The organism is Campylobacter concisus (assembly GCF_002913545.1).
GTDB classification, from domain to species: domain Bacteria; phylum Campylobacterota; class Campylobacteria; order Campylobacterales; family Campylobacteraceae; genus Campylobacter_A; species Campylobacter_A concisus_AV.
Genome location: NZ_PPBR01000008.1, coordinates 1 through 57,671 on the forward strand (window position 1 = coordinate 1; position 57,671 = coordinate 57,671).

The window sequence follows — 57,671 nt, forward strand, 5'->3', positions numbered from 1 at the left end:
CTTCTGCAGCTGAACATCTAAATAAGATGACAGATGCGCTAAATACTAAACTTAGCGTCTTTAGAACTTAAGTTTTTACCTCTTAAATTTAATGTTTTAGGTCTAGCTTTGGCTAGACCTTTTTAAATTTAAACCAGCTAAATTTAGCCAGCCACCCTTTTAAATCTATCTTTAAATTTGCCCTACTCAAATATATTTTTATGCAAAATTTCTTCTAACACAACAGTTGCGTATGAGCCCTTTTGAAGTGTGAAATTTAAGCTAAAATGAGCGTTTTCTTCGTTGTATTTGTAGCTTGTATTTTCTAAATACGCCCAGTTAAAGCGCCTTGAGCCAGAGATCTTTGAAGTAATAATAGACGCCTCAGCGAAAATTTCATCCTCAAGCTCTTTTGCCACGCCGCTTGCCTCATAAGCCTTCGCGCCGACTATAAGTCCAAGGCTTGTGATATCACGCTTGGCAAATCTTTGTGCCTCTTGATCTAAATTTTCACACAAAAAGAGCTTGCCAAATGGATAGTGCCCCAAAACCTCTCCTGGTAAAAGCTTAAAAAAGCTCTCCTGCGCCTTCATCGCCTTTAGATCGTTTTTGCTAAAATTTTTATAAATTTCGCCTAGATCACTTAGGCTAAAGTCGCTTACAAACCTTGAAATTTCAACCCTTTTGCTAAGATAGCGGTTAAAAAGATCGCTTTGATAGGCTGAGATCAAAAAGTCATTTAGCTTTACATTTTTGCTCTTTTTGCCATTTATCGTGCCATTTTTAAGTAGCTCCAGCCCAGTTTCAGCATTGTCGCCAAATTTGCCAAAGCGCTGATAGCCAAAGTAGTTTGCATAGCCCATTTTATCGATGCTGACAAAGGCCTGCTCGAGCTTTTTAGCGCTACTTGGCAGCACCTTTTTTAGGCGGATGAAAAAGCTATTGCCTTTTAGATGTCCGATGCGAAGCTTATTTTTATGCACGTTTAAATTTAAAATTTTCATCTTCTCATGGCTAAAGTTTGCAAGCGCGCCCTCAAATTTACGAGGCATCGAGATAAACTGCGTCGTCATGCCCTGCTTGTCTTTTAGCCCAGCATAGCCAAAGTCACGCATTTTTGCCCCTGTAACCTCGCTTAAGGCGTGCAAAGCGTCGCTTGTCGTCATATCTTTTTTAGAAATTTCAACGATCAAGTGCTCGCCGTCACCACTAAATTCATAAAGCGGTATCTCGCGCACGACAAAATCGTCTGAATTTTTAGAAAAATATGCCTCGATGGGCGCATGAGTAAGCGCATAGAGCGGCTTAAAAGTGGTGGCTTCTTGCATTTTGTCTTAACCTTTTGTGTGAAATTTTTGCAAAGATGTTGATCTTTGTCCTAGTTTTTGCGGCGATCCTTTTGATAGCGCTTAAATTTTTAGAACTAAAGGTAAATAAAACCTCGTACTCCTCGCCGCTACTAAGCTCAAATTTGCTTAGTTTTTTTGTAAATTTAGCGCCTTTTTTGCTAGCCTTTAAAAGCTTGCCAAGGTCGGTATTTAGCCCGTCTGAGATATCCATGGCGGAGTTTATAAGATGAGCTGCTTTGTAAAAAAACTTATCTCTTAAGATAGGCTTTTTAAAGCGTGAGTTTTTAGAAATTTGAGCCAGTCTTAGAAGCGAGTTTAGCCCCTTTTGGCTGCCTCCAAGCTTGCCTGTAAATGCAACAAGATCACCAAATTTAGCATTTTTCCTTAGCACTGCCCTGCCCTTTAGCTCACCGATCACGCTGACGCTTATGTTTAAAATGGAGCTACTTATCGTGTCGCCGCCTATTATCTTTACGCCAAACTCTTCGCACGCCCTATTTATGCCACTGGTTAGCTCGCTGATCTGCCGAGGCGTGAAGCTCTTTGGCAGACTAAGCCCAAGAAGGGCAAATTTAGGTCTAGCATTCATCACGATCGTATCTGAAAAATTTACGATCATAGCCTTGTAGCCGATCTCTTCAAGGCTTAGCCAGCCAAGCTTAAAGTGCGAATTTTGCGCAAAAATGTCCTTGCTAAAGACCATTTTGCCGGCAATCGCCGCATCATCGCCGATATATGCGTTACTAAAGCATGCAATCGTAAAATTTTCTTTATCCATTGAGCTATTATAATGAAACTCCTTTTAAATTTAGGATAAAATAAGCCCAAAAAAAGGATACAGATGCAAAGAGTTGAGATTTTTAGATTTGACGCGAAAAGAGATGTTTTGGCATATTTTAAGCCATATTTTTTAGAGATTTCAGACTTTGCAAACTTAAACGAGCTTTTTGCCCACGTAAAGAGCATAGACCCCTACTTTAGCCCATTTGAAGGCTTTGTCAAGGTAAATGACGTCGTAGTTAGCGCCGCCCAGCCACTTGCAAATTTAGCTCAAAAACTTGGTAGCGAGCTTTGCATAGCCCCGCTTGATGAGAAAAGAGCGGTTTTAGATCTTGCTATAAATGATGATGACTTTTGGGCGAAATTTGAGCCATTTGCTAGTTTTTGCAAAAGAGCTGATAAAGAGCTATACGCTAGCTTTAAGCCCTATTTTTACGCTGATTTTGTAAAAGACTACGAGCCAAATTTTATAGGAGCTGCCGCGATAATGCTAGCTCATCATCTTTATAAAAATGAGAAAAACGATGAAATTTTAAAGCTAGTTGGCGGTAAAAACGGCGTTTTGATAGCCTGTGAGCTTGATGATCTACTCTTTGAAGGTAGCGAAATTTATAGCAAGGCGATTAATTTTTTCAAAGAAATTTTAGGCGTAAAAGCTGTGCCAAAATATAAAAATGAGCTTGAAAAGATAGAAAAACTTAGTAAATTTAAAGATTTTAAGATAGCTATAAAAGACAGACTGCCTGCAAAATTAAGCGCATACAAGGCAAATTTTATAGAGCTAAACGCTAAAACGCCTTGTGGATATGATCTTTTAAAGGCCGATGAAGAGCTAGCTTGCAAGCTTGCTAGTAAGATAATTTTTGCTGCATTTGATAGTGGGGCTGACTTTTTGCTAGCTAGCAACGAGGCTGAGTTTCATATCTTTGACACGCTAGCAAAAAAGCTTGAGAAGTCTGCCAACAGAAGCTTGCAAGACTTTTACGTCCTAAGAGCGAGCGAGCTAATGGCGCTTGAAAATGGCGAGATACTAAGCGGGCTAAAAAAGCATGTTTTGAAGGTCGGTTTGGTAAATTTGTAAGCTACTTAAATTTGATCTAGAAATACAAAAGTAAGATTAAAAGATGCCATAAACAAAACGGACAACCGCGCATACCTAAAAACAACCCTAAAGCACATTTAAAAAACTAAATATCCAAGTTACGACTTAACTCTTATTTTTTAAATTTAAGAGTTTTAAAACCAGCTACAAGGCTGCCGAATTTAATTTCATGTGCGATATTTTTTAGCTTGTAAATTTAGGCTTATGTCAAGGTCATAACATCTAAAAGGCAAAACGGTGGTAGCCAAAGGTAAATTTAAAACTAAAGTCGTCAAATTTATGATCCATTTTCACTAGCCACTTCTAAAATTTATGCTTACATTTGCCTTGCAGTACAAAAATCAAAACAACAGATGATCTTTTAAAAAATAATTTAGTAAATTTTGATCAAAATTTAGGGCTACGTATAAATTTATAGCGACTTATAAACACCAAAATAGCACAAGCCAAAACAACCAAGCAGATCGCCAATTAATGGCTATCTAGCAAATTTATATCCTAAATTTGCTAGCTTTATTTTAGGTATTTCTTCTAAATTTATTCTCTTGCACCAACTTTTTTAAAGCAAAACCAGCAAGCAAGGTTTTATGCTTCAATCCAAAACAAGTACACGCCTGACAATTTATAATTTGCTAGTTTTATTTTAAAGTCTGCAAGAGCTCTGTTTTTTAATTTGAACGCTTGCAACAACTTTATCTATTTAAAAAGTTAAAAAACATTAACAAAAGTTAGCCAACAAAGCTTTATATTTGCATCCAAAATTGTCAAAGAGCGAACATAACATAGCTTTTTTAAAACACATCCGTAACCTGCTAACTTTATAAAATTTAAAAGTTTTTACACTTAGTTTTTTAAATTTAAATATTTTTGCACCTCTATTTTTCTAAATTTAAATGTTTTACACACATCGCAACATATAAAATTTAAATTTTACTAGCCTCTTGCTCCAAATTTTATCTCTCGTAAGGCAAAATCATACTATTTTATATAAATTTTTATACATTATGTTTAGTATTTCCAGTTAACCAGCCAACCCAAGTAAAACATATAAATTTAACTAGAAATTTTATGCTGCGATATAAAAATGTCCTTAAACTAAGCTATTTTTAAGCGCAAAAAACCGATATATTTAAATTTTAAAGCAAATTTGACCTAGCAAAAGACTGGATAAATTTAAACCAACCTACCCAAATATCTCAAATTTATGAAATAACTCTGACTCATCTTTTACTACGCCTCGCTTCACAAGATCTGCCACCACTTCGCGCTTGCAGTCAGTTTGCATAGGCCAGCCACGTGTGTAGCCCTCAAGCTCACTCTTGCTCGTCGCATCCACGCAGAAATTTTCGCCATCTATGTAGATATCACGCAAGGCATCTATATTATTTGTCACGCGCCAAAGCAGCATATATGGGTTTTCTAGGTAGTTTTGCATATCCACTACGACTAGAAGCTTGAAAAACTCCCTAAATTCCAAAAGCTTAAAAAATAGCTCTTTTACAGGGCGATCTTTTTCAAATTTAATCACACAAATAGGCGTTTTACTCTGCTTTTTAAACTGCCTAAGCTCCTTAACATTTGGCGCAATGCTTTGAAATTTAGCCAAAAGTTCATCATCGCTTAATACCTCAGGGCTAAATTTACAAAAGTCCTGCGTCGCGTCGATGCCAAGCTTACCGCCAAAGCACGAGTTTGGACTGGCGTGATCGAGCTGGTCGCACACACCTTGGCTTATCAGCACACTTTCGCTACCAAATCTATCAAGCACAAAGCTTGCAAATTTGTCGTATTCCACTAGCTCTGGCGCATCGCTACCCACAAAGATCGCGTGCTTTACAAAGCTCATCTGTCCAACTCCCCAAAATGCGTGCATCGCCTGCTTTGCGTGGGCCGGATAAAGGGCGTTGATCTTAGCTAGGATAAGGTTGTGAAAGACGCCATTTTCAGGCATGTTGTAGTCTAGTAGCTCTGGCACGGTAGTTCGCAAAAGTGGCAAGAAAATGCGCTCAGTCGCCCAACCCATGTATTTATCCTCAAGCGGCGGCTTGCCAACCACGGTCGCGTGAAATACAGGGTCTTGCTTGCTCGTTATCGCCGTGACCTCCATCACTGGAAACGGCTCAACTGGCGTGTAAAAGCCAGTGTGATCGCCAAATGACCCCTCAAGCTCGCTCTTAGCAGTATCGACAAAGCCCTCGATCACGTAGTCGGCGTCGTGCGGGACGTAAATTTCATTAGTTAGCGACTTTACAAGCTTGGCTGGCTCTTTGCGGATGAAGCCGTAAAGCAGCAGCTCAAAGACGCCCTTTGGCAGTGGCGCCTGACCGCACCAGATGTAGAGTGGATCGCCGCCGATCGCCACAGAGACTGGCATCTTACGGCCTGCGCGCTTGTACTCGTGAAAGAAATTTGCGCCGTCTTTGTGGATCTGCCAGTGCATGCCAAGGCGATTTTTATCATAAATTTGCAGTCTATACATGCCTAAATTTTGCAGCGCACCATCTAAACTTTGCGTATAGACCTGCCCCATTGTGATAAAAGCACCTCCGTCATGTGGCCAGGTCTTTAGTGTAGGCAAGCTCAAAAGATCAGCCTGCTCGCCCATAAATTTGACCTGCTGGCACTCGCCCTCGCCTTTTAGCCTTTTGGTAAAAATCTTTCTCATGCTAAAAAGATAGGCCAAAAAGTCAAGCTTCTCTTTGAAATTCTCAGGTTTTTTGGGTTTTAAAAGCTTTTCTATCTCAGCTGCGATCTCATCGGGTTGCACGCCAAATATCAGCTCAAGCGCCCTTTTTGAGCCGTAGATATTTGTAAGCACTGGGGCAAATTTACGCCCAGTTTTTTTGCAGACTGGGTTTGTAAAAAGTAGTGCTTGCGAGCCCTCGCGCTTGACCTCGATGTAGCTAGCGTGCGCGATCTCCAGGTCGATATCCGCTGGCTCCTCGATCACCCTAAGTAGGCCATTATCTTTTAAAAGCTTGATGTAGTCCATATTTTTCCTTCATAATTTATATCCGAACAAGCCGTTTTCAAAGCTAAAATTTTTGACCGCGTTTTAAGTCAAATTTGCAAACATTTTGAGCCAAAAACACAGCTTTAACTGCCGAAAAATTAGTAAAATCATAAAAATTATCGGTTTTGGCGGATACGCTAATTTAATGCCGATTTTGCAAAAATTTAATCTCTTACAACCACTAACCAAAAGCGCGCGACGCTAAATTTACAGCGTTAAAGCAAGCAAAAAGCTGCAAGCCAGACTGAGTTTATCCCTTATCTGTCTAAGTCGTCTTAAAAAGATACCATTTTGAGTTTGCAGAGAGCCTTTCTAACATTATAAACTCGCTCGGACTCATCTGCGGCAGATTAGATTCGTTTTCCACGCGCATAAAACCCACTACGTTATCCGTTATGCCGCCTATTATAAGCTCAAAAACCCCATCGTCGTACGCCGCATGAGATAGATGTAATCGCTTTACGACTTCGTTTGCCGCCTCTTCGTCCTTTTGATATAGCGCAAATAGCTCTTCAAATTTTGCCTCATTTTCGCGTCCGAATTTTAGCAACGCATTATCACTTGCCAAAATCAGCCTTAAATTTTTTATATCCACGCCCATTATTCTAAGCCGCGCCTTTTCCGCCTCGCTCGCAGCCTCATAGCCCTTTATCATCGCCTCTATGATGCTGGTTTGCGCGAGCGATCTTAGCGCATAAATACCATCTTCTTTAGCAAAAATGTATAGATCAATGGATGCGCCATTTTTAGAAGCTAGCCAAACGCGAAATATCCCGCTAAATTCGCTACTCCGGCCGAGTTTGGCGACTTTTATTTCGTCAAATTTGTCGGATGAGTAAAAATTATTTTTTAAGCGATCTCTCATCTCGCCCTTAAAATAGACGTTTTTATCGAAATTTTTATCGGTAAAGAGCGAATAAATAAGCTCTAAATCTACCCGCGCAAAAAGCGCGGATATCAGAAACGCCAAAATAAGCGCTTTTCTCATATATTCGCCATCTCTTCAGCGCGCCTTAAAAGCTCTTTCGCCCCTTTTTCTATAAATTTATGCGCTAGCTTTTTGCCGATGCTTTGAAATTTATCCTTGCTACTCTTTAAGCTATCTTTTATATACTCGCTTCCATCAGGCAGGCCAACGATCGCATCGATAGAAATTTCATCGCCTTTTAGCCTTGCGCTTATGCCTATTGGCACTTGGCAGCCACCCTCCAAAACGCTTACAAAGTCACGCTCTATGGTCGTTTCTATGACTGCATTTTCATCATTTAAAAAAGAGATCTCATCTAAAATTTGCTTCTCATCTCTAGCCTCGACGCCAAGAGCGCCCTGACCCATCGCAGGTATCATCTCGTCAAAGCCAAATGTGTAGATGTGCGCCACTTCAGCCTTGATATTTAGGCGGTTTATGCCAGCCATCGCCAAAATGATCGCGTCAAATTCGCCCTCTTTTAGCTTTCTAAGTCTAGTTTGCACATTTCCACGAAGCGAGATTATCTCAAGATCAGGCCTCATGATAAGTAGCTGCATCTTGCGGCGCAGGCTCGTTGTGCCAACCTTTGCGCCGTGAGGTAGGTCGCTAAATTTAGCAAATTTCTCACTTATCATCGCATCTCTAGTATCCTCGCGTGAGCAAATAGCAGCTAGTTTAAGCCCTTCTGGAAAGACTACTGGCACGTCTTTTAGGCTATGCACGGCGATGTCAGTCTCGCCTTTTAGCATGCTATCTTCAAGCTCTTTTGTGAAAAGCCCTTTGCCGCCGATTTTTGCAAGTGGCGTGTCAAGGATCACGTCGCCCTTTGTCTTCATGCCCTCAAGCACGACCTTCACGCCCTTGTGCTCCGCCTCGATCCTAGCCTTGATATGCTCACTTTGCCAAAGTGCTAAGATACTCTTTCTAGTTGCTATTTTTATCTCTTTCATCATCACTCCTAATTTACTCTTTTTGGCTCTTCGATGATCTCAACGTCGATGATCTCGCCATCATCTTTTTTGGCACTTTGCTCGCTAAAGTTTTGAAATTTAAACTCCTGATAACTCTCATTTTTCGCTGCATTTTTCTTAAATACTAAAGAAAAAATGACAACGGCGATACCAAAAATATCCGTTAAAATTCCTGGTAAAAAGAGCAGCGCTCCGCCAAAACTAAGCCCTAGCTGACTAAATAAATTTCCGCCAAGAAAGCTCTTAAACGCCACTTGAGGCGAATTTAAACTAGAAAATCCGGCATTAAAAAGAAGTGCGATGCCAACAAACCCAGAAACCAGCACCTCAAGAAAGTAGTTTAAAAAGCCAAATTTATCTACAAAAAGATAGATAAATACCGCCTCTATCAAAAAAAACAAAAATGCAAAAAATCTCATAAGCTTTCTTTTATCTTTCTAAAGGCGTCGTTTGCCTCTATCGCCTCTTTGCTTAGCCCATCTCTTGTGATAAACTCAACCTTGCCATTTGCAAATTCTTTGCCCACAAGCAGCGCATAAGGAAAGCCGATAAGCTCAAAATCATTCATCTTAACGCCAAATCTCTCGTTTCTATCGTCGATGATGACGCTAACGCCAGCTTTTTTAAGGCTCTCATAAAGCTCAAATGCAAATTTCACGCCCGCTTCATCTTTTAAATTTGAGATGATGATCTCCACATCAAACGGCGCACACTCTTTTTTCCAGATACAGCCCTTCTCATCGTGGCTAGCCTCTATCATCACAGCGATCAGCCTGCTGATACCAATGCCGTAGCAGCCCATCAAAAATGGCTTAGCCTTGCCGTTTTCATCAAGATATGTCGCGTTCATCGCAGCCGAATATTTATCGCCCAGCTGAAAGATATGACCAACTTCTATGCCTTTGCTAAGTTTTAAATTTCCGCCACAAACTGGGCATTTATCGCCCTCTTTTACCTTTACAAGGTCTTTAAATCTCTCTTCGTTAAATCCGCTAACACTAACGCCAACAAAGTGGTAGTCCTTCTCGTTAGCGCCGCATATCATGTTGTTTGCGCCTTTTAGCTCGTTATCTATGAAAAATTTCACATCCTTTAGCCCAACTGGCCCGCAAAATCCAGCCACAAGCCCAGCTTTAGCCACGTCAGCCTCGCTAGCATCAACAAGCTCTAGCGCCTTGCAAGCATTTTGCGCCTTTGTCTCTTGAAGCTCGTCATCGCCCCTTACAAAAAAGACCACGACCTCTTCTTTGTCCTCATAGATCGCCTTTTTCATAACAGCTTTTATGCAGTAAAACTCGCCAACTTTGAAAAACTCCGCCACATCTTTTATCGTTTTTGTATTTGGCGTTAGAAATTTAGCTGCGTCCGCCTCTGGCGCCTCAGCCTCGCTTACTCTTGGTTTGCGTCTTGCAGCCTCAACGTTTGCAGCGTATCTGCAGGCCTCACAGCAAAGTATGTCGTCCTCGCCGTTACTTGCAAGCACCACAAATTCTTTACTGCCGCTACCACCAATGGCTCCGCTATCAGCCTCAACAGCTCTAAAATTTAGCCCCAAGCGGGTAAAAATCTTACTATAAGTTGCCTCCATAAGGTCAAACTCACGCTTAAGATCCTCTTTGCTAGAGTGAAAGCTATAACCATCTTTCATCGTAAATTCGCGACCTCTTAGCAAGCCAAAGCGTGGTCTTGCCTCGTCACGAAATTTGGTGTTTATCTGGTATAAATTTAGTGGTAGCTGCTTGTAGCTAGTCACCTTGCCACGCACCAAAGCAACGGCTGCCTCTTCGTTTGTCGGGCTTATGACAAAGTCATTATCTTTTCTATCTTTAAAGCGCAAAAGCTCCTTGCCAAAGACATTGTAGCGGCCACTTTGCTTCCATAGCTCGCCTGAAGTGACCACGCTAAAGCTCACCTCTAGCGCGCCAGCCTCGTTCATCTCCTCTTTTACCACGCGCGAAATTTTATCATGCATGATCTTTCCAAGCGGCAGATAGTTATAAAGCCCAGAGCCGATCTGCTCGACAAAGCCACCTCTTATCAAAAACTGATGGCTTGGTAAAGATGCATCTTTTGGCGCTTCTTTGGTCGTTGGGGCGTAAAATTTACTAAATTTCATCTATATCTCCTGCTTGAAAATTTTGTTCATCTTTTATGTCAAATAAAAATTTAACTCCGTTTGAAAGCTCGCTCGCTCTCTCCTCGTCTGCAAGCCCTTTTAGCTTCATCGTTGGTTGGTGCAAAAAGGCTTTAAAGACTTGATGGATGAGCTTTTGTGCCTCATCGTAATCGCTATGCTTTAAATAGCCCTTTTTCATCGCCTTTTCTAGCTCATTTTTAGCGCAAATTTCAGCCTGTTTGCGGATAGATTTTATAAGAGGCACGCTCATATCTTCTTTTAAAGTCTTTAAAAACTCGCTCGTATCTTGACCGACGATCGAGTAGGCTTTTTGCGCCTGCTCCTCTCTTAGGGCTAAATTTTTACGCACAATCTCCTCCAAGCTATCGACCGTATAGACGCTGATAAGCTCTGTGTTTAAAAGATCGATATCTCTTGGCACGGCTATATCAAAAAAGTATCTGTGAAATTCTCTTGGCTCGATGATATCGCCTGTGATGATAGCGTGCGGGGCTGCAGTGCTTGAAAAGATGAGATCGTAATTATTTACATACTCTTTTAATTTCAAAATGCTATCCCAGCTCGCGTTATCTCCTAGACTATCAACTAGCTGCTCAACGCGCTCAGAGCTTCTGTTTATAATGATCACTTCTGCGCCACTTGATATGAGGTGTTTTGCTGCTAGCTCGCCCATCTCACCAGCGCCTACGACGATAGCAGTTTTTCCTTCAAGCGTGCCAAAAATTTCTTTTGCTTTTGCCACAGCTACGCTTGAAACAGAGATCGGGTTTTTAGAAATTTGAGTTTCGTTTCTAACTTTAGCAGCGCATTTACATGCATAGTGGATGATTTTACTGATTTGTTCGCCGCAAGCTGAGCTATCGTAAGCAAATTTAAAAGCATTTTTTAGCTGGCCAACGATCTGCGTTTCGCCGACGACTAGGCTATCAAGCGAGCTTGCCACGGCAAATAAGTGGTGTGCAGCACCGCTGTTTTCGTAGATGTCAGCTCTCTCATAAAGCTCATCTTCAAAAACGCCTGAAAATATCGACATGCACCTGATGATATGAGCAGTAGCGGCCTTTACATCCTCCACACTTGCTATGATCTCGACACGGTTGCAGGTGTTTAGCACCATGCTCTCTTTTATGTTTTTGTTTGAGTTTATCAGCTTTAAAATTTGCTCTTTTTTCTCGTCACTATCAAAGGCAAGCTTCTCTCTGACCGAAATATCAGTATTTTTATATGTAAAACTTATGTCTAAATAGTGCATCAAAATTCCCTATCTATCATGCTTTTTATGATCCCTTCAAGCTCGGCGTTTTTATACTCTTTTATCGCTTCTATTGCCTCAGCTCCAAGCCTTTTAGCTTCATTTATAGCCTTGCTAAGTGAGCTAGTTTTATCAAAATTTTCTTTTAGCCATGAAATTTCGTCCGCGTTTAACTTCTTTGCCCAAAGCGATCTAAGCTTTGCTTGATTAGCCCCATCTAAGCTCTTATAAAGATAAATGTAAGGAAGTGTCGTTTTGCCCTCGACAAAGTCGTTAAGTGCTGGTTTGCCAAGCGTTTTTTCATCTTGAGTGATGTCTAAGATATCATCAACGATCTGAAATGCAAGACCTAAATTTTTGCCATAAATGCCAAATTTCTCGCTATCTTTGCCAGCTAGCTTTGCCCCACAAATAGCCGTAGCTTCTATCAAAACAGCTGTTTTATAATAGATCATTTTTAAATATTCTTGCTCGTTTTCGTTAAAATTTTCAGCCATTTTCACATCCATCATCTCGCCGATGCTTAGCTTGCTGACCGCATCTGAGATGACAGCTGTGATGCTTGGGTCAAATTTTGTAAGCTCAAAATAAGCCTTTGAATAGAGGATGTCGCCTAGCATGACTGAGTTTTTACTGCCAAAAAGTGCGTTTATGCTTGGTTTGCCGCGTCTTATATTTGCCTCGTCTATTACGTCGTCGTGCAATAAGCTTGCAAGGTGGATGAGCTCGATGATAGCGCAAAGTTTAAGTGAAATTTCACTCTCTCCTGCGATCTTTAAAAGAAGTTTTGAGCGCAACTTTTTGCCTGAGCTTATCTTTAAAAACATCTCAAACGCCTCTTTATAGCCAAGCTCGCTTATAAATTTGCTCATTATTTCATCGATTTTATCCATTTTTATCCTTCTATTTATCCTCGTGCGGATCTCTAAAACCAACATCCACACGCTTGCTCTCATCTAACAGCGCCACCCTAAAATGCGCCTTTTTATCCTTAAAATCAATAAATGATATATAAAGGCTCACGCTCTCGTTTGGCGGCATCATAAAATCAGGCAAAACTCGCTGCATGTAGGTGTTTTGTCCTTGTCTTAGTGAAAAGACCATCTGCCTTGGATAGCGCCTAAAAAAGCTTTGCACGGTGATATTTGTGCTATCAAACAGCGTCCAGCGAAAGTCAAACGTCTCAACTCTTTGAGTTTTTTTCTCGGTTATAAAGACGCGTGCCCACTCACCTTTTTTAAGCTCAAATGTATGCACCGAATTTGGGTCAAAATTTGGCTCTTTTGCAAAGACAAGAGCGACTAGAAAAGCAATGAGCGCAAAAATCTTACTCATTTTGGCTTAAAATTTCTCCGCTAAGCTCGATGTATAGGTCATTTACTCCGTTATAAACTTTATCTTGCTCTGAGGCTATAAAATTTCTGATCTCGTCCTCGCCAACGCCATACTTTTCGCAAAGCTCGCTCATAGCCACAAATTTCTCAAAAATTTTATCTATCTCGTTTTTAACCAAAACGGCATTTGCGTTAAACAAAATGTCATAAAATTTATCCCTCGCACTGCCCTCAAATATATCTGTCATCGCTGTTTCTTTGAAAATTTCTTAAGATTATAGCCAATTAAAACTAAGTTAAAAATTTAATATTATCTCCCACGCCTCGCTAACATTTTTGGCGTTATACGTGGCAGTTTTGCTCTCCTCGCCAAATCCCCAGCAAACTTGCACGTAAGGCATATTTGCGTTTTTAGCGGCTATCTCGTCTTTTAGGCTATCTCCTATAAAGATCGCTTTATTAGCTCCAGTTTTACTAACAGCCAAATGAAGCATCGCAGGATCTGGCTTTTGCGGTATCTCCTTACTAGCGCCGATAACCTCGTCAAATAGCTCATAAATTTCATTTTTCTTTAAAATTTTCTCTAGCGTATCGTGTGGTGCATTGCTTGCCAAAACGACCTTGTAGTGAGCATCTTTGCACTTTTGCAAAAGCTCTTTTACGCCATCATAGGTAGTCGCACACTCATCGTAAAATTTCTTAAATTTCTCTTCAAAACCCTCTTTTAAGCTCCTGCTTGGCATGTCGATGCCGTAAAACTCAAGGGCCAAATTTCTACCTGGCTCATTGATCGCTTTTATGATAAATTCTCTTTCAAGTGGCGGCAAATTTAGCTCATCTCTTACTTCATTTACCGTTTTATATATCGCCTCGCCACTATCGATTACAGTGCCATCCATATCAAAAATAACTACTTTCAATCCTCATCCTTAAATTTATTTTTATGTTTTTCTTTCTTATATGTCTTTTGATTTTTTAGCTTATCAAGTAGATTTGCCGCCTTTAAAAGCTCCTCTTTTGGAGCATTTTTGATAAGCAAATTTATAAAATTTTCTAGCGCTTTTGAGTATGGCTGGTCAAGATAAACAGCTTCTATTTTTTCGATGACTTTCACGTTTTTCTCCACTCTTTGGCGAAATTCAGTCTCGTCAAAGTCATCTCTTTTTAGCCCATTTATCGCTGATTTTGCAAATTTTTCTAGCGCACGAAGATATTTTACACGCTTAAATTTGTCCGTGACTTGGTTCAAATTTTTCCTTTTTTTTGGCAAATTATATCAAAATTTGATTTTATCCCCTAAATTTTGGCTTTGCTAATGTATAATTTACGCCAAAATTACTTAAACAAGGAGCAAAAATGAGGCAAGAAACCGCTGCGATCCACGTAGGCTACGACACAAACGAGGGCTTTGGCACGATGGCTGTGCCTATTTTTCAAAGCACGGCTTATGACTTTGGAAGTGCCGAGACAGCGGCTGCTAGGTTTGATCTAAAAGATAGTGGCTACATCTACACAAGACTTAGCAACCCAACGACAGATATCTTTGAAAAAAGGGTCGCCGCACTTGAAGGCGGAGCCGCTGCGATAGCGACTGCAAGCGGTCAGTCAGCTTTGTTTTACAGCATAATAAATTTAGCCCAAGCAGGCGATAATATCATCATTGCTAAGAAAATTTATGGCGGCACGACAGTGCTTTTTACGCACACGCTAAAGAGATTTGGCATAGAGGCTAGAGTCTTTGACAGTGACAGCGCTGATGATCTGGAGAGTTTGATAGACGAAAAAACTAGGGCTATATTTTTTGAAACGCTTTCAAATCCACAAATTTCTATCCCAAATATCGAAAAAATCGTAGAAATCGCAAACAAATATGGCATCATCAGCATCACCGATAACACCGTGCCAACGCCTATCATCTTTCAGCCACTTCGCCACGGCGTCGATGTTTGCGTGCATAGCGCTAGCAAATATATGAGCGGTCAGGGTCTTAGCCTAGCAGGCGTGGTCGTCAGCGCAAATCACCTAAACGAAAAGCTAAAAGGCAACAAGAGATATGAGCACTTTAACGTGCCAGATGCGAGCTATCACGACATCGTATATGCTGATATGACGGATCGTTTTGATATCTACACGCTAAGGATGAGACTTGCTATCGTGCGCGACATCGGCGCTGTGATCTCTCCGTTTAACTCTTGGCAGCTCATACAAGGGCTTGAAACGCTCGCTGTTAGGGTTGAGAGACACTCGCAAAACGCCCTAAAAGTGGCTAAATTTCTAAACTCTCACAAGCATATAAAAAGCGTGGCATACCCAGGGCTTGCCGACAACGTGGATCACGCAAAGGCACAAAAATACTTTAAAGACGGCATGGCAAATGGGCTATTTTGCTTTGAGACTGATAGCTTTGAGCGCGCAAAAAAGATGCTAGAGCGCGTAAAACTCTTTAAGATCGTAGTAAATATCGGCGATACAAAGTCGCTCATCACGCACCCAGCCTCGACAACTCACCAGCAGCTAAGCAGCGAAGAGCTCATCAAAGCTGGCATCACAAAAGAGCTGATAAGAGTTAGCATAGGTCTTGAAAACGCCGAGGATCTGATAGCTGATCTAGCCCAAGCCTTAGAATAAAGAAATTTCTAGCTCATTTTGGGCTAGAAATTTAAAATTTACTCAAGCTTGCCGCATATCCTCTCGCACTCTTTTGCATGCCTTATAAATTTTATAACGATATAGATGACAAGTAGCGGCACGCTTATATACCAAAATGCAAAAAAGGCGAGTATAAAAAGCATAAATAAGAATGTTACAAAATATACTAAGACTGCAAGGATGATATCATCAAGCATTTTGCCTCCCATTTTGCTAGTGTTTTGGTGATTTTATAAAAAGCAAAATAAAATGAGACTGAACGGATTTGTTTTGGCTCTAAAATTTGAGCTAAGTTGCAAGCGAAGTCAAATTTTAGTAGCCAACTCTTGCGAGTGAATGGAATTTTAAAATTTGAAAATAGTAAATTCCTACTTTTTAAATCACGACTTTTAAATTTATAAATTCTTTTATTCAAAAGGGAGACAAGGGGACTCGAGTTACGAGGCCGTCCCCTTATCCCCCTTTTTAAATCCTCCAAACCCCTCGCACGTTCAAGGTGGCATGCAATCGTGCTAGTGCACTGCATGCGGTTAAAAACTATGGCAAATTTTATTTATCAAGGCAGATAAGCATCAGGCAAATTTTAAAATTTATGAGCGAGCATATCACGCTTCTAAATTTAGTGGCGAATATTTATGAGCCCTAAATTTAGTAAGTTGCTAAGGCGAGTGAGTAAGATTTTAAAATTTTGCTTGCAAAATAAATTTATCCAAAAAGGGACACAAGGGGGCTTGAGCTACGGTCTGCTTGCAGTTGCGAGCTTGTGAAGCAAAGAAGCTCCCCCTTAACAATCCCCTAACCCCTACGATGTTAGAGGTGCATGCCTCAGTGCTTCGCACTGCATGCGTTTTATTGAAATTCTAGTAAATTTTAAAATTTATGAGCGAGCATATCACGGCTCTAAATTTAGTGCTAAACGAAGTGTAGCCTAAATTTAGTAGCCTGTTAAGGCAAGCGAGTAAAGTTTTAAAATTTACAAAGAGAAATGAAATGTGGCAAGTTTTATCAAAATTTTAATAAGTCAAATACTTAATCGTATCTTGATAAAGCACTTGATTTTCGCATTGTATCAGTAATAGGTCATTTTCTTCAAAGATTGTTGAGCCAGTTGGCTTTTGATATTCGTTTTTACGCTTTATTAGGATTATTAAAAACTCAGTTGGAAGCTCAAGCTGAGCCAAATCTTTGCCAATTAGTTTTGAGCCATAGTGGATGGTATGCTGGTGAAGCGTGTAGCTTAAGATCGGCGAGTTTTCTACTGCCTTAACATCCTCTTGCTCACTCTCTTTAACCTTAAATTTATCAGCTGCAAAGCCAAGCGACATGCCCTGTATCAAAATAGAAATCAAAACCATAAAAAATATAATGTTAAAAATCATATCCGCATCACGTACGCCATCGACATAAACATAGGTAGCTAGCACAACTGGCACAACACCTCTTAGTCCAACCCAAGAGATAAAAATTTGCTCATTTATCTTAAATTTTGAAAATGCAAGCGATGCAAAAACACCAAGTGGTCTTGCAAAAAACATAAGCCACAAGGCCAAAACAAGCGCTAACAGCGCAGTTGCAGGAAGTTGTGATGGATTTACCAAAAGGCCAAGTGTTAAAAAGACAACTATTTGCATCGTCCAAGCGATACCGTCGTGAAAACCGACTAAATTTTTCTTGTGAGAAAACTCTTTTTTGTTTATAAAAATTCCAGCTATATAGACGGCCAAATAGCCATTGCCACCGATTTTAAAGCAAAGCGTATATAAAAGCAATATCCAAGCGATAGAAAAAACTGGATAAAGGCCCCAGCTTTTTAGGCGAAGTCTATTAAAGATGGCTGGCAAAGCAACGCCAAATAAATAGCCCATAGCGATACCTATGCCAAACTGCTTAACTAGTGTAATAGCCCACTCAGATACTGTCGGCGTGGTATTTAGTGAGATCATTTGAACGATCGTCATAGTTAGAAATATCGCCATTGGATCGTTTGAGCCAGATTCCAACTCAAGCAATGGTGCAATGCTATTTCTAAGTGAAATTTTCTTGGCTCTTAGTATAGCAAAAACAGCTGCTGCGTCTGTCGAAGAGATAATGGAGCCTAGCAAAAAGGCTTCCGTCCAGGTAAAATCAAGCAGATATTTTGCTACTGGAGCGATAGCTAGCGCGGTTAAGAAAACACCAAGTGTAGCAAGCGCTAAACCTCTACCAAAGATAGGTTTAATCGCTGCAAAATCAGTATCTAGCCCACCAGCATAAAGTATAAAAATAAGTGCTAGCATGCCGACATTTTGAGCGATCATTTGATCATCAAAATTTACACCCAGCAAGCCATCTGAGCCAGCTAGCATGCCAACGCCTAAAAATATTATTAAAGATGGAATTCCAAATTTATCAGAGATCTTACTTAAAAGAATACTAGTTATAAGCAAAACTGCAAAAAATAGTAGTAAATTTTCCAAATAAACTCCACAAAATTATATTAAATTATACTTTCAAAAACTTCAAATTTATCTTGATTTACAAGCATCTCAAGCAAGACACCGTAGTTATCTTTTATCTCATCTTGAAGTTTTATAGCAAGCTCTTTTGCGTCTTTTCCATCTTTTGGATAGGTAACTACTAGATCGATCGGCTCAGCGTTTAAAAACTCTTGTATGCCAGTTAGTAGCTCGCTAGCGCCTCTTTCGTTTGTGCCGTGAAGCACAACCACGTAGTGTTCGTTTTCTCTTATGACAACGTCTGTTTGTCTTAGGATTTTTTCAAAAATTTCGCCATATTCTTTACTATTTGGCAAAGAAAAATATATCAAAGATAAATTTTTCGCATAGTCCTTTACGTTTTTGTATCGCTTTATAAAAGCTATCTCAAGATCGATTATTGATAAAATATCAACTGCCGAGAAGATTTTCGCCGCCATTTTTACACTCTTTTTACTATTTTGATTTTACGCCGCTATTATATCTTGTAAATTTTCAAAAATAAAGACATTCATTCCATTTTTGTATTCATAGCCAAATTTTAGTCCATGAGCCTCAAGGATGTTGCTAACTATATATAAACCTAGACCAAAGCTCTTTTGCGCATCTTCGCCCTTGATAAATGGCTGGATGTAAAAGTCAAGGTCATTTTTTAGCTTCTCGCCTTGAGTTATAAATTTCATATGATCCTTGCTAACCATGATATTTACGTGCTTATCGGTTGAGTACTTTATGCCATTATCTATCATATTTTTTATAGCGACAGAAAATAGCTTAAAATCAACCATCACCCTGACCTCGTCAAGCTCGCTGATGCCAACATGCTCCTTTTCAACCATCGCTATATCGATAGCCTCATCGATGAGATCTCTCATAAGACAAGGCGTTTTATTGGTAAGTCCTATCTTTGAAGTGATCTGCTCGATCGCTGCAAGCTCGTTTATCAAATTTTCAAGCTTATGAAAGACGGAGATTAGCCTCTCTTGGTTTTTGCTTTTTTCTATCATTTGAGCGGCGATCAGCCCCTTTGTGATAGGCGTTTTTAGCTCGTGCATGATATTTCTTAAGAAAAGATGCCTTGAGTCATTTAGCGCCTTGATCTGACAAACAGCCTCATAAAATGCCTCCGAAACCTCAGAAATTTCATCCTTGCCGTTGCCGACATTTTGCACACCGTCAAGCTCGCCATTTGCAAATTTCACGATCTGACGCTTTAGCTTTCTAAGCGGTTTTATCTTATAGATGACAAAGATATAAGCAGCCAGCAAAATGACTGCAACTACGGCAAACACAGCCTTTATCACCTCGTATCTGTAAGGCTGAAATTCTTTATCCATTAAAAGCTTTAGCTCATCCAAATGCTCGATCTTTAGGTAGTGATGCTTATCATAAAGCAAGATCGCACTAGATCCTAGATCACTTGAAATTTCTTCTAAAACGGCTGCATTTTTTAAAATTTCTTCTTTTTCATTTTTAGCGGTGATCTCTGGCATGTCAATGTTTGAGAGCTGACGGTCGTACTGAGCTTTATTTATGATGCCACCCATGTAGAGCAAATTTGTCCTAGCGACGTTTGAGTATTTGTTATTTAGCTCTCTTGTGTAGTTTTGTTTATCAAAACCCATGAGCCACAAAAAGGCTAGAAATATCGAAACGAGCGCGAGCCCAAAGATAAACGTTATCGTGATAAATATAGAAGATCTTGGCATCAAAGGACCAACTTGTAGCCGATGCCGCGGATCGCGTGAATGTATTTTGGCTCTTTTGGATTTTCATTTAGTTTTTGGCGAATTCTGCCGATGATGACGTCGATACTTTTGTTTGAACTATCTTCATTTATGCTCTCGCAGTTGTAGATGAGTTCCTCTCTAGTGACCGCCCCACCCTCTTTTTGAAGCAGATATTTTAAGATGTCATACTCCGCTGCGGTTAAATTTAAAACGCTGCCTTTAAATAAAATTTCCCTCTCAAATTCTTTTAGAACTAAGTCTTTATTTAAATTTCTTGCCTCATTTGCAGGAGCTATGCTCTGCCTTCTTAGATGACTTTTTATGCGAGCAAGAAGCTCTTGTGGGTCATAAGGCTTTGGCAAATAGTCGTCCGCGCCGTTATCTAGGGCATTTACTTTGTCCGTTATATCGTGCCTTGCGCTTGAGATGATTATAGGGATGTTGTGCTTTTTTCTTATCTCTTTGCACACCTCTAGTCCGTCCATTCCAGGGAGCGTAAGATCAAGGATAACTAGGTCAAATTCACTTGTATTTAAAGTAGATAGTCCGATATATGGCTCCTCAGCCGTCGTTACTTTTATGTCGTAGTTTTCTAGGTATTCAGTTAAAATTTCAGCAAGCTCCATATCATCTTCTATCATTAAAATTCTAGTCATGATCTTTCCTGATGTAAATTTATTTTTAAGGATTATAGCAGATAAAGGTTTTAAAAATTTAAAAGAGTTAAGAGCTGAAATTTCAGCTCTTAAGTGGTTATTTTATAACAAGGCCTTGCATGATGCCACCGCGGTTTATCCACACTAGCGTCTTTTTGCCTTTTGCATTTTTAACTGTGCTTGCAAATGTTTGAAGATCTTTTATGCTCTCTTCGCCAACTTGAACGATCACATCGCCTCTTTCAAAGCCAAAGTCTTCAGCTTTTGAGCCAGATTTTACATCAGTTACAAGCACGCCTTGAGTATCTGGACTGATCTTATACTTAAATCTTATCTCATCGCTTAGATTACTAACGCTAAGACCTTCTATGATGACGCTTTTTGTCGTATCTTTTGCGTTGTGATCCATATTTACAAGCTTGATTTTTGTATTCATAACTTTATTTGATCGCTCGTAAGTTATATCAACGCTGCTATTTGGAGTTAGTGAGCCGATGAAATTTTTAAGATCATTTGCGTTTTTGATAGCTTTGCCGTTTGCGGAGATAACCAAGTCGCCTCTTTTTAGCCCTGCTTCATCTGCTGGCATGCCCTGCTCTACGCCGCTTATTAGCGCACCCTCTTTATTTGTATAAAGCTCTTTTTGCTCATCAGTTAAATTTGCTATCGTAACGCCGATAAATCCACGCTCGATCTTGCCGTCAGTTATCAGCTTTTTAGCGATATCTTTTACCATATTTGATGGTATGGCAAAGCCTATGCCGTTGTTGCCACCACTTTTTGAAAGTATGGCTGAGTTTATACCGACTAAATAGCCCCTGCTATCAACCAAAGCACCACCTGAGTTGCCAGGGTTTATAGAGGCGTCTGTTTGGATGAAATTTTCATATTGATTAAGTCCGATATCATCTTTGTTTAGCCCTGAGACGATGCCTTTAGTGATGCTCTCACCCACGCCAAAAGGATTGCCTATGGCAAAGACTACGTCTGCATCAAGCAGCTTTGATGAGTCGGCAAATGTGATCGCATTTAGCCCATTTGCCTCTATCTTTATAACGGCTAGATCGGTCTTTGGATCGCTACCTATTAGCTTCGCTTTATACTCCTTGCCACCCTTTGCCAATGTCACAACGATCTGGTCGCTATCTTCGATGACGTGGTTGTTTGTAACGATATAGCCGTCATTTGAGATGATGACGCCAGAGCCAAGCGAGGTTGTTTTTTCTTTCTCTTTTGGTTTTGCAAAGTTAAATCCAAAAAATTCATTAAAAAACGGGTCATTAAACATCTGCTCGATGCCTGCGTTGCTTACTGTTTTTGTAGTTGAGATATTTACAACTGAAAGTTTTGCCTGAGCGATAGAGTCATAGTATGAGAGCACACTATTTTTATCACTTAACGGCGAAACTCTAGTTACATCTTGGTTTGCTTCGTTAAATTTAATATCAGCTCCCATTAGCAAAGAAGCCGCTGCTAATGAAATTAGCATAAATTTTTTCATTTTTTTCCTTTAAATTGAAAATGTCTTGAAATTATAAATAGAGCTTAAAAATAAAATCTTAATGCTTTTTCTTCTTTGTAAATAAAAATAAACTTGACTTGCATAGACTAAAGTTTTGTGATATAATCCGTGTCAAAAAACATAAGGAGAATATATGAGCGAAAGCTTATATGAAACTTTAGGAGTTTCAAAAGGCGCATCAAGCGACGAGATAAAAAAAGCTTATAGAAAACTTGCTAGAAAGTACCACCCAGACATCAACAAAGACCCTGGAGCAGAGGATAAATTTAAAGAGATAAACGCTGCTTATGAAATTTTAAGTGACGAGAAAAAACGTGCCCAGTATGATCAATACGGCGATAATATGTTTGGCGGTCAAAATTTCCACGACTTTGCCAGAGGTTCAGCCGATATGGGCGATCTAAACGATATCTTGAAAAATATCTTCTCAGGTGGATTTGGTGGAGGCGGCGCTAAATTTAGCGGTGGCTTTGGTGGAGGTTTTGAAGGATTTGAAGGCTTTGGCGGAGGTGGATTTGGCTTTGGGGGAGCTGATCTAGATGTAAATGCCAAAATTTCTATACCATTTGACGTAGCTGTAACTGGCGGCGAACATAAGATAAATTTTAATGGCGAAAGCATCAAGATAAAGATCCCAAGCGGCATAGAAGGCGGTGAAAAACTTCGCATAAAAGGCAAAGGCAAGAGTGCTGGCGGTCAAACTGGCGATCTTATACTTGCCATTAGCGTTGAGCCAAGTGACGAGTACGAAAGAGTTGGCGATGATCTATATAAAGATGTAGAAATTCCACTAAAAACTATGCTCTTTGGCGGCAAGATAAATGTGCATACATATAAAAAAGATGTAACCATCAAAATTGCTGAGAACTCAAAAACAGGCACGAAGATCCGCTTGAAAGGATACGGTGTGCAAAACAGAAAGAGCGGAATTTTTGGCGATCTTTACTTAAAAGCTAGGGTAAAACTTCCAAATATCAGTGAGCTTGACGAGGGCTTAGTAAAAGAGTTAAAAGAAAAATTACCGGAGTAAAAAATGCAAAATTACGAAGAACCACTTTTTTTAATAAGCGTTGTAGCAAAGGTTTTAAGCATACATCCACAAACTTTAAGACAATACGAAAGAGAGGGACTAGTTGAACCCTCAAGAACAGATGGCAAGATGAGGCTCTACTCGCAAAAAGACGTTGATCGTGTAAAAACGATACTAAATTTGACCCGTGAGCTTGGAGTAAATTTAGCAGGTGTTGATGTGATACTTCAGCTAAAAGAGAAAATTGACGATTTAGAAGCAACTATTGATGAGTTAAATAAAAAATTACACGAAGCTACCAGTCAAACTAGCACCAAAAGATCGCTAGTAAAGAGAAAAAGTAGCTTTGATCTTGTATTTTACGAAGGCAAAAAATAATATATGGAACAAATTTTAGAAGGCTTCTTGCTTGTCGCTGCGATCTCAGTCGCGTTAAACGTCATATTTAAGAAATTTCAGATACCAACCATCATCGGCTACATCGTAACCGGCACGCTTATATCAGAATTTTTCAACTTAAAAAGCAACGATGAAATTTCTCATATAGCTGAATTTGGTATCGCATTTTTGATGTTTACGATCGGACTTGAGTTTAGCTTTAAGCACCTGATGAGCATGAAAAAAGAGGTCTTTCTAAATGGCGGTCTGCAAGTTTGTTTAAGTGGCTTTGTGATGGGCGTGATGCTTTACTACGCGCTTCATCTAAAAGACGAGACAGCACTTATCGCTGGTCTTGCCTTTGCTCTATCTTCAACTGCGATCGTGCTAAAAACGCTAAATGACAACGGCGATGTGAGTAAAATTTATGGTAGAAAGGCGCTTGGAATTTTACTATTTCAAGATATCGCCGTCATCCCTATTTTGCTTATGATAGATATGTTTAGCTCGCAAGATGCCTCGATAAATGAGCTTTTGTTAAAGACATTTACGAGTGCGGTCATCCTTATCGTTGTGCTATTTTTGCTCGGCAAATACGTCATCAACTGGATATTTTACAAAGTCGTTCAGACAAACTCTCAAGAGGTCTTTATCGCAACGATCCTCTTTTTAGTCGTTGGCGCTAGCACGCTAGCTCACTTCTTTGGCTTTTCATACTCTCTTGGTGCATTTTTAGCTGGTATGATGATGGCAGAGACGCAGTATAAGCACCAGATCGAGGTCGATCTCATACCTTTTAGAGATCTGCTTCTTGGACTATTTTTCATAACTGTTGGCATGCAGATAAATTTTGTAGTCGTGCTCTCAAACATCTGGCTAGTTCTAGGTCTAGTCTTTAGCATAATGGTCGTAAAAGCTATCGTCGTTTTTGCCGTTTTAAACATCTACTTAAAACGCAGAGTCGCTGCTAAGACCGCACTTAGCGTCTGCCAGATCGGCGAATTTGCACTGGCTGTTTTTGGTCTGATGACTACTAGAAACCTACTTGACGTTCAAACAGCTCAAATTTTCATCGCAGCCTCTGTTATATCGATGTTTGCGACACCTTTTATACTTAAAAAACTTGACGCTTTAGCTGATCTTGTAGAGCGTGAGGTGACAGTCGAGTCAACCGAGACCCTAAAGCCACAAAAACTAAAAAATCACATCGTGGTCTTTGGCTATGATAGGCTCGGTCAAGAGGTGGTTTTAAGACTAAAAGAGACAAAGCTTTTATACATCGTGCTTGATAATGACATCAGCCTAGTTGAGCTTGGTAGGAGCCGCGGAGAAAATGTATTTTTAGGAAACGTGCTTCAAAGTAACACTCTTGAAAACGCTTGCTTAGACGATGCAGCCGCTGTCATCATAACTGTAAATAACGAGCAAAGAGTTGAGCTGATCGCGCAAAAGATCAAAGACTACGGAGCAAATATCCAAACGATCATCAAAGCAAATGGCGAGGGCAACAAAGATATCTTTGGCGAGCTAGGTGCAAATTTCCACCTAATAAGCGAAGAGCGCGTCATGGCAAAAACCCTTGTTCATGAAGCCCTTCAGTGCAAGATCGACCACGACGTAAGAGCGTAGTAAATTTAGCTTCTTAAAACACGATTTTTTGTTAAGCTCGTTTAAATAAATTGATAAAACTATTAGCAACATTGTTGATTATATAAGAAAAAAAGAAGCTAAAAATTTGTCTAGCCACAATATCAATGCTAGTCTTAATGAGAAAGAAGTAAAAATTGATAAGCTATTAAAAGATAAAAATAGAATTTAGTACAAATTAAAACAAAAAGCATATCAGCCAATAATATGCTTTTAAAAATCAAATTTAAAGCCTAGCTTTGCCAGGCTTTACTCATTTCTTAAAGTTTGAAGGACATTTACCTCTGTGGCTTTTTTGGCTGGATAGTAAGACGAGATAGCCACGATAAACACAGCCCCAACTACGATAAGCACAAGATCAAGAGTTGAGAGTTCAAGTGGTAGTTTGCTTGAGCCATAGACGTCAGCTGGCAGGTCTATTATATTGAAATTTCCAAGTAAAAATAGCCCCAAAAAGCCAAGCACTAGGCCAAATATAATGCCACCTCCACCTATTACTAGTCCTTGATAAAAAAAGCTTCTTTTTATCTCGCCTTTGCTAGCTCCAAGTGCTAAAAGCAAGGCGATCTCTTGCCTGCGGTTCATCACAGTCATTAGCAGTGAGCTTATGATATTTAGCGATGCCACAAGGATAATAAGCATCAAAACTATAAAAAGTGCTCTTTTTTCAAGTGCGAGAGCTGAGAAAAAGTTGCCATTTTGCTCCCACCAGCCAATGGCCACAGTGCCAGTTGGAAGGCCCTCGCGCACCCTTTTTATATCATCAAATGGCTTTTTTGAAAAGATGTGAATGCCATCATACACCCCGTTTGGATAGTCCAAAATTTTCCTTAAAGCCTCGACCGAAGTATACGAAAACGCCTTGTCGTAGGCGATGAGCCCAGACGTAAATGAGCCGCCTATATCAAAGCGCTTCATCTTTGGCGTTAGCGAAAATCCAGCTGGGTCAGCCTTTGTAAAGATAAGCGTTAGTTTTTCATCATTTCTTAGTCTAAATTCATTTGCGATGCCGCTTCCCACCAGTATCTCAAAGCCGCTTAGTTCTTTTTCTTTTAAGGCCTCGTTTACGACCGAGTTTATCTGCTTTTCGTCTTTAAAATTTACACCATAAACCAGCCCGCCCTCAAGCGCATTTGCCGAGCGGTAAATGACCTGCGTGCTGATAAATGGACTAAATTTAAGGTCGCTAAACTTAGCCTTTAGCTCATCCACAAAGTTATCATCGATCGAACCCTTAAAGGCGCTTTGAACGGTTATAGGATAGTTCATCGTAAAAAGTTTGCGCTCAAATTCTTTATCAAATCCGTTCATAATAGCCATCGCAACGATTAAAACCATAAGACCGATGCTAACACCAAGAAAGGCAAGCAACGCACTTAGAGCGATAAATGGCTGAGTTTTATCAAATCTTAAATATTTAAAAAGTAGGTACTTTGGTAAGCTTGTCATCAAATAGCCTTTAAAAGATTAAGGCGCTTTGGCGCCTTAAAAGTAGAAATTTTAAGCAAATATGCCTTTTTTAGGGCCACTTTTGCCGTGGCAATCTTTATATTTTTTACCGCTTCCACAAGGGCAAGGCGAATTTCTCGGAATCTTTTTCTCTGGCGTAAATTTCTCATCCTCACCTTGATTATTGTAACTTAAATGCTCATTTTCGGCATTTTGATTAGCCTCGATCATCATTCTAGCCTGCTCTTCTTGCTCCTCACGGCTCTTAAATCTAACAACTTGAAGCGTCTTAACGCTCTCAGTTTTTAGCCTGCCAACTAGCTCCATAAAGAGATTGTAGCTCTCTTTTTTATATTCAACTAGCGGATCTTTTTGATTATACCCTCTTAGACCGATACCAGTTTTTAGGATATCCATCTGATAGAGGTGCTCTCTCCACGCATTATCAAGCACTTGAAGGTATAAAATTTTCTCTATATCTTTTCTTTGCTCTTCATTTAGCACGCTCATCTTTTCGTTATATCTAATCTCTAAAATTTGCGCTATTTTTTCTACTAGCTCATTATACTCTAGCCCTTTTAGCTCGCTCTCGTCGATCTCTTCGCCACAGTCTGCAAGGATGATAGAGCATAAATTTTTAATGTCATAGTCATCTTTTAAGCCGCCATGGAAAATTTCAGCCGTATCAAGTAAATTTGTAACGTATTCAACCCTATTTTGAGCTATCTTCTCGCTCATATCGTAGTTTTTATCAAGTAGTTCGTCGCGGTATTTATAGATAGTCTTTCTTTGCTCATTTGCCACGTCGTCATACTCAAGCAAGTGCTTTCTAGCCTCAAAGTGCAAGCTCTCGACTTTCTTTTGAGCATTTTCAACAGCCCTTGTCACCATGCGGCTCTCGATACTCTCGCCCTCGTCGATACCAAGCCTATCCATGATCGCTTTTATGCGGTCGCTACCAAAAATCCTTAAAAGATTGTCCTCTAAGCTTAGGTAAAATCTACTCATACCAGGGTCGCCCTGACGTCCAGCACGGCCACGGAGCTGATTATCTATCCTTCTACTTTCGTGCCTTTCGGTGCCGATGATATATAAACCGCCAAGGTCTCTCACCTCGTCGTTTATCCTGATATCAACACCACGTCCAGCCATATTTGTAGCGATAGTCACAGCGCCTTTTACGCCAGCTTGAGCGATAATCTCAGCCTCTTTTTCGTGGTTTTTAGCATTTAGCACAGAGTGTGGGATGCCAGCTTTTTTCAGCATCTCGTGAAGCACCTCACTGCGCTCGATACTTGCAGTTCCTACAAGCACTGGCTGACCTTTTTCGTGAGCCTTTTTGACTTCGTCGATAACTGCTTTAAATTTCTCATTTTGAGTTTTGTAGATAAGATCGTTTTGATCGATCCTCTTAACTGGCACGTTTGTCGGGATCGAGATAACTTCAAGGTTATAAATTTGAGAAAACTCAGTAGCCTCAGTCTGAGCCGTACCAGTCATACCTGCAAGCTTTTTATACATTCTAAAATAGTTTTGATAGGTTGTGTCAGCTAGCGTTTGGCTCTCTTCTTGAATTTTCACGCCCTCTTTTGCTTCAAGCGCTTGGTGAAGCCCCTCGCTAAAGCGCCTGCCCTCGCTTAGACGTCCTGTAAATTCATCAACTATGACAACCTCGCCATCTTTTACGACGTAATGAACGTCTTTTTCAAAGAGATTGTGAGCCTTTAGAGCTTGATCTAAGTGGTGGCTTAGCACGGCGTTTTCAAGGTTATATAAATTTTCAACTCCAAAGAGCTTTTCAGCCTTGCTTATGCCAGCTTCTGTGATCATTATCGTTCTATTTTTTTCATCTACTATAAAATCCCCCGTTGGCTTTGAGCCTGGCACGTTTGGATCAGCTGGAGTGCCTCTGGTAAGCTGTTTTGCGACTTGATCAGCTCTTATGTAGCCATCAAGCGTGCGGTTTGTTGGACCAGAGATTATAAGTGGCGTTCTAGCCTCATCTATCAAGATACTATCGACCTCATCGACGATAACGAAGTTATGGCCTCTTTGCACCTTTTGACCAGCTTCAAATTTCATATTGTCACGAAGGTAGTCAAAGCCAAATTCTGAGTTTGTGCCGTATGTTATGTCGGCGTTATAGGCAGCTTGTCTTACCTCATCGTCGTATCCGCCACTTAGTATCACATCGACGCTTAAGCCTAAAAAGTTATAAAGCTCGCCCATTTGCGTCGCGTCACGCTTTGCAAGGTAGTCATTTACGGTCACTACATGCACACCATTGCCACTCATCGCGTTTAAGATAACTGGCAAAGTCGCAACCAAGGTCTTACCCTCGCCTGTCTTCATCTCAGCGATCCTGCCCTCGTTTAGCACCATGCCGCCAATTAGCTGCACGTCAAAATGGCGCATCTTAAGCACCCTTTTGCTAGCCTCTCTAACGATCGCAAAGACATCATTTAAAATTTGATCTAAAGTGACTTTCTCTTCGACGACTTGGGCTTTAAGCTCGTTAAATTTGATCTTAAGCTCATCGTCGCTCATCTTCTCATATGTAGGCTCTAGCGCGTTTATCTGCGCCACACGTTTTATATATTTTTTGACTTCTCTATCGTTTTTCGTGCCAAAAATCTTTCTAAATACCGATGAAATCATTATTTTACCTTCCTAAATTTTTAAACTTTGGATCTTAGCATAGTTTAACTATTTATTTAATTAAACTGGGCTAGAATACGCCAAAAAAGGATAAAAAATGAGAAAATTTTTAGTTGCATCTCTTGTCGCAGTTTGCTCATTTGGCGCTGGCTTAAATTTTAAAAGCCTACAAAGTGACTTTACTCAAACTGTCTTTAGCGAGGGAAAAAGTGTAAATTATAAGGGTAGATTTTACGCTAAAAGCGACAACACCGCACTTTGGATATATGAAAGTCCAACACCAAAGAGGATTTACTTTGACAAAGACAAGGTGGTCGTGATCGAAGATGAGCTTGAGCAAGCCATCATCTCAAGGCTAGATGATACGCCAAATTTAACGCAGGTTTTGGCTCACGCAGAGCAAATTCAGCCGACACTTTATAAGGCGATATATGACGGGGTTGAGTACTTTATAACGATCAAAAACACGCTTCCAACGACGATTGATTATAAAGACAAACTCTCAAATAAGATAAAGATCACTCTAAGTAACCCTGTAAAAGACGCGCTCATCCCAAAAGAGACGCTAACTCCAGTCATTCCACAAGGTTACGACATCGTAAATCAATAAATTTGGCTAGCTTTTAGCCAAATTTATCTTTTTTTATTTCTCTCCGAAGTCTTTTCCAAATTCTTGCACATTATTTAGATCGATCGGCTTTTGCAACACGTCATTTGGATCAGGTGCGACAATGATTTCGTTGCCTTTTTTCTTCTTTTCTGGCTTTGTCATCACATCTTCATTTACGCTTGGATCAGAGCATAAATTTTGGCTTTTTATCGCCTTTATGATCTCGCTTAGCTCTAGATTATTTATCACTTTGATATTTAAAATAAGCACGTCATCGATGTCAAGCGAGTGTTTTTTGGCTGCGTATTTCATAAAGAGCTCCTTAAATTTCTCTTTTCCCATTGAGGTTAGGATATCCTCCACATAAAAGCTGCCAACAACGACGTTTAGCGCATCAAGCACGTAGGCTTCGTTCTCCTCCACATCACGTCCGACAACTTCAAGGTTCATGCTTATCTTTTTTGTTAAATTTTGTCCAGCTTTTGAGTAAATATCTGTTTGAAAGTCACTCACTTTTAGCACATCTGCGAATGCAAAAACGCCAAAAACAAGGCTTAAAAATAGCTTTTTCATAAACTCTCCTTAATATGCAAAAATACGTTTTCTTGGTAAAATTTCTTAACTTCGTCGTCAATTTTAACCACTTTTCTTAAATGCTGCCTAAAATCACTTTTCTTATCATAAAAAAGTTTTAAATTTTTAGGATTTACTGCGCGAGAAAGTGCGACGTAGAGCTGTCCTTTGGCAAAGATGTGGTTGATGTTGCAAATGAGCGAGTTTATGCTCATGCCTTGAGACTTGTGGATAGTTAGCGCATAAGCAAGTTTAAATGGAAACTGATAAAGCGAAGCTTGCACGTTCTCCTCGATCTCGTCTTCGTTTAAATTTAGCGCGCAAAAGTTATAAGCGCACTTTTCTATCTCGCAGATCTCGCCGCTATCTTTTTGCACGATCACACTTGATATGGCGCCATTTTCTTTTAAAATTTGCATGATCTTGCCCTGCTCGCCGTTATAGTACTCGCCCCATTTATTTGAAGTAAAGATGATTTTTGCGCCTATCTTCATCTCCAAATTTCGCGAGATATTTAGCGTATTTGCCCACTTTTCAAACTCTTTTTTATCTAAATTTTCATCCATAACAAGCACGTCCGAGTTTGAAATTTCAAGCGGTGCGTTAAGTGCAAGAAGTCTCTTTTGATTTAGCATCTCAGCCTCGGCGTTTCTGCCAAAAAGCACGCTAGTCTCGCTATCTGGCTCGATAGCTCCCACTCGCAAGCTCTCGATGTAGGCCATCATCTCATCATCTAGCTCGCCAACTCTAAGACGAGAGAGAATTTCATAAAACTTAAGATCATTTGTGCGTTTTGAGAGCAAAAGCTCGACATTTGTAAATTTCATATCCTCCCACGCACTGGAGTTAAAGGCGTATAAAAAGTTAAAAAGTTTGCTCTCATTTTGCTCTTTTTGCACGGGTGGCAGCTGATAAAAGTCGCCTACTATAAGCACCCTGCCCTTAAATTTAGATGTAAGCAAGCGGTATCTTATCATCTCCATGACATTTGAGCTAACCATCGAAATTTCATCAATTACTAGCAGATCGCAAGCATCTAGCATATTTCGTAGTTTGCTTAGCTTATCTTTTTGGCGGTAGTCAAGCCGTTTTAGCTCCTCGTAGTCCTTGCAGTAACCAAATTTAAAAAAGCTATGCAAGCTCACGCCCCCAAGACTAACAGCGCTTATGCCAGTTGAGCCAAGGATGACGACATTTTTGAAATTTTCTTTGTAGTGTCTGATGATGGAGGCGGTCAGATAGCTCTTGCCTACACCGCCACCGCCTGTTAAAAAGACATTTGAGCGAGATAAAATTTCTAAAATTTGATCTTTCATCTACTCAAACATCTCTGGGCGATACTCAAAATGCATCGTATCAAAGTGCTTCCAGCGTCCGCCCCAGATAAATTTATGCTTTTCAAATACTCGCACGATCTTTTCAGGGATCAAGTTCTCATAGCCCTTGCTCCACTGCCAGTAGTGGCTCTTTTTTACATTTATATCGATCGCGATGCCGTAGCTGTGCGCGCTTAGGCGGTTTGTGCCAGCGATAATGCGCCACTTAAATGTCCCGCCTGGATCTTTTAGATACTCTAGCAAATTTGGATCGCTCTTTACCATCTCATTTAGTTCATTGCTCACATCCTGCAAGGCAGCTGCAGCGCCATTTTTAGAGTTAAATTTCAAAGGCAAATTTAAAAAATCCTTTAGCCAGATGACATCTACTAAATTTGCCTTTACTGCGCTCTCACTTGAGCCATAAATTTTGCCTAAAAGCTCGTAGTTTCTGCATCTGCCAGCATCACTTAAAGCCGCGCTAAGTGGCGAAAATGCAGCGTAATCAAGCGCGTTCATATCCTCTATATCAGCCCCAGTGCTGCACTCTTCATCTTTTTGTTTAAAATCATCATAGACTAAACTCGTGCCATCACTAAATTTAACCAAATTTTCTTCTATCTTCACGCCGTAAGCTCGCTGCAAAGCCGACATCTTTCTAGCCTTATCTAGCATCCCTTGCTCAGGTCTCATCACATTTATAGAATCAACCTTTGAGATAAGCAAATTTGCACTTTGTATGTCGCTTCTGTTTTGTCCGATATTTAGCGTAGTTATCGCGGTCGCTCCGATTAGCGCGCGGCCGTTGTTTGCAGTCTTTAGCCCCCAAGCATCATGCACGACGTAGATATCATCGCCCTTGTATCCAGCATAGAGCATGATATGACCTGGCAGATGCACGAGCGTGAGATATGGCACGCCCTTTTCTTTTATCTCTTTGCTCTTTGCAACATTGCTAAGGCCTTTTAGGTTGATCTTTTCTCCCATATTTGCCTGCGCCCTTGAATTTCTTGGCAACCACACGCCAAAGCTTGCTAGCAAGTCTTTTGTAAAAAGCGAGCAGTCTCTTAGCTTATCCACCCCGCCCCAGCCATAAGGCTGAGTAAGAAGCGAGCTAAGAATTGTTTTTAAATTTGAGTCATTAAATTTAAGTGGAAAAAGGGCGCTAAAAGACTTTGGGAGGACAAACTCCCTAAGCATATTTCTTACATAAATTTTGCCGTAGTAGTTTTTGTCATCTTGTGCTAAAACTGGCAGTATCGCGCCGACACGCGAGTAAAACAAGAAGTTTCCGCCTTTATCATAAACTGGCATCTTGTCGGTTTTTATCGTTACAAAGCTTGATTTTTGATAGGCAAGCGCCTCTTCGTCGCTTATAAATTTGATATCTTCAACCTTCACCCAGCCCCAAACCGCATCATCACTCACAAACGCCCATGCCCTATCTTTTGAGAGGTGCGATACAAAGAGCGGATGAGCGATGCTTAGGGTTGATTCTTGCAGATAGTCAAACGGATAGCCCTCGCCTGGAGTTTGCGGGTTTAAAAATATCGGCTCGTCGGTTGGAAAATTTCTTACAGCTGTGTTTGCTGAAGTTAGAGCGTAAGCTGAAATTTGCAAAAAGCCAGCGAAATTTGCATTCTCCTTTTGTGCGTCAAACCAGCTTTGCGGTATCTGCCTAAAATTTGAGCCAAAATACTTTCTCTTCTCGCTTGGCTTATATACATTAAACGCCCAAAAAGCGTCGTTTGGGTTAAATTTCACGCCTCTTAGGGCAAAAACTTTAAACCTTCTTTTTAAAATTTCATCTTGAGCAAAACTCGCACTTTGCATATTTTGAGGTAGCGACGAGGCGTCTTGTTTTACTTCAAATTCAAGCAAGCTGATGCGCTCATTTGGCTTATAGACATTTTCGTCTGGCAGGGCATTTTGCTGCTTGTTTGGCTCTGGCTTTGTTGTCTGCGAACAACCCAAAAACAAAGCAACACTAAGTGCTAAAAATATACCTTTTTTCAAATTTCTTCCTTATCCTTAAATATAGCTTCGACGATCAAAACAAAGATATAAAACATCTTTTCATCGTTGTTTTTGCAAATTTGCTTCATCGTCTCATTTTGATCCTTGACCTTTATATCGTTTGATCTTAAAATTTCTGCAATATCTGAGCCAAATTTCTTTGAAATTTCCCCAACTTTAACATCATTTAGTGCGTTTAAAAACCTTGTCGTGTTGCAGTCCATCTGAACTGGCTTATGCTTTAAGATATTTTTAAACTCAAGGCTTAGCTTTTTTAGCTTTTTCTTCTTGACGTAGCTGTGGATTATGGTGAGGACAACCAAGCTAAAGCCAAAGAAAATGTGCAAATTTAGCGAAAACTCGCTCATCTCTCCCTTTAAAAAGAGCACGCCACTTACAAAAAGCCCCACCACGCAGGCAAAAAGTAGCAGCAAGATGATGTATTTAAAGATCACCTCGACCATGACATTATCTTTTAGCCTCTCAAACATCAAGCCGCCCTATCTCATCTTCGCTAAAGACTAAAATACCATTTTCTTTTAGCAGTTTTGCCGCTACGCCGTCGCCAAAGATTAGCTTTTTACTAAAGCTTCCATCATAAATTTGCCCGCTCCCGCAGCTTGGACTTCTAGCTTTTAAAATAGCCTTTTTGCAGCCATTTAGCTTAGCTATCTTTAGGCAAATTTCAGCCCCAAATTTAAAATTTTCGCTCACATCTTTAGCTGTTTTTGTAACGACTAAGCCATCTTTCATCTCGGCTGGCTCTCTTGGCGTGCTAAGTCCGCCAAAAACCTCTGGACAGATAAAAAGCAGATGATATTTTTTTGAAATTTCATCCAAGATGCCACTACCCAAAAGGTTATTTTCGCCGTTAAATTTGCAGTTTATGCCAGCCAGACAAGCGCTTATTAAGACCTTTTCTCTCAAAGTCCAGCTTCTTTTAAAAGCTCGCTAGCATAAATTTCACGAAGTTTGCTTGAAATTTCGCCAACTTTTGCGCCATTTATCGCCTTGCCATCAGCATAGATGACTGGCAAAAGTATGAGCGTAGCAGCCGAGATAAAGACTTCATCAGCCGCGTAAACCTCGTCCATGCTAAATTTACGCTCCTCTATCTTTAGTCCGATATCTTTAGCGATCCTTAAAAGCCTCATGCGGCGGATCCCTGGCAAAATTTCATTTGAAAGTGGCTTGGTGATAAGAGTTTTATCCTTGATGATAAAAGCGCTCGAGCTACAGCCCTCTGTGACAAAGCCGTTTTCTACCATAAAGCCCTCGTCCGCGCCCTTTTTGTGAGCCTCATTTTTAGCGTAGCACTGAGCTAGAAGAGAGATCGACTTTATGTCGCGCCTCTTCCACCTGATGTCCTCGACGCTTACCACTTTTATGCCAGTTTTTGCGGCTGGGTTGTTTAAAATTTCACTCTCGTAGCAAAAGATAAAGACGCTTGGGGTTAAATTCTCCATAAAATAGAAATTTCTAAACGCCACGCCTCTTGTTACTTGCATGTAAATTCCGCCCTCTTTTAAGGCGTTTTTGGCGATCATCTCATTTAAGATCGCTTCAAATTTATCTTTTTCGTAAGGCAGACTTATATCTATCTCGTTTAAGCTTCTCTCAAACCTCGCCCAAAAGCCCTCTTTATCGACCATTTTTGAATTTATCACAGGCACCACTTCATAAATTCCATCGCCAAATATAAATCCTCTATCAAATGCACTAACTTTTGCCTCATCTTTTGGCAAAAACTCGCCATTTAAAAAGACCGTTTCTAAAGCTTTATCTGCCATTTTTAGCTCCTTAAATTTTAGGCAAATTGTATCTAATTTTGTTTGAATTTATAGATTTTTAGATACAATGAGCTGAAATTTTTAAGGTAAAAAGTCTATAAAAAATGAAAGAAAATCTAAGAAACACTATCATTAAAAATATTTTTTTCGTCTCAAAACAGCCAGTTTTATTTAGAGATTTACTTGAAGCAAATGCCCTTTTTAACGAAGGTATGCTAGTTGATGGCGCAAAGTTAAATTTTAGATTTAACCACGTGAAGCTCTATCAAATTTACGCACTTATCTGCTTTGTAGTCTTGTTTCCGCTTCTCATCATCACGCACCACTTTTTAGCAAAGGCCGACGCGCACATCTCGATAATCGCAACCACCATCGTCACTTCAGCTGTCTTTATCGGCTTTGATATGTTTAAGGTTTGGGCAAGAAGAGAGATGAGCAAAGAGCTTATAAAGCGAGCTTGGAGCGTGCATTTTCCGTATTTTGGTTATGAAAAGTATTCAAGCAAGGTTGAAGAAATTTACAACACCGCTCTTAAAAATGACGTTTCAAAAAAAGATTTAGAACAATATATATATGAAAAGCTGATCTCTCAAAAAGAGAGCGCTGAGTAAATTTCATTTTGTTTTAAAGCAACTCGTAAAATTAGCTTTTTAGCGTTTTCATCTTTGCAAAGCAGTTTCGCTTCTATCTCGCTTATGAAATAATATGGAAGCTTCCTAGTCTTTTTATCTAGCATCAAAAACCTATCTGAGATGATTTTTATATCATTTTGCAAGGCGTTTTTCTCTTTTAACTCGTCTAAATTTAGATAATTTCTAAGCTTAACTAGATCGCTATTTATATCATCAAGCTTGCTAGCTATAAATTTTGCATTTTTCATATTATCATCGTCTAAATTTTTACTAACTTTTATAGCGTAGTTTAGCTCATTTAGCGAGCCTAAAATCGCTTTTTCATCCGTGCTAAAAGCATCTTTGTTTGACTCATTTAGAGAAATTTGCACTAAATTTCTAAAACCTATCAAGGCACTGCTTAAGCTATTTTTTATCGCTGTATAGTCATTTTTCCTAGTTAGTAGATATGTGACAAAAACTATCAAAAAGCCAGCTGCCACATCAAGCAGTCTATCGATCATAAGGGCTAAAAAGTCTCTTTTTATAAGCGAAAAAATAGCTGTAAATTCAAACATAAAAGCCGTTGCAAAGACGATTTGTTTGTAAGATTTTAGATAATAAACCAAAAACATACCGATAAAGACAACCACGTAAAATGCGTATGATTCACCCATAAATTTCACAAAAACAAGCGCGATAAAAAAGCCGATAACTCCGCCAAGAAGGCTATCTCTGCCTGCATTTTTCAAAGCATCTTCGTCGCTTTTGTTTAGGCTCATCACTGCTATGGCTATCCAAATTCCATGATTTATATGCATCGCCTGCGCTATAAAAATGGCTATCGACATGCAAATGGCAAGCCTTAAAGACTCTTTTAATACTTCATTTTTTAAATTTAGCTTTTTAAAAGCCTCTTTTAGCGTGATCTTTTTTGTGTTGTTAAATGAGAGTTTGTCCTCGCCGCCCTCTTTTATAAGCAAAAATTTATCATATAGCACACCAAGCGAGCTTGCAAAAATTTTAAAATTTGAGTTTTTAGCTAAATTTAGCGCATCAAATTTTAGCTTTGGAGTTTGATTTTTGAAAATTTTTTTAAGCTCAAAAAGGTTGTAAGCGATCTCATTTTTTACCTCGTTTAAAAGCGCTTTGTCCTCGATCCTTTCAAACGAAGCGCCTAATGTTCGAAGCAAAAGAGCTATCTCTTCAACTTTATAAAAATAAAATAGTGCTTTGGCTTGATTTCTAACTAGCTTAACATCTTTTATCTTTAGGCTTTTGTTTGCAAAAATTTCTTTTGATTTATCAATAGAGCTCATCAAATCTGCGATACTTGCGTAAAAATGGCTCGTGCCAAGCGCCTTGCTCGATAAGATGGCGCTGTCTAGTAAAAAGCTGATGCTTTTTTTAGTAAATTTGCCGTATTTGCCAAAATTTTCAAATTTTATGATGATGCTTAGCACGCCAGCAAGCACCAGACCGCCGATGCTTTCAACCACATTTAGCCCTACTGCGGCCTTTGTCACAAAAGCAACTAGCCCTGTTGCATTTACGGCAAGTAAAATTTTGTTTAAATTTGAGCTATAAATTTGGCTAATGCCCACCACAAATATCCAGACAAATACGATAAGTGAGAGCCAAACGCCAAGGCTGATAAATGGATCAACAAAGGGCATAAAAGCACAAGAAAGCGCGATATAAAGAAGCAAAAATGCAAATTTACTCCTATCTTTGCACTCAAGCTCGCCAAGAAAGAAGATACCCATCGTGATATTTACAGCCATGATGGCGCCACTTAGATGAAAGAAATGAAAGCACAAAAAGCAGTTAAAAGCGATAGTCGTGGCAGCTTTTAGCGAGTAGATGAGCTGGAAATTTGCAGGGTCGTAGTAGTGGATGAAGCTTTTAAATTTCTTAATTATTTCCATTGACGCTCTTGCATATTGTTTAAAATTTGATTTTTATAACGCAAATTTTCAAGCTTTATGCTAAGAGCTCTGTTCTCTTCAAGGAGCATATCTCGTTTGCCGCTGATGTCGGCGATATCTCTACTTATATAATAAATTTGATTTGCTATATAAATTTTTGGCAAAAATAGAGCTAGCGCTATAAAAACCGCCAGATAGACCATCACTAGCGTCTTAAAGCTTAAATTTACCTCACGTTTTTGCTCTTCGTCGTGAAGTGTTAGCAGCTCTTCTTTTTCTTGCATCTTTATCCTTTTATCTTAAAAACACGCAGTTTTGCGCTCTTGCTTCGTGAGTTTTGTGCTAGCTCACTTTGGCTTGCTGTTAGTGGCTTTTTGGTTAAAATTTCGCCCAGTTCGTGGTTATTTCCGCACTCACATCGGTAGATGCCAGGCGGGCAGATACAGCTGTTTGCCCACTTTTTGAAGCGCTCTTTTACGATCCTATCTTCAAGCGAGTGAAATGTTATGATCGCCACCAAGCAATCTTTAAAACCGCCCTTTTCTATACTATTAAGTAAATTTGTTAGCTCATCTAGCTCGCCATTTACCTCTATCCTGATCGCCTGAAACGCGAGTATCGCAGGGCTAACACCGCGCCCTTTTATCTGGGCTGTGCCTATTATGTTTGCAAGCTCTTTTGCGCTTGTTATCTCGCCTAAATTTCTAGCATTTATTATCTTATTTGCGATCCCAACGGCATTTTTTAGCTCACCGTAATCCCTAAAAATCCTAACTAACTCATCAAACGAGTAGCCATTTACCACGTCATAGGCGCTAAATCCTCGCTCTTTATCCATGCGCATATCAAGCGCGCTTGAACCAAGGCTAAAGCCTCTATCATCTTTATCTATCTGCAAAGAGCTAACGCCGATGTCAGCTAAAATTCCTCTAACATTTGAAATTTCATCGCTACTAAGTTTGCTAATAAGCTCAGAGAAATTGCTCTTATAAGTTTTCACTCTGCTGCCAAATGGCTCAAGTTTTTTGAGCGAGAAATTTATAGCTTCGATGTCTTTGTCGCAAGCGATCAAATTTAAATTTTCATTTTGAGACAAAATGGCACTAGAGTGCCCAGCATATCCAAGCGTGCAATCTATAAAATTTCCGCGCAAGTCTTTAAAAAATGATAAAACTTCGTCAAGTAAAACGCTAATATGCGGACTTTGCAACACTGCCTCTTTAATGAAATTAGTGTGAAAATTTATCGAAATTTTACTTAAAAAGCTATCATTACATAAAATTTTACACAAATTTTAAGATAGCTTAAATATAATCACCCAAACATAGGAGAAAAAATGGACTTATTGCACTCAACAAATGAGATAAAAAAGATATCTCTTTCGATGTTTAGAAAGAATTTTTTTGGTGTTTTTCATGGTTCTATCTCAGCAAGGGTAGAAAAAAATCAATTCATCATCAACAAGCAAAGCGCCATTTTTGACGACTTGCAAGATAGTGATCTAACGCTTCTTTCATCAAAAAAAGACTACCGATGGAATGATGCAAGCTTAGATGCTGATATACACTTAAACATCTACAAAAACATAAATGAAGCAAAATTTGTCTGCTACACCATGCCTCCATACGTGACAGCTTATGCAATGAAACATGAAAAGATCGCACCAAAAGACTATTTTGGATGCATGAGATTTAATGAAATTTTAGTCTATGATCCAAAGCAGTTTGACGACTGGTATGAGCGCGCTGAGACAGAAATTTATAGAGCAATGATAGAGAAAAATACTAACGTCGTCGTGATCAAAGGATACGGCGTTTACGCGTATAGCAGGAGCCCTCAGCTACTTGCAAAAGATATAGCTTTGTTAGAAAATAGCTGCAAACTGCTTCATTTTACTGGTGATTACAGCGATTTTAGCATTTAAATTGTTGCTAACAAAGATAAAAAATGTTAGTAAAAATTTAGCAAGAAACGTTTTTATAAAGCCCCATTTTAAGCTTATTTAAGCCAAATTTCTATAAAATATCGCACAAGCTTTGTTAGTATTTTAAAGGAAGAACTTAATGTTATCTTGGATGCAAAAACATAAAAAATACCTAGTCGTGACAATTTGGGTAAGCACGATAGCTTTTGTCGGTGCTGGTTTTGTCGGCTGGGGCGCATACGATCTAAACAGCAACAGAGCTACTTCAGTAGCCAAAGTAGGACATAGAAATATAAGCGTTCAAGAGTTGCAACAAAAATATGATAGGTTATATCAGTACTATAACAATGTATTTGAAGGTAAATTAACTCAAGAGAAAGCTGAAGAGTTAGGTTTAGAAAATGCTGCACTTCAAGCTGCTATTCAAGAAAATTTACTATTAAATTTTGCAGACGACATCGGTCTAAGTGTTAATAAAGACGATGTTTTAAAATATATAATCGTCGATCCAACATTTCAAAAAGACGGCGTTTTTGACAAAAATTTATACTACGATGTGCTAAGAAGAGCTAGGATAAACCCAACTGATTTTGAAGACAATCTAAAACTAACTATCTTACTAGATAAACTTAGAACTATTTTAAATCTACCTGCTAGCAAAGAAGATATCGCCATGATGGAAGCTAGCTTTTTCATGCAAGATAAATTAGCTGTGCAAGTAGTAAATGCTTATCAAAACGAGATTAAGATAGATGAAAAAGAGCTAAAAGATCTTTGGGAGATAAATAAAAATAACTATATGACAAAGACACTTTATGGTATAGATACATACTTTGTCGAGTCAGAAAAAAGCGATGCAAACGAAAGCGTTTTAAAATCTTACTATAACGAAAACCAAGATAAATACAAGGGATCTGATGACAAGATAAAACCTTTTAGCGAGGTAAAAGCTGAGGTTAATAAAGACTACAACATAGAGCAAAGCAAAACTAATGCTTTAGAAAAGTATGTCGCTGTTAAAAAAGCTGAACTTGCAACTAATGGTTTTGTAAGCGTAAATGAGGACAACGCCACTTTTTCACTTGATGAGATAAAGGGCGCAAAAGTTGGCGAAGTGATAAAACCATTTATCTATAAAGATGGCTATTTGATAGCTAGAGTAAAAAGCATAACTCCTCCACAACCTATGAGCTTTGAACAAGCAAGAGCCAATGTGCTTGAAATTTATAAAAGTAAAAAAGAAAAAGAAATTTTAACAGCAAAAGCAAAAGAAACTCTACAAAACTTCAAAGGCACAGATGTTGGCTTTGTTAGCAGAGAGGTAAATGGCTCTATTGCGGGCTTAAATGAGAGCGATACAAGAGCTTTTGTATCTCAACTTTTTGACACTAACAACACAAAAGGTTATGTTATATTAGATGACAAAGCCGTAGTGTACGATATTTTGGAACAAAGATTGCTTACTAACAATATAAATAACAACTATAAGCAAATAACACAACAAAATGTTGCGATGCTTAAAAACAACGAGTTGATAAAAGATTTAACAAACAAACTTCTAAAATATTATGAAGTTAAAGAATATGTCAAAAGGTAAAAATTTTGAGTACTAGAATTTTAGGCATAGATGTCGGATCATTTCAAATTTGCGCTGTTATAGCAGAACAAAATGATGATGGCATAAAGATAATAGGAATAGGCACAGAAAAAGCACAAGGTATAAAAAAAGGTGCTATAAATAACATCGAACTAGCTGCAAAATCTATAAAAAATGCACTCATAGAAGCACAAAAAGTTGCGGGTACACACTACGAAAGAGTAGTAGTTTCGATATCTGGAAAATATACTAAAAGTGTAAATAGCAGTGGCGTAGTAAATATACCAAATCATGAAATAGGCATAAAAGAGATAGAGCGTGCTATGCAAATGGCAGATCACAATGCCGAGACTTCTCCAGAATATGAAAAACTTCATGTCTTACCTTACAACTTTAAGGTGGATGGGCAAGAATTTATAGAAGATCCTATCGGTATGAATGGCACTAGACTTGAAGTGCAAACGCATATCATAAGTATTCAAAAATCACAACTAAGCAACCTAAGAAAGGCTGTAAATTTAGCAGGTGTGCAGGTTGATAATGTAGTTCTTTCTGGTTACGCTTCAGCCATAGCAACACTAACAAAAGACGAAAAAGAACTAGGTGTTGCTCTTATAGATATGGGTGGCGAGACATGTAATATGGTAGTGCACGCTGGAAATTCACTAAGATATAACTCATATCTACACGTTGGCTCTGCAAATATAACTATAGATCTTTCAATGGCGCTTCATACTCCTTTGCCAAAAGCTGAAGAGATAAAACTAGAATATGGCAAGCTGGTAAATAAATCAGTTGATCTTATCGAGCTTCCAAGACTTGGCGATGAGCAAAAAACTCACGAAGTTTCACTTGATGTTATATCAAATGTCATCTCAGCTAGAGCAGAAGAGACTGTGATGGTGCTTGCAAATATGCTTGAAGATAGTGGATATAAAGATCTTGTTGGCGCTGGCATAGTACTAACTGGCGGCATGACAAAGCTTGATGGGTTAAAAGACCTAGCTTCTGCGATATTTGACAACATGCCAGTCAGGATCGCTAGACCAAAAGAGATGGATGGTTTATATGAGATTTTAAGAGATCCAGCAAATTCTTGTGCGATAGGACTTTGCATGTATGGCGCTGGTGAATTTACACCTTATGAGATAGACTCAGAAAAAAAGATGAGATATAAAGGTGAGTTAAGATCAAAGCCAAAAACAAATTTCAATATTTTTGAAGAAGAGAAAAAAGAGAAATTTGAAACAAAAAAACAGAATAAAGATGATTTTGAAGAGGGCATTGAGCTTGTAAATATGGATATAAATTTAGAGCAAACAAACAACAAAAACGAGCTTGCAAATATCGCTGATATAAGTAAGCAAGAAAAAAAACCAAGTGCTTTAAAGAAATTTTGGCACAGCATGACGCAACTATTTTGAGGAGAATTTTTACTATGAGCAACAGTTTCACAATCGAAGAGAACAAGAGCCTATATAGCGCAAAGATAAAGGTAGTAGGCGTAGGTGGTGGTGGTGGTAATATGATAAACCACATCATAAGAGAGAATCCAAATTTAGACATCGATCTAATGATAGCAAATACGGATGCTAAAGCACTTGACAATTCTCCTGCACACACAAAGATACAGCTTGGTGAGAAAAAGACAAAAGGTCTTGGCGCTGGCATGAGACCAGAAGTTGGCAAAGAGGCTGCACAAGAGAGCTACGAAGAGATAAAAAGTGCTCTTGAGACTTCTGATGTTGTGTTTATCGCTTCTGGTCTTGGCGGTGGTACAGGTACAGGCGCTGCTCCGGTTGTTGCACAAGCTGCAAAAGAGATAGGTGCGCTAACAGTTGCTGTTGTGACTATGCCTTTTTCATTTGAGGGTAAAAAGCGTAGCAAGCTAGCTGATATCGGTCTAAGTGAACTTAGAAAAGAGAGTGACTCTATCGTTATCATACCAAACGACAGACTTTTAACTTTGATAGATAAAAAATCAGGTATCAAAGAGAGCTTTAAAATGGTTGATGAAGTGCTTGCAAGAGCGGTAAATGGTATGTGCTCTATCGTGCTTGACTCTGGTGTCAGCGATATCAACCTTGACTTTGCTGACGTAAAAACAGTTATGAGCCACAGAGGTCACGCTTTAATGGGCGTTGGCGAGGCTTATGGCGAGGGTGCAGCTCAAGAAGCTATAAAAAATGCTATCCAATCACCACTACTTGATAACATGAACATAAACGGAGCGCTTGGCGTTTTAGTTCATTTTAAAATGCATCCAAACTGCTCACTTGATGATCTTCATAGTGCGATGTCAATGATCGAAGAGGCATCTGATGACGATGCTGATGTGATCTTTGGTACAACAACTGATGAAAACATAGAAGACAATAAAGTCGAAGTTACTATCATCGCAACTGGATTTAAAGGTACTGAAAAAGAAAACGAAGAAAAAAAAATAGCCCAAGAGCCTGAAAACGATCTTCTAAATAAAAATATCGTTTTAAAAAGAAGAGTAAGCGGTGGATATAACAGTGATGAGTATATCTCTCAGCTAGATATCCCATCATATCTTCGCCACCAAATGGACTAAGTCCTAACTAAAAATTCTCCTGTTAAATTGCAAGTTTATCTTGCAATTTACCTTTTTATATATTCAAATTTTAATCGTTACCTAGCAAACGTCTAAAATTATCTTCTATAGCTCGCATTTTTAGTTTTTACTTGCATAAATTTATTAAAGAGTTTAAGCAGCCCAAGCAAATTTAACTACGCTTTATGATATTTTTAAAATTTAAAGTAGAAGTTCAAGAAGAAAAGCTAGAAATTTGCCAGCCAAGTAAATTTCTAGCCAATAAATTTTAAACTCCAAGTTGTGCTTTTACAAAGTCACTTGCCATTTGGATATTCCACTCTGGCTCCCAAACTAGGTCGATCTCGCACTCTTTTACGCCCTCCACACCAAGCACAGCCGTTTCAACCCAGCCAAGTATCATCTCATGAAGCGGACAAGACTTGGTTGAAAGCGTCATCGTTACCTTTGCTTTGCCGTTTTCATCGCAGCTCGCATCATATATGAGTCCAAGCGAAACGATATCAAAGCCAACCTCGGGATCGACGATATTTGATAGAGCATCATAAATTTTTTCTTTCATTTTTTATCCTTTAAAACCAGTAAATTTAAAAACATTTATCATATTTACAGCAAGCAAAATGATGCTTAAAGCAATAAATATCATACTTGCATAGACCAAATTTCTCATCTCAAAGCTAACCGCCAAAGGATAGCACACAAGCGAAATGTCATTAAATGCTATGGCAAAATATGCAGCCTTTTTTAGTATCATCGCATCAAGCAGTGGCACTTTTGCCTTGCCGACAAATGGTGCTACGTAGTGATACCAGATGAGAAATGGCGCGATCTTATAAAGATGAGCCACGATAAAAGCAAACAAAAAGCCATATATCATAAAAAATGCAGCCAAATTTAGCTTTTCAAAAATCATAAATATAGCAGCCACAAATAAGGCAAGCAGCGAAAGAGCGATATTTACATTCCAGTAATCATACGCCTTTCTCACGCGCTTTTTTAGGATGTAAAACGCCTGAGCTATAAAAAGCAAAGCTGCCACAGCCACTGCAAAAATAGCTAAATTTTCATCGATTGCCAGCAAAACGCCAGCCAAAATATAAGAGGCAAGAGAGGCTTTGCTAAGTGTAAATTTAAGATCATGCGCCAGCGCAAACATCGGTAAAAGTACGCTTGCGGCTCCAAGTATCACGAAAAACACAAAACCCAGCACAAAATATACGTGAAATTTTAACGTCATAGTAAAATCAAGCATAAGCGTGCCGCCAAGTATCATCACTAGGCAAAATCCAAGCGTTATGCCAACTAGCAAAAATATCGCCGAGACAAAAAGCGCAAAGGCAGCGAAACTTCTTTTTTCATTACCCATAAAGCTTAGCGCATAGGTCGAGCCAAAAAAGAGAAGTGTGCCAAAGAGAAAAACTGCGCTGATTTGTAAAATCCTAGCCTCGCCAAATATCATCGCATAGCTCATAGTAAGTAGCGACAGACAAAAAATGGCTAAATTTAAAATAGCCCCTTTTACCGTAAAAAATGGCTTTTCTAAGATGACTGAGGTAAGCTGATAGAGCGCTCCGATGATGATGCTTATCGCAAAGCCAACAAAAAATATATGCAAAAAGCCAGCCGTATTTAGCGAGCTAATCGCCTCAAAATCAGCGTAAAAAAAGGCCGGGGCGCTAAGCACTAAGAAAAAAATGCCAGCGATAAAGTAGCCGCCAACTAGCTTAAAAGGCGGTGCATAAGTGTTTAAAAGCATCTTAGTGGCAAAGGCTGGTGTCTATGTTTTCTACGCTAGCGCCATCTTTTAGGCTAAAAGTCATCTTCACAGCCCCACCCTCAAGATCCTCACGCTTAATGTCAAAGCTTTTTTCTATCTTTGGGATGAGTCCAGCTGGAAATTTGTGATTTACCATCACGATCTTTGTGTTTTTATCGGCAAATTTTATCGCTAAAAGCGCATTTACCATAGGCTCTGGCGGCACGCAAGGACGTGAGTCAAAGCCAACAAAATTTACACCATTTTCACTAAATTTATAAAATGGCACCGTCGCACCCTCGACGTTAAACTGCTCTGCATTTTTGAAAAATTCACTCATTTTTTCTCCTTTTGATTTTGGAGAATTATACTCTGATTAAACTTTTCAAACCATTGATTTGCTTCAACAAAAGCTACTTTACGTAGGGGATGAACTCCTCATATCCAAGCCTAGCCATATCCTCAAGCGGTATAAATTTAAGGCTAGCTCCATTTATGCAGTACCTTAGCCCGCCCTTGTCGCTTGGTCCATCGTCAAAGACATGCCCAAGGTGCGCATCGCTGTTTTTAGACCTAACTTCAACCCTTTTCATCATAAACGAGTTGTCCTCTTTGTAAGCAAGCGCCGTTGTCGTGATAGGCTTTGTAAAGCTTGGCCAGCCACACCCCGCATCAAATTTATCAGCGCTTGAAAAGAGCGGCTTGCCACTGGTGATATCGACATAGATGCCCTTTTTGTCAAATTTATCATACTCGCTGCTAAATGGCCTCTCGGTCGCCGCCTCCTGCGTCACGGCATACTGCTCGCTGCTTAAATTTCTCTTTAGCTCCTCTTTGCTAAGCGGCTTAAATTTAGCCTCATCGTAAAGCGGCTTATTTGCCAAATTTAGATCGATGTGGCAGTATCCAAAAGGGTTTTTATCAAGATAGTCTTGGTGATACTCCTCGGCAATGATAAAATTTTTAAGAGGTGCTACCTCAACCACAATCTTATCTTTAAATTTCTTTTGCTCGATCTTTATAAAGCTTTCAATGATTGGTAGATCGTCCTTGCTAACATAGTAAATCCCGCTTCTATACTGCCTGCCGACGTCATTGCCCTGTTTATTTAGCGAGGTTGGGTCGATCACTCTAAAAAAATGAGCCAAAATTTCAGCCAAAGCAACTCTGTTTTCATCAAATTTCACATAAAGCGTCTCGGCGTGATCGCTCTCATGAAGCTCACGGTAGCTCGTGCTCTCGCTCTTGCCATTTGCGTAGCCCACCTTCGTATCCACCACACCAAATATCTTTTTAAAATAGCCCTGCATGCCCCAAAAGCAGCCACCTGCTAAATAAATTTCTTTCAAATTTTGCCCTGCCATCGTCCGCTCCTTTAAAAACTCATCTTTTGCCATCAAATTTACACCCAAAAATACAATAAAAACCAAGAGAAAATTTAATATCTTTTTCATGTGAGCTCCTTTTTTTGAAGGATTATATAAAATTTAAAGTTATAAAGTGTGAAGCAAGGGGCAAAGTGCCCCTAAATTTTAGTGTAAGAAGTGTCTAACGCCAGTGAAATATAGCGACATGCCGTGCTCGTCAGCAGCCTCTATCACCTCATCATCTCTGATGCTGCCGCCTGGTTCGATGACGCATTTTACGCCTACTTTGCTAGCGATATCGATGCTATCTCTAAACGGAAAGAACGCCTCGCTTGCAAGCACGCAGCCGCTTAGATCGATCTTTAGCTCTTTTGCCTTTGCCACGGCCGCACGAGCAGCATCCACGCGGCTAGTCATACCCATGCCAATGGCCACCATCGCGCCATCTTTTACATAAACTACGCAGTTACTCTTCGTTAGCGCAGCCACTTTCCACGCTATCTGAGCGTCTTTTAGCTCGCTGCCAGTTGCAAATTTCTTGCTCATTTGCTTCATATTTTCAAGCTCTTCGTCTTTTACGAAGTCTCTTTCTTGAAATACAAATCCACCATCGATGTGCTTAAAGTCAAATTTATCATTTGCGCGGACTAAAAGTTTATTATCCTGAGTGAAAATTTTGATGCGTTTTTTGCTCTCAAATACCTTAAGCGCGGCATCATCGACATTTGCAGCGATGATCACTTCAACGTAAATTTCATTTATCTTTTTAGCTAGCTCCTCATCAAGCGTGCCATTTATCGCCACCACGCCGCCGTATGCCGAGATCGGGTCGCACTTAAGCGCTGCCACGTAGCTCTCAAGCAGTGTATCTTTTACCGCAAAGCCGCAAGGGTTAGCGTGCTTGATGATAGCCACTGCTGGAGCGTCATCAAAGCTAGTTGCAAGCATTAAAGCACCATTTATATCGGTCATATTATTGAAACTTGCATCGCCTTTTAGGGCTCTAAAGTTGTTTGTGAAGAAATAATCAAACTCATAAAGCGCGCCTTTTTGGTGTGGGTTTTCGCCGTATCTAGTGTCAAAAACCTTGCTTCCCACGATAAATCTAGCATCGCCAAAACCGCCATTAAATCTATCATTCATATAGTTTGCGATCATGCTATCATAAGCTGCCGTATGCTCGAACGCCTTTATCATCAGCGATCTTCTAAACTCAAAATCATCGCTTTTTTCTCTTAGGCGCTTTAAAATTTCATCGTAGTCAAGCACGCTCGTGACTATAAGCACGTCTTTAAAGTTTTTAGCAGCGCTTCTTACCATAGCTGGGCCGCCGATGTCGATATTTTCGATGATCTCGGCAAAGTCATCAGTCCTAATCGTAGTCTCTTTAAATGGATATAAATTTACGCAAACTAGGTCGATGCCCTCGATGCCATACTCCTTTGCCTGAGCCACGTGCGTAGCGTCATCGCGTTTGTACAAGATGCCACCATGTATCTTTGGATGAAGGGTCTTTACCCTGCCCTCAAACATCTCAGGCGACGCCGTAAATTCACTAACCTCAGTGGCTTTGACGCCCTCAGCCTTTAAAAGTTTATAGGTGCCACCAGTTGAAAGTATCTGCCAGCCAAGCTCTTCTAGCCCCTTTGCAAACTCTACAATGCCCTCTTTATCGCTAACGCTAAGCAACGCTCTCATTTTTTCTCCTTTAGATTGATTAAATTTATTTTATTTCTCCGCCAAACACATCGCTTTTTCAAGCACAAGTAGCCCCATGGCTGTGTCTTTTTTGATATTTTCTTCTGTTAAATTTTCTAGTTTTTCTAAACTTTTACCACTAGCATTTACTGCAAAATGGCTCTTTTTAATCAAATTTTGAAACTCGCCACCTGCGATATCCACACTAAAGGCATAGTTTGAAATTTGCTTGCCATTAAAGTAGCTAGAACTTAGCACGTTTAAATTTACAGCCTCTTTTTTACTAAATGCCTCGCAGATAGGGCTTTTAGCGCTAAATTTCACCACCTTTATGCCGCCCTCATCTGAAAATATATACTCTTTAAACTCATTTAAATTTTTAGCTCTAACTGCCTTAAAATCAGCTTCGACGCCATCACTGCCAGCTAGGATGATGTTAGCAGCGCTTGTCTTGTTATATTCGCCGATCTTTTTGCCATTTTCAAAAAGCGTGCTATCTTTTAGCTCAAATTTGATCTCATTTCCATTAAGATCGCTCACGTTTAGCTCTCTGCAAAAGCCAGCCACCGCTAACAGCAAAATCACAAATTTCTTCATCTAAACTCCAAATTTCTCTTTTAATCTCCCATAAGCCTCATTTATCTCCTGAAGCTTTTTGGTTGAACGCTCTATCACCTCTTTGCTCTCGCCCCTGCCCATCAAAATGTCAGGATGATACTGCCTCACAAGCTCTTTGTAGCGAGCCTTTACCTCATCAAGGCTTGCATTTTTACTAAGTCCTAAAACCTCAAATGCATCGTTTTCTTGGCTTATCTCATCATGGTCTGCTCCAAATCTCGAGCCATAAAAGCTATCAAATTTAAAGATTATCTCATCAAGCGTCTCTTTGTCGATGCCAAATCCATAAGCGATATTTCTTATAACATCTTGCTCGCTTTTGTTAAATTCTCCGTCTATATAGGCTAAATTTAGAAAAAAGGTGAGCCTAGCCACGCAGGTATCGTAGTTTAGATTAAACGCGCGCTTGTAGTTTCTGGCGGTTTCATAGGCGTTATCTACATTTTCTTTTTGGCTATTATAGACCTCTTTTAGATACTCACGCATGCCACTAACACCGCTAATTTTCTGGCTTAGATCATCTAGCACTTGAGTGATCAGCCTAGCCTCTAACTCGCTAACTCTGCCGTCACTTTTAGCGACTTTTGCAAGCAGTGAGACTAGAAATTTAGCCTCATCTACATTTGCTTGTTTCTTGCGGTTACTACCTATTTGGACATTCATAAATAAAAATATCGCACCGCCTAATATGAGTAAAAACAGGATTCCAGACATATTACCACAAGTGATAGATCGTATTTTTTATCTTGCCATTTACTAGCTCATTTTTGCGCCATGAGCTCTCGTCGTTCATCACGTTCCAGCGGCGCTCCTCAGGGCGATAAAACCAGTCTTTATCGATCTGATAGTAAATTTGCTTGCCGTTTGTCTCGATGATGTTTGCGATGTTGTTATCGTGATAGCTGTTCTCATCGTAGTCGGTAAAGGCTCGCTGCCCCATCTCCGAGTAAAGTAGCGTTAGCTCCTGAAGCATCTCGTTTAGATCATCGTCCATTTTCTTGACATGCAGACCGATCTCCTGCGCCTCACGAAAGAGTATCGGATACTCATGTGCTGGGTAGTCTGCGTTTAGCCTCTCAGAAATTTCAACGATCTTTTTATCATCATCTATGTGATATCTAAGTAGCTCGGAGCAAATTTTAAGCGAAAGCGAGCTAGCACGATCAACCGCACCAAAAACTAGCGGATGGATATACTCATATAGCGAGTTGTAGGGGTTTGTGTCATTTGGTCTATCTTTGTCCTGCTCTTTCCAAAGCTTGACTACACGGCTAAGCTCGTCCATAGAGACACTAACAAGCTCGTTGCCCTTGTTTGTAGGGCTTAGCTCGTGTTTGAGCGATGTATCAACTGGCGTTAGATAGGCAAGCGGACCCATCACGATCTCGTTTGCTCCAAGCGCCATCATCGTAGCAGCTGAAGCGCAGTTTGATGGGATCAGTGCTATTAAATTTTTGCAGTAGTTTCTAAGGGTGCTAATGATCCTAAGCGCTGCTATACCGCTTCCGCCATCACTTTTTATGAAAAGATAGGCCGTATCTATCTTTTTGCCCTTTAAAATTTCATACATCGCGCTTGCGTCGTTACCGCAGACATTACCAGCGTTTGAGTTGTAGTAGGTTATCAAAGGGGCATTTAGCCTTTTTTCGATCGTACTTATCAAATTTTGAGTATCGCTAAAGAGCACTGGCGGCTTTGCCACGCCCTTTTTCTCGTTTTGCTCTACTTCCTTTTCCCCGCTTGCTTTTTGAGCCTTTTTAGAAAACATCTCTTAGTCCTCCTTTTTTACGATTTTCGCAAACTCATTTAGATAAATTTCTCTTACGTCCTCTAAGCTCTCATCTATCTCATTTAGCTTAAATCTCTTGCCTCCGCTAACGCCGATCTTTTCAAATTTCACACCAAATTTAGTCGCAAGCGCTTCAAATTTAGCCTCGTCTTTCACGCCCACAACCGCTTTTGAAAAGCTCTCATCAAAGATAAAATTTGGCTCTTTAAATTTAACTTCACATTTTACGCCGATGTTTGAGATGCTAGCCATTTTTGCTAGCGTGATAGCAAGACCGCCCACACCCACGCTATTTGCAAACTCTAAAATTTGCTCTTTATTTGCCTCTATCACTAGGTCCCAAAGGGCTCTCTCAGCTTTATAATCAACCTCTTTTAGCTTGCCGCCAACCACGTTAAATAGCGCCTTTGCGTAAAGCGAAGCTGCAAATTCACCGCTTGTCTCACCAAGCAAGTAAATCGCCCTACCCTCGCTTAAAAATGTGCTTTTTAAATTTAAATTTGCATCTTCATTTACGCCAACTGTGACGATGGCTGGTGTTGGATAGACGCTAACGCCGTCAGTGTCGTTATAAAGGCTCACGTTGCCACTCACAACTGGTGTATTTAGCTCACGGCAAGCCTCTTTTATGCCTTCACATCCCTCTTTAAACTGCCACATTACCTCTGGATTTTGCGGGTTGCCGTAGTTTAGGCAGTCAGTTATCGCAAGTGGCACAGCGCCACTCATCGCGACCTTTCTACCAGCTGCAGCGACGGCTCTTGCAGCGCCGATTTTTGGATCAACGAAATTTGCTCTAGGATCGCACTGAGCAGCCATAGAGACGGCCTTTTTAGTGCCTTTTACTCTGATACTTGCAGCACCCAAGCAACCTGGCTGTTTTATCGTATTTGTCTGGATATTTGCGTCGTATTGATCGTAGACGAAGCTTTTATTTAGCACTTCTGGCTCTTTTAAAAGCTTGAAAAATGCGCTTTTGTTATCAACGTTATTTGGGATTTTTAAATTTGCTATCTCATCAAGGTATTTTGGACGTGCGACTGGGCGATCAAGCACCGGAGCTGCCTCGCTAAGTGGGCCGATAGGGATTTCGCCTGCAAGCTCACCATGCCAGTAAAGCTGCATCACGCCGCTGCTTGTGACCTCGCCGATGATCTCAGCGTCAAGGTCCCACTTTCTAAAAATTTCAAGTACCTTTTGCTCGTAACCTTTTTTGGCGCATATTAGCATACGTTCTTGAGACTCGCTTAGCATTAGCTCATAAGGCGTCATGCCAACTTCGCGCATCGGCACGCGGTCTAAATACATCTTCATACCGCTGCCACTTCTGCCAGCCATCTCAAAGCTAGAGCTTGTAAGTCCTGCTGCGCCCATATCTTGGATGCCGATGATGTAGTCTTTTTTAAATAGCTCTAAGCACGCCTCCATGAGCAGTTTCTCGGCAAATGGGTCGCCCACTTGCACCGTTGGGCGAAGTGATTTATTTTCGTCGTTAAAGCTATCACTCGCCATAACAGCACCGCCAAGTCCGTCCCTGCCAGTCTTTGAGCCCACGTAAATGACTGGGTTGCCCACGCCTTCGGCCTTGCCGTAGAAGATTTCATCACTTTTGCAAAGGCCAAGCGCGAAGGCGTTGATTAGGATGTTACCATTAAAGCTAGGATCAAAGGTAGTTTCGCCGCCGATCGTTGGGATACCCATGCAGTTGCCATAGTGCCCTATGCCAGCAACACTTCCTTTTAGCAGATACCTATGCTTTTTAGCTAGCTCGCCCTCGCCTCTTATCTCACCAAAACGAAGCGAGTTCATGTTCGCAACGACTCTTGCGCCCATCGTAAAGACGTCTCTTAAAATTCCACCAACGCCAGTTGCAGCGCCCTGAAACGGCTCGATAAAGCTTGGGTGGTTGTGACTCTCCATCTTAAACACAGCTGCAACCCCATCGCCAACGTCGATGACGCCAGCATTTTCACCAGGTCCTTGGATGACCCAAGGCGCCTTTGTCGGAAAGCCGTTTAGGTATTTTTTGCTTGATTTGTAGCTGCAGTGCTCGCTCCACATCGCTGAAAATATGCCAAGCTCTAGTAAATTTGGCTCACGGCCTAAAATTTTTAAGATATCCTCATACTCTTCGTCGCTGATTTTATGTGCTTGTATGGTAGCTTTATCCATTGATGTAACCTTTTAAGAATTTTAAGCTATTTTACAACCTTGCTTATAAAAAGTTACTAAAAAGCCTTTTGGAATTTACTAAAACAAAGCACATTTGAGAGAATTTTGCCTTGTTTTACGAGGTCGCTTTCGATAAATGTTTTATAAAAATTTTGCGTTAGCGTCTCAGCCTTAATCTTCTCTTCATCTTCGCTTGAAAGGTTGAAATAATAGCTCGTCTCTCTTAGAAAAAAGCCTTGATCATTAGATATATCTGAGTTTAAGATCACTGCAAAAAAGCCATTTTTCAAAGGATGATTTGTCACGCTTTTTACTTTTATCACCTCTTTGCCACCTGCAAAAGCTTCGCAAACTGGCACGCTTTTTGTGCTATAGACTACGCTTTTGATAGCTCCATTTGAAATTTCATAAAATTTGATATTTTTTGCATTTACGAGCTCCTCTATGTCACTAGCATTTGATAAGATGAGCTCGTGGTTTGTATCCAAATTTTTAACAAGCACCATTTTGTCTGCTTCGCTGCCTTGCATAAGATCGCCAAGAGCGCTAAATTCTGCATTTACTCCAGCTGCTTTTATCTCAGCCTTGCCAACAATGTTTGCAAATTTATTAAAGTCATTTAGGCTGTTTTGAAGCTTATTAAATTTCATCTCGTGCAAGGTTTCGTTATTTTCAAGATAGAGTAAATTTGCCTCATCGCTTGGCTTTAAAATTTGCTTGCCAGCGCACCCAGCAAAAAAGATAACAGCAGCTAAAAATAGAAATTTTGCCCTCATTTTTCCCCACACAAGATAGATATAAATTTAGATGCCCCCTAGCGCAAATGGCTAGAGAGCGGTAGAAATTTGTTTTTACGCTTTGAAAACTTTTTCAAGATGTGCCTCATATTCTTTTAGATATCTTGGCACGTCTGGCATCTTGATAACATCGCAGCAGATAAAGTGCGGAAGCGACTTTAAGCCCATAAATTCATTTGCCTTTCTAAAATGAAAATAAACTCCATCAACGCCGCGCGCCTCAAAAAACTCATTAGGATCGCTAAATGCCTCGGCTGGGGCATTCCAAGTAAGGCTTAGCATAAATTGTTTGCCATTTAGCAAGCCGCCTTTGCCGTAGTTTTTAGTTGGATCGACCCTATGCCTGCCATCACTCGTATAAAGCTTGCCATGACCTGCGGTAAAGACCTCGTCGATATACTTTTTCACTATCCAAGGCTCGCCCATCCACCAAGCTGGCATCTGCCAAACTACCGCGTCCATCCAAAGAAATTTCTCAACTTCAGCCTCGATATCATAGCCTTGATCTATCACAGTTTGCTTTACCTCGTGACCCATTTTTGCTAGTTTTTCGCACGCAAGATCATGAAGTGTTTGATTGAGCCTGCCATCTGAATGGCCAAATTTTTTGCCGCCATTTAAAAGTAAAATTTTCATTATTTCTCCTTTAAAAAGCGCAGATTTTAACCAAAAAAAGTATCATTTTCCTAAACAAAAATGGCTAAACATTTCGTCTAAAATTTCGCTTCTCTCAAATGGCTTTGTGATGCTTGCAAGCGCCTTTATCGCGGTATTTAGCTCGTAAGCGAAAATTTCTAGCTCCTCTTCATTTAGCCTAAAAAACGCTCTTTTTAAAGCCTCACTCGCCTCTTTGCAGCTTAAAATTTGGCGGTTTGAGCTTAGCATGATCTCGTCGGTGTCTTGCGTCTTGAGATAGCCCTCAAGCTCTTTTAAAACTACGCTCGTATCGGTTTTTGCAGAAATTTTGATAGCGCCCTCTAACTCTATGTCAAATTTAAATGCCAGATCGCTTTTGTTTAGGATAAAAAAGGCTTTTTTGTTTGAGTCTGAAACGAGCTTTATTATCTCTTTATCTTGCTCGTCGCTTAAAGATGAGCCGTCAAAGACAGCTAGGATGATGTCGGCCTCGTTTATGGCTGAGATTGAGTAGTTTATGCCGATTTGCTCGATCTTTCCAGCGTCTTTTCTGATGCCTGCGGTGTCTATTATGCGAACTAGATGCGAGCCGATCTTGAAATTTTCTTCTATCCTATCTCTAGTTGTGCCCGCTTCGTCGCTAACGATCGCTCTTTCATATGCCAAAAATGAGTTTAAAATGGAGCTTTTACCAACATTTGGCTTGCCAACAATAGCGATCTTAAAGCCATCTATTAGCCCTCTTCTTTGCTCGCTAAGAGTGGCTATGCGCTCTAGCTTCTCACTATTTTTTAAAAGCATCTGCTTAGTCTGCTCTAGCAAATTTGCAGGCAGATCATCATCAGCATAGTCAATCATCGTCTCAACAAAGGCAAGAGTTTTGACCACTTCGCCCCTAATCTCGCCTACAAATTTACTAAGATCGCCTTGCATCTGACGGGTCAAAATTTTAGCAGCAATCTCGCTTTTTGAAGTGATGAGCCCTTGCATCGCCTCAGCCTTAGCTAGATCCATCTTGCCATTTAAAAATGCTCGCTTGCTAAACTCGCCTGGCATAGCAAGCCTTGCGCCAGCTCTTATTAGCTCATTTAAAATTCTCTCACTCACCATCACGCCGCCATGAGTTTGAAACTCGACGATATCCTCGCCAGTAAAGCTTGCAGGAGCCTTAAAATATATAACGATACCCTCGTCTAAAATTTCATCATCAAGGGAGTAAATTTTGGCTAGTTTTGCGTATCTTGGCTCTAAATTTGAAAGTTTAAGTAGTTTTAAAGAGGTGGCCAGGGCGTCCTTGCCACTAAGCCTTACGATAGAAACTGAGCCGATGCCATACGCTGTGGCAAGGGCTGCGATAGTTTCACTCATTTTTTAAAAAAGTCATTTACGACGACAAATTTGCCGTCATTGCCGCTTTTTATGCCGACATATTTATCTGGGAATTTCTCTCTAAGCTTCTCAAGTGCGATCTTGACCAAAACTCCGTCAAGTGGCTTTGTTTGGGCTCTACCGCTATTTTGCACACGCTCGATCACACCATTTAGATATTGATCCATCATCGCTTCTTGATTTTGCAAAAATTGCGCGATCTCAAGGCGGATAGCGAGGTTGTATTTAGAATTTAACCAGTTATAAAGCATATAAGAGATCGCTTTATATCTATAACCCTCTTTGCCGATAAGTAGCGCCGCATCAGCACCGTCTAGCTCGATAAGCACTGTCTCATCGTTAAATTTACTAACTTCTACCTTGTCTATCTCAAAGCAGCTTGCTTTAAAAAGACGCGTCATACCCTCTTTTATCTCAGGCAAAATTTTATCAAAGTCGATTACAACTTTCTCTTTTTTCTCTTTTGGCAAAGCTTGAGGTGCGCTCTCTTCATCAGTTTGGTTGAAATTTTCGATGATTGAAGTATCTAGGATGTTTTTAGGAGCACTTTTGCTAGCTTGTGGCTCTTTTGCCCCTTTAGTCTCTTTTTGCTCTTTTGGCTCATCAAGTCTTTTTATAACATATCCTGGCTCTTCAGCCTCTTTTTCACCCTTTTCTGCAAAGGCATCTTTTGCAAGGGCTGAGTTTTTTTCACTCAAATTTGGCTTTTCATTTTTATGCTCTTTTTGCTCAGACTTAGTCTCATTTTTCTCATCTTTATGCTTTTTAGGATTTCGCTTTTTATCATTATGATCGTGTTTTTTGCTCTGTTTTTTCTCTTCTTTTACACTCTCATTCTCATCACTTTTTTTAGCAAAATTTCTATCATTTTTTGGTTTATGTTGTGGTTTTGGCTGATTTTCTAAATTTGCCTCGATGATCGCTGTCTTTTTAAAAAATCCAAAAATTCCACTACTTGGATGTTGCAAGACCTTTATATCAAGCTCAGTGACTGAGCAGTTAAGCTGCTGGGCTGCCTTTTGAAATGCCTCTTGGAGGGTATTTGCTTCTATTTTCATTGAGCCTTTACCTCCGCAGCTTTTTTATGTTTTTCAAAAAGTTTATTTACAAAGACTTGTTGAACGACTGAACAAACGTTATTTACAAACCAGTAAAGCGTAAGACCTGCTGGGAATGTCACAAAGAAAAATGTGAAGATCAAAGGTAAGAATTTCATAACCTTTTCTTGCATAGGATCGGTAAATGTCGTTGGTGTAAGTTTTTGTTGTAAAAGCATCGTTAGACCCATCAAGATAGGTAGCACAAAGTATGGATCCATCACTGAAAGATCGTGTATCCAAAGTATCCAAGGAGCACCTTTTAGCTCGATCGCATTTAGTAAAACGCGGTAGATCGCAAAAAATACTGGAATTTGAAGCAAGATCGG

At 39.9% G+C, this 57,671-nt stretch carries 54 protein-coding genes and 2 pseudogenes (1 of these 56 running past the window's edge); 11 read left to right on the forward strand and 45 right to left on the reverse strand.

Going from position 1 to position 57,671, the window contains the following annotated elements; genetic code table 11:
• Positions 1-182 precede the first annotated feature (182 nt).
• Positions 183-1,307: a tRNA pseudouridine(13) synthase TruD gene (truD, locus tag CYP05_RS00680; RefSeq protein WP_103641689.1), complete on the reverse strand. Its 1,125-nt coding sequence runs from the start codon at positions 1,305-1,307 to the stop codon at positions 183-185.
• Positions 1,285-2,106: a thiamine-phosphate kinase gene (locus tag CYP05_RS00685; protein WP_103641690.1), complete on the reverse strand. Its 822-nt coding sequence runs from the start codon at positions 2,104-2,106 to the stop codon at positions 1,285-1,287. Before CYP05_RS00685 ends, truD begins: the two co-directional genes overlap by 23 nt.
• A 63-nt stretch (positions 2,107-2,169) precedes the next feature.
• Here CYP05_RS00685 and CYP05_RS00690 point away from each other — a divergent pair, with 63 nt between their 5' ends.
• Positions 2,170-3,189 carry a hypothetical protein gene (locus tag CYP05_RS00690; protein ID WP_103641691.1) on the forward strand — a complete coding sequence of 340 codons (1,020 nt, stop codon included), beginning with the start codon at positions 2,170-2,172 and terminating at the stop codon, positions 3,187-3,189.
• A 1,204-nt stretch (positions 3,190-4,393) separates the two neighbouring features.
• On the opposite strand, the gene CYP05_RS00695 is transcribed toward CYP05_RS00690, so the two are convergent.
• The 11 genes from CYP05_RS00695 to CYP05_RS00745 all read right to left on the reverse strand — a co-directional run bounded on the left by CYP05_RS00695 (position 4,394) and on the right by CYP05_RS00745 (position 14,136).
• On the reverse strand, positions 4,394-6,202 hold the full coding sequence (locus tag CYP05_RS00695; protein WP_103641692.1) for a menaquinone biosynthesis decarboxylase: 1,809 nt from the start codon (positions 6,200-6,202) through the stop codon (positions 4,394-4,396).
• Positions 6,203-6,488: 286 nt separating this feature from the next.
• Positions 6,489-7,211 carry a hypothetical protein gene (locus CYP05_RS00700; RefSeq protein WP_103641693.1) on the reverse strand — a complete coding sequence of 241 codons (723 nt, stop codon included), beginning with the start codon at positions 7,209-7,211 and terminating at the stop codon, positions 6,489-6,491.
• Complete coding sequence (gene hemC, locus CYP05_RS00705) at positions 7,208-8,143, reverse strand: hydroxymethylbilane synthase (protein WP_103641694.1); 936 nt, start codon at positions 8,141-8,143, stop codon at positions 7,208-7,210. Before hemC ends, CYP05_RS00700 begins: the two co-directional genes overlap by 4 nt.
• 8 nt (positions 8,144-8,151) lie before the next feature.
• Positions 8,152-8,583 carry an FxsA family protein gene (locus tag CYP05_RS00710; RefSeq protein ID WP_103641695.1) on the reverse strand — a complete coding sequence of 144 codons (432 nt, stop codon included), beginning with the start codon at positions 8,581-8,583 and terminating at the stop codon, positions 8,152-8,154.
• Positions 8,580-10,280 carry a proline--tRNA ligase gene (locus CYP05_RS00715; protein WP_103641696.1) on the reverse strand — a complete coding sequence of 567 codons (1,701 nt, stop codon included), beginning with the start codon at positions 10,278-10,280 and terminating at the stop codon, positions 8,580-8,582. Before CYP05_RS00715 ends, CYP05_RS00710 begins: the two co-directional genes overlap by 4 nt.
• Entirely contained in the window at positions 10,270-11,553 is a 1,284-nt protein-coding gene (gene hemA, locus CYP05_RS00720; protein WP_103641697.1) for a glutamyl-tRNA reductase, read from the reverse strand. Before hemA ends, CYP05_RS00715 begins: the two co-directional genes overlap by 11 nt.
• Positions 11,553-12,446 (reverse strand): polyprenyl synthetase family protein, encoded by an 894-nt coding sequence (locus CYP05_RS00725; RefSeq protein WP_103641698.1) that lies wholly within the window; start codon positions 12,444-12,446, stop codon positions 11,553-11,555. Before CYP05_RS00725 ends, hemA begins: the two co-directional genes overlap by 1 nt.
• A gap of 10 nt (positions 12,447-12,456) precedes the next feature.
• Positions 12,457-12,888 (reverse strand): hypothetical protein, encoded by a 432-nt coding sequence (locus tag CYP05_RS00730; RefSeq protein WP_103641699.1) that lies wholly within the window; start codon positions 12,886-12,888, stop codon positions 12,457-12,459.
• Positions 12,881-13,135: a DUF2018 family protein gene (locus CYP05_RS00735; protein ID WP_103641700.1), complete on the reverse strand. Its 255-nt coding sequence runs from the start codon at positions 13,133-13,135 to the stop codon at positions 12,881-12,883. Before CYP05_RS00735 ends, CYP05_RS00730 begins: the two co-directional genes overlap by 8 nt.
• A 48-nt stretch (positions 13,136-13,183) precedes the next feature.
• On the reverse strand, positions 13,184-13,807 hold the full coding sequence (locus CYP05_RS00740; protein ID WP_103641701.1) for an HAD family hydrolase: 624 nt from the start codon (positions 13,805-13,807) through the stop codon (positions 13,184-13,186).
• Positions 13,804-14,136, reverse strand: a complete 333-nt coding sequence (locus tag CYP05_RS00745) for a hypothetical protein (protein ID WP_103641702.1) — start codon at positions 14,134-14,136, stop codon at positions 13,804-13,806. Before CYP05_RS00745 ends, CYP05_RS00740 begins: the two co-directional genes overlap by 4 nt.
• Positions 14,137-14,243: 107 nt before the next feature.
• On the opposite strand from CYP05_RS00745, the gene CYP05_RS00750 reads away from it, so the two are divergent.
• On the forward strand, positions 14,244-15,515 hold the full coding sequence (locus CYP05_RS00750) for an O-acetylhomoserine aminocarboxypropyltransferase/cysteine synthase family protein (RefSeq protein ID WP_103641703.1): 1,272 nt from the start codon (positions 14,244-14,246) through the stop codon (positions 15,513-15,515).
• A 38-nt stretch (positions 15,516-15,553) separates the two neighbouring features.
• Here CYP05_RS00750 and CYP05_RS00755 read toward each other — a convergent pair whose 3' ends face one another.
• The 6 genes from CYP05_RS00755 to CYP05_RS00780 all read right to left on the reverse strand — a co-directional run bounded on the left by CYP05_RS00755 (position 15,554) and on the right by CYP05_RS00780 (position 21,897).
• On the reverse strand, positions 15,554-15,733 hold the full coding sequence (locus CYP05_RS00755; protein WP_103641704.1) for a transformation system protein: 180 nt from the start codon (positions 15,731-15,733) through the stop codon (positions 15,554-15,556).
• 816 nt (positions 15,734-16,549) lie between these two features.
• Positions 16,550-17,992 carry a potassium/proton antiporter gene (locus CYP05_RS00760; RefSeq protein ID WP_103641705.1) on the reverse strand — a complete coding sequence of 481 codons (1,443 nt, stop codon included), beginning with the start codon at positions 17,990-17,992 and terminating at the stop codon, positions 16,550-16,552.
• Between the two features lie 20 nt (positions 17,993-18,012).
• A complete protein-coding gene (locus CYP05_RS00765; protein WP_002940300.1) occupies positions 18,013-18,450 on the reverse strand; it encodes a pyridoxal-5'-phosphate-dependent protein in 438 nt (145 codons plus the stop codon).
• A 27-nt stretch (positions 18,451-18,477) separates the two neighbouring features.
• Complete coding sequence (locus tag CYP05_RS00770) at positions 18,478-19,719, reverse strand: ArsS family sensor histidine kinase (RefSeq protein ID WP_087583134.1); 1,242 nt, start codon at positions 19,717-19,719, stop codon at positions 18,478-18,480.
• Complete coding sequence (locus CYP05_RS00775; RefSeq protein ID WP_002940190.1) at positions 19,719-20,396, reverse strand: response regulator transcription factor; 678 nt, start codon at positions 20,394-20,396, stop codon at positions 19,719-19,721. The genes CYP05_RS00770 and CYP05_RS00775 overlap by 1 nt, the downstream gene beginning before the upstream one ends.
• A 97-nt stretch (positions 20,397-20,493) precedes the next feature.
• Entirely contained in the window at positions 20,494-21,897 is a 1,404-nt protein-coding gene (locus tag CYP05_RS00780; protein ID WP_103641706.1) for a Do family serine endopeptidase, read from the reverse strand.
• Positions 21,898-22,051: 154 nt separating this feature from the next.
• Between CYP05_RS00780 and CYP05_RS00785 the strand changes: the two genes are divergently transcribed.
• Genes CYP05_RS00785 through CYP05_RS00795 form a run of 3 tightly spaced genes read left to right on the forward strand, consistent with a single transcriptional unit; the run spans position 22,052 to position 24,955 of the window.
• The gene (locus tag CYP05_RS00785) at positions 22,052-22,948 is read left to right on the forward strand and encodes a DnaJ C-terminal domain-containing protein (protein WP_103641707.1); all 897 of its coding nucleotides are present in this window, start codon (positions 22,052-22,054) and stop codon (positions 22,946-22,948) included.
• Positions 22,949-22,951: 3 nt separating this feature from the next.
• Positions 22,952-23,326, forward strand: a complete 375-nt coding sequence (locus CYP05_RS00790) for a heat shock protein transcriptional repressor HspR (protein WP_009293705.1) — start codon at positions 22,952-22,954, stop codon at positions 23,324-23,326.
• 3 nt (positions 23,327-23,329) lie between these two features.
• The gene (locus CYP05_RS00795) at positions 23,330-24,955 is read left to right on the forward strand and encodes a cation:proton antiporter (RefSeq protein ID WP_103641708.1); all 1,626 of its coding nucleotides are present in this window, start codon (positions 23,330-23,332) and stop codon (positions 24,953-24,955) included.
• A 267-nt stretch (positions 24,956-25,222) separates the two neighbouring features.
• On the opposite strand, the gene CYP05_RS00800 is transcribed toward CYP05_RS00795, so the two are convergent.
• The 3 genes and pseudogenes from CYP05_RS00800 to secA all read right to left on the reverse strand — a co-directional run.
• Positions 25,223-26,422 (reverse strand): ABC transporter permease, encoded by a 1,200-nt coding sequence (locus CYP05_RS00800; protein WP_103641709.1) that lies wholly within the window; start codon positions 26,420-26,422, stop codon positions 25,223-25,225.
• A gap of 51 nt (positions 26,423-26,473) precedes the next feature.
• Positions 26,474-26,575 (reverse strand): annotated as a pseudogene (locus tag CYP05_RS10310) (SEC-C metal-binding domain-containing protein); the annotation flags it as partial.
• Between the two features lie 108 nt (positions 26,576-26,683).
• A pseudogene (gene secA, locus CYP05_RS00805) lies at positions 26,684-29,080 on the reverse strand (preprotein translocase subunit SecA); the annotation flags it as partial.
• A gap of 97 nt (positions 29,081-29,177) precedes the next feature.
• Here secA and lolA point away from each other — a divergent pair.
• The gene (gene lolA / locus CYP05_RS00810) at positions 29,178-29,690 is read left to right on the forward strand and encodes a LolA-like outer membrane lipoprotein chaperone (RefSeq protein ID WP_012001621.1); all 513 of its coding nucleotides are present in this window, start codon (positions 29,178-29,180) and stop codon (positions 29,688-29,690) included.
• A 33-nt stretch (positions 29,691-29,723) separates the two neighbouring features.
• Here lolA and CYP05_RS00815 read toward each other — a convergent pair whose 3' ends face one another.
• From CYP05_RS00815 to CYP05_RS00840, 6 genes are read right to left on the reverse strand one after another with little or no spacing between them, the layout of a single operon-like run.
• Positions 29,724-30,263, reverse strand: coding sequence for a hypothetical protein (locus CYP05_RS00815; RefSeq protein WP_103641711.1), 540 nt, complete (start codon positions 30,261-30,263; stop codon positions 29,724-29,726).
• Positions 30,260-31,579 (reverse strand): ATP-dependent DNA helicase, encoded by a 1,320-nt coding sequence (locus tag CYP05_RS00820; protein WP_103641712.1) that lies wholly within the window; start codon positions 31,577-31,579, stop codon positions 30,260-30,262. The genes CYP05_RS00815 and CYP05_RS00820 overlap by 4 nt, the downstream gene beginning before the upstream one ends.
• Positions 31,580-33,595 (reverse strand): SH3 domain-containing protein, encoded by a 2,016-nt coding sequence (locus tag CYP05_RS00825; protein ID WP_103641713.1) that lies wholly within the window; start codon positions 33,593-33,595, stop codon positions 31,580-31,582. It lies immediately after the preceding gene.
• The gene (locus CYP05_RS00830) at positions 33,592-34,086 is read right to left on the reverse strand and encodes a chemotaxis protein (protein WP_103641714.1); all 495 of its coding nucleotides are present in this window, start codon (positions 34,084-34,086) and stop codon (positions 33,592-33,594) included. Before CYP05_RS00830 ends, CYP05_RS00825 begins: the two co-directional genes overlap by 4 nt.
• Positions 34,079-34,522 (reverse strand): DUF523 domain-containing protein, encoded by a 444-nt coding sequence (locus tag CYP05_RS00835; RefSeq protein ID WP_103641715.1) that lies wholly within the window; start codon positions 34,520-34,522, stop codon positions 34,079-34,081. The genes CYP05_RS00830 and CYP05_RS00835 overlap by 8 nt, the downstream gene beginning before the upstream one ends.
• Positions 34,519-35,385 carry a D-amino acid aminotransferase gene (locus tag CYP05_RS00840; RefSeq protein WP_103569794.1) on the reverse strand — a complete coding sequence of 289 codons (867 nt, stop codon included), beginning with the start codon at positions 35,383-35,385 and terminating at the stop codon, positions 34,519-34,521. The genes CYP05_RS00835 and CYP05_RS00840 overlap by 4 nt, the downstream gene beginning before the upstream one ends.
• A gap of 104 nt (positions 35,386-35,489) precedes the next feature.
• Between CYP05_RS00840 and CYP05_RS00845 the strand changes: the two genes are divergently transcribed.
• Entirely contained in the window at positions 35,490-35,996 is a 507-nt protein-coding gene (locus CYP05_RS00845) for a hypothetical protein (RefSeq protein WP_103641716.1), read from the forward strand.
• On the opposite strand, the gene CYP05_RS00850 is transcribed toward CYP05_RS00845, so the two are convergent.
• The 3 genes from CYP05_RS00850 to rsmH are packed head-to-tail and all read right to left on the reverse strand — an operon-like array spanning position 35,975 to position 39,134.
• Positions 35,975-37,924: an FUSC family protein gene (locus CYP05_RS00850; protein ID WP_103641717.1), complete on the reverse strand. Its 1,950-nt coding sequence runs from the start codon at positions 37,922-37,924 to the stop codon at positions 35,975-35,977. The two genes, CYP05_RS00845 and CYP05_RS00850, sit on opposite strands and share 22 nt — an antisense overlap.
• Positions 37,915-38,208 (reverse strand): hypothetical protein, encoded by a 294-nt coding sequence (locus tag CYP05_RS00855; protein WP_002940285.1) that lies wholly within the window; start codon positions 38,206-38,208, stop codon positions 37,915-37,917. Before CYP05_RS00855 ends, CYP05_RS00850 begins: the two co-directional genes overlap by 10 nt.
• A 2-nt stretch (positions 38,209-38,210) precedes the next feature.
• Positions 38,211-39,134, reverse strand: coding sequence for a 16S rRNA (cytosine(1402)-N(4))-methyltransferase RsmH (rsmH, locus tag CYP05_RS00860; RefSeq protein ID WP_103641718.1), 924 nt, complete (start codon positions 39,132-39,134; stop codon positions 38,211-38,213).
• A gap of 126 nt (positions 39,135-39,260) precedes the next feature.
• Here rsmH and CYP05_RS00865 point away from each other — a divergent pair, with 126 nt between their 5' ends.
• The 4 genes from CYP05_RS00865 (at position 39,261) to ftsZ (ending at position 44,023) form a co-directional block, all read left to right on the forward strand.
• Positions 39,261-39,848 (forward strand): class II aldolase and adducin N-terminal domain-containing protein, encoded by a 588-nt coding sequence (locus CYP05_RS00865; RefSeq protein ID WP_103595418.1) that lies wholly within the window; start codon positions 39,261-39,263, stop codon positions 39,846-39,848.
• Between the two features lie 139 nt (positions 39,849-39,987).
• The gene (locus CYP05_RS00870) at positions 39,988-41,445 is read left to right on the forward strand and encodes a peptidylprolyl isomerase (protein WP_103641719.1); all 1,458 of its coding nucleotides are present in this window, start codon (positions 39,988-39,990) and stop codon (positions 41,443-41,445) included.
• Positions 41,446-41,450: 5 nt separating this feature from the next.
• On the forward strand, positions 41,451-42,869 hold the full coding sequence (gene ftsA / locus CYP05_RS00875) for a cell division protein FtsA (RefSeq protein ID WP_009293687.1): 1,419 nt from the start codon (positions 41,451-41,453) through the stop codon (positions 42,867-42,869).
• Between the two features lie 14 nt (positions 42,870-42,883).
• Positions 42,884-44,023, forward strand: coding sequence for a cell division protein FtsZ (ftsZ, locus tag CYP05_RS00880; protein ID WP_002940156.1), 1,140 nt, complete (start codon positions 42,884-42,886; stop codon positions 44,021-44,023).
• Positions 44,024-44,291: 268 nt separating this feature from the next.
• Here the strand turns inward: ftsZ and CYP05_RS00885 are convergent, their stop codons facing one another.
• The 14 genes from CYP05_RS00885 to yidC all read right to left on the reverse strand — a co-directional run.
• Entirely contained in the window at positions 44,292-44,585 is a 294-nt protein-coding gene (locus tag CYP05_RS00885; RefSeq protein ID WP_103590670.1) for a metal-sulfur cluster assembly factor, read from the reverse strand.
• Between the two features lie 3 nt (positions 44,586-44,588).
• Positions 44,589-45,779, reverse strand: a complete 1,191-nt coding sequence (locus CYP05_RS00890) for a peptidase M50 (RefSeq protein WP_103641720.1) — start codon at positions 45,777-45,779, stop codon at positions 44,589-44,591.
• A 1-nt stretch (position 45,780) separates the two neighbouring features.
• Complete coding sequence (locus tag CYP05_RS00895; RefSeq protein ID WP_103641721.1) at positions 45,781-46,119, reverse strand: hypothetical protein; 339 nt, start codon at positions 46,117-46,119, stop codon at positions 45,781-45,783.
• A 73-nt stretch (positions 46,120-46,192) separates the two neighbouring features.
• The gene (gene msrB, locus CYP05_RS00900) at positions 46,193-47,233 is read right to left on the reverse strand and encodes a peptide-methionine (R)-S-oxide reductase MsrB (RefSeq protein ID WP_103641722.1); all 1,041 of its coding nucleotides are present in this window, start codon (positions 47,231-47,233) and stop codon (positions 46,193-46,195) included.
• A gap of 78 nt (positions 47,234-47,311) precedes the next feature.
• Positions 47,312-48,844 carry a bifunctional phosphoribosylaminoimidazolecarboxamide formyltransferase/IMP cyclohydrolase gene (purH, locus tag CYP05_RS00905; RefSeq protein ID WP_103641723.1) on the reverse strand — a complete coding sequence of 511 codons (1,533 nt, stop codon included), beginning with the start codon at positions 48,842-48,844 and terminating at the stop codon, positions 47,312-47,314.
• Positions 48,845-48,874: 30 nt separating this feature from the next.
• Complete coding sequence (locus CYP05_RS00910) at positions 48,875-49,441, reverse strand: hypothetical protein (protein WP_103641724.1); 567 nt, start codon at positions 49,439-49,441, stop codon at positions 48,875-48,877.
• Positions 49,442-50,176, reverse strand: a complete 735-nt coding sequence (locus CYP05_RS00915) for a TerB family tellurite resistance protein (protein ID WP_103641725.1) — start codon at positions 50,174-50,176, stop codon at positions 49,442-49,444.
• Position 50,177: 1 nt separating this feature from the next.
• A complete protein-coding gene (locus tag CYP05_RS00920) occupies positions 50,178-51,230 on the reverse strand; it encodes an SDH family Clp fold serine proteinase (protein WP_103595411.1) in 1,053 nt (350 codons plus the stop codon).
• 3 nt (positions 51,231-51,233) lie between these two features.
• Positions 51,234-53,423 carry a phosphoribosylformylglycinamidine synthase subunit PurL gene (gene purL, locus CYP05_RS00925; protein WP_103641726.1) on the reverse strand — a complete coding sequence of 730 codons (2,190 nt, stop codon included), beginning with the start codon at positions 53,421-53,423 and terminating at the stop codon, positions 51,234-51,236.
• A 56-nt stretch (positions 53,424-53,479) separates the two neighbouring features.
• The gene (locus CYP05_RS00930) at positions 53,480-54,199 is read right to left on the reverse strand and encodes a hypothetical protein (protein ID WP_103641727.1); all 720 of its coding nucleotides are present in this window, start codon (positions 54,197-54,199) and stop codon (positions 53,480-53,482) included.
• Between the two features lie 75 nt (positions 54,200-54,274).
• The gene (locus CYP05_RS00935) at positions 54,275-54,859 is read right to left on the reverse strand and encodes an NAD(P)H-dependent oxidoreductase (RefSeq protein WP_199907068.1); all 585 of its coding nucleotides are present in this window, start codon (positions 54,857-54,859) and stop codon (positions 54,275-54,277) included.
• 39 nt (positions 54,860-54,898) lie between these two features.
• Positions 54,899-56,224, reverse strand: a complete 1,326-nt coding sequence (gene mnmE / locus CYP05_RS00940; protein ID WP_103585849.1) for a tRNA uridine-5-carboxymethylaminomethyl(34) synthesis GTPase MnmE — start codon at positions 56,222-56,224, stop codon at positions 54,899-54,901.
• Complete coding sequence (locus CYP05_RS00945; protein ID WP_103585847.1) at positions 56,221-57,303, reverse strand: Jag N-terminal domain-containing protein; 1,083 nt, start codon at positions 57,301-57,303, stop codon at positions 56,221-56,223. The genes mnmE and CYP05_RS00945 overlap by 4 nt, the downstream gene beginning before the upstream one ends.
• Positions 57,300-57,671, reverse strand: the 3' portion of a protein-coding gene (yidC, locus tag CYP05_RS00950) for a membrane protein insertase YidC (protein ID WP_103641729.1). 1,185 nt of this gene lie beyond the right edge of the window; only the last 372 of its 1,557 coding nucleotides appear in the window; the start codon falls outside the window, past its right edge — the gene reads right to left on this strand; the stop codon is at positions 57,300-57,302. Before yidC ends, CYP05_RS00945 begins: the two co-directional genes overlap by 4 nt.

Coding starts and splice junctions, on each gene's coding strand:
- msrB (WP_103641722.1), bottom strand. CDS start 47,233: ATGAAAAAGATATTAAATTTTCTCTTGGTTTTTATTGTATTTTTGGGT.
- CYP05_RS00865 (WP_103595418.1), top strand. CDS start 39,261: ATGGACTTATTGCACTCAACAAATGAGATAAAAAAGATATCTCTTTCG.
- CYP05_RS00885 (WP_103590670.1), bottom strand. CDS start 44,585: ATGAAAGAAAAAATTTATGATGCTCTATCAAATATCGTCGATCCCGAG.
- CYP05_RS00820 (WP_103641712.1), bottom strand. CDS start 31,579: ATGAAAGATCAAATTTTAGAAATTTTATCTCGCTCAAATGTCTTTTTA.
- CYP05_RS00850 (WP_103641717.1), bottom strand. CDS start 37,924: ATGGAAATAATTAAGAAATTTAAAAGCTTCATCCACTACTACGACCCT.
- CYP05_RS00770 (WP_087583134.1), bottom strand. CDS start 19,719: ATGCCAAGATCTTCTATATTTATCACGATAACGTTTATCTTTGGGCTC.
- CYP05_RS00700 (WP_103641693.1), bottom strand. CDS start 7,211: ATGAGAAAAGCGCTTATTTTGGCGTTTCTGATATCCGCGCTTTTTGCG.
- CYP05_RS00920 (WP_103595411.1), bottom strand. CDS start 51,230: ATGTTTTCTAAAAAGGCTCAAAAAGCAAGCGGGGAAAAGGAAGTAGAG.
- CYP05_RS00855 (WP_002940285.1), bottom strand. CDS start 38,208: ATGCAAGAAAAAGAAGAGCTGCTAACACTTCACGACGAAGAGCAAAAA.
- CYP05_RS00915 (WP_103641725.1), bottom strand. CDS start 50,176: ATGTCTGGAATCCTGTTTTTACTCATATTAGGCGGTGCGATATTTTTA.
- CYP05_RS00685 (WP_103641690.1), bottom strand. CDS start 2,106: ATGGATAAAGAAAATTTTACGATTGCATGCTTTAGTAACGCATATATC.
- ftsZ (WP_002940156.1), top strand. CDS start 42,884: ATGAGCAACAGTTTCACAATCGAAGAGAACAAGAGCCTATATAGCGCA.
- lolA (WP_012001621.1), top strand. CDS start 29,178: ATGAGAAAATTTTTAGTTGCATCTCTTGTCGCAGTTTGCTCATTTGGC.
- CYP05_RS00780 (WP_103641706.1), bottom strand. CDS start 21,897: ATGAAAAAATTTATGCTAATTTCATTAGCAGCGGCTTCTTTGCTAATG.
- CYP05_RS00795 (WP_103641708.1), top strand. CDS start 23,330: ATGGAACAAATTTTAGAAGGCTTCTTGCTTGTCGCTGCGATCTCAGTC.
- CYP05_RS00755 (WP_103641704.1), bottom strand. CDS start 15,733: ATGCTTGATGATATCATCCTTGCAGTCTTAGTATATTTTGTAACATTC.
- CYP05_RS00930 (WP_103641727.1), bottom strand. CDS start 54,199: ATGAGGGCAAAATTTCTATTTTTAGCTGCTGTTATCTTTTTTGCTGGG.
- CYP05_RS00895 (WP_103641721.1), bottom strand. CDS start 46,119: ATGAGTGAATTTTTCAAAAATGCAGAGCAGTTTAACGTCGAGGGTGCG.
- CYP05_RS00735 (WP_103641700.1), bottom strand. CDS start 13,135: ATGACAGATATATTTGAGGGCAGTGCGAGGGATAAATTTTATGACATT.
- CYP05_RS00800 (WP_103641709.1), bottom strand. CDS start 26,422: ATGACAAGCTTACCAAAGTACCTACTTTTTAAATATTTAAGATTTGAT.
- purH (WP_103641723.1), bottom strand. CDS start 48,844: ATGAGAGCGTTGCTTAGCGTTAGCGATAAAGAGGGCATTGTAGAGTTT.
- CYP05_RS00815 (WP_103641711.1), bottom strand. CDS start 30,263: ATGAAAAAGCTATTTTTAAGCCTTGTTTTTGGCGTTTTTGCATTCGCA.
- CYP05_RS00725 (WP_103641698.1), bottom strand. CDS start 12,446: ATGGATAAAATCGATGAAATAATGAGCAAATTTATAAGCGAGCTTGGC.
- CYP05_RS00710 (WP_103641695.1), bottom strand. CDS start 8,583: ATGAGATTTTTTGCATTTTTGTTTTTTTTGATAGAGGCGGTATTTATC.
- hemC (WP_103641694.1), bottom strand. CDS start 8,143: ATGAAAGAGATAAAAATAGCAACTAGAAAGAGTATCTTAGCACTTTGG.
- hemA (WP_103641697.1), bottom strand. CDS start 11,553: ATGCACTATTTAGACATAAGTTTTACATATAAAAATACTGATATTTCG.
- truD (WP_103641689.1), bottom strand. CDS start 1,307: ATGCAAGAAGCCACCACTTTTAAGCCGCTCTATGCGCTTACTCATGCG.
- CYP05_RS00750 (WP_103641703.1), top strand. CDS start 14,244: ATGAGGCAAGAAACCGCTGCGATCCACGTAGGCTACGACACAAACGAG.
- CYP05_RS00765 (WP_002940300.1), bottom strand. CDS start 18,450: ATGGCGGCGAAAATCTTCTCGGCAGTTGATATTTTATCAATAATCGAT.
- CYP05_RS00830 (WP_103641714.1), bottom strand. CDS start 34,086: ATGTTTGAGAGGCTAAAAGATAATGTCATGGTCGAGGTGATCTTTAAA.
- CYP05_RS00715 (WP_103641696.1), bottom strand. CDS start 10,280: ATGAAATTTAGTAAATTTTACGCCCCAACGACCAAAGAAGCGCCAAAA.
- CYP05_RS00945 (WP_103585847.1), bottom strand. CDS start 57,303: ATGAAAATAGAAGCAAATACCCTCCAAGAGGCATTTCAAAAGGCAGCC.
- CYP05_RS00695 (WP_103641692.1), bottom strand. CDS start 6,202: ATGGACTACATCAAGCTTTTAAAAGATAATGGCCTACTTAGGGTGATC.
- CYP05_RS00790 (WP_009293705.1), top strand. CDS start 22,952: ATGCAAAATTACGAAGAACCACTTTTTTTAATAAGCGTTGTAGCAAAG.
- CYP05_RS00785 (WP_103641707.1), top strand. CDS start 22,052: ATGAGCGAAAGCTTATATGAAACTTTAGGAGTTTCAAAAGGCGCATCA.
- CYP05_RS00690 (WP_103641691.1), top strand. CDS start 2,170: ATGCAAAGAGTTGAGATTTTTAGATTTGACGCGAAAAGAGATGTTTTG.
- CYP05_RS00870 (WP_103641719.1), top strand. CDS start 39,988: ATGTTATCTTGGATGCAAAAACATAAAAAATACCTAGTCGTGACAATT.
- CYP05_RS00840 (WP_103569794.1), bottom strand. CDS start 35,385: ATGGCAGATAAAGCTTTAGAAACGGTCTTTTTAAATGGCGAGTTTTTG.
- CYP05_RS00845 (WP_103641716.1), top strand. CDS start 35,490: ATGAAAGAAAATCTAAGAAACACTATCATTAAAAATATTTTTTTCGTC.
- CYP05_RS00910 (WP_103641724.1), bottom strand. CDS start 49,441: ATGAAGAAATTTGTGATTTTGCTGTTAGCGGTGGCTGGCTTTTGCAGA.
- CYP05_RS00775 (WP_002940190.1), bottom strand. CDS start 20,396: ATGACTAGAATTTTAATGATAGAAGATGATATGGAGCTTGCTGAAATT.
- mnmE (WP_103585849.1), bottom strand. CDS start 56,224: ATGAGTGAAACTATCGCAGCCCTTGCCACAGCGTATGGCATCGGCTCA.
- CYP05_RS00730 (WP_103641699.1), bottom strand. CDS start 12,888: ATGAGTAAGATTTTTGCGCTCATTGCTTTTCTAGTCGCTCTTGTCTTT.
- purL (WP_103641726.1), bottom strand. CDS start 53,423: ATGGATAAAGCTACCATACAAGCACATAAAATCAGCGACGAAGAGTAT.
- CYP05_RS00890 (WP_103641720.1), bottom strand. CDS start 45,779: ATGCTTTTAAACACTTATGCACCGCCTTTTAAGCTAGTTGGCGGCTAC.